Annotated in this window: 49 protein-coding genes, 1 tRNA gene and 2 pseudogenes (2 of these 52 only partly in view); 26 read left to right on the top strand and 26 right to left on the bottom strand. The window is 72.2% G+C overall.

All coding sequences use genetic code 11. The features are described from left to right. Positions 1-558: the end of a protein kinase domain-containing protein gene (locus tag ACSU6M_RS18450; RefSeq protein WP_437070851.1), read on the top strand. The gene continues 1416 nt to the left of window position 1, outside the view; the window shows 558 of its 1974 coding nt (coding positions 1417-1974); its start codon lies off the left edge, out of view; it ends in the stop codon at positions 556-558. Positions 559-592: 34 nt separating this feature from the next. On the opposite strand, the gene ACSU6M_RS18455 is transcribed toward ACSU6M_RS18450, so the two are convergent. Next, a complete protein-coding gene (locus ACSU6M_RS18455) occupies positions 593-1339 on the bottom strand; it encodes an SLATT domain-containing protein (protein WP_437070852.1) in 747 nt (248 codons plus the stop codon). 279 nt (positions 1340-1618) lie between these two features. Here ACSU6M_RS18455 and ACSU6M_RS18460 point away from each other — a divergent pair, with 279 nt between their 5' ends. From ACSU6M_RS18460 to ACSU6M_RS18495, 8 genes are all read left to right on the top strand, one after another. Then, complete coding sequence (locus ACSU6M_RS18460; protein ID WP_437070853.1) at positions 1619-1957, top strand: YbaB/EbfC family nucleoid-associated protein; 339 nt, start codon at positions 1619-1621, stop codon at positions 1955-1957. Between the two features lie 59 nt (positions 1958-2016). Beyond that, positions 2017-2616 carry a recombination mediator RecR gene (recR, locus tag ACSU6M_RS18465; protein WP_437070854.1) on the top strand — a complete coding sequence of 200 codons (600 nt, stop codon included), beginning with the start codon at positions 2017-2019 and terminating at the stop codon, positions 2614-2616. Then, on the top strand, positions 2609-3271 hold the full coding sequence (locus ACSU6M_RS18470; RefSeq protein ID WP_437070855.1) for a DUF5063 domain-containing protein: 663 nt from the start codon (positions 2609-2611) through the stop codon (positions 3269-3271). The genes recR and ACSU6M_RS18470 overlap by 8 nt, the downstream gene beginning before the upstream one ends. 51 nt (positions 3272-3322) lie before the next feature. After that, positions 3323-3883, top strand: coding sequence for a GNAT family N-acetyltransferase (locus ACSU6M_RS18475; protein ID WP_437070856.1), 561 nt, complete (start codon positions 3323-3325; stop codon positions 3881-3883). A gap of 173 nt (positions 3884-4056) precedes the next feature. Next, entirely contained in the window at positions 4057-5334 is a 1278-nt protein-coding gene (locus ACSU6M_RS18480) for an aspartate kinase (protein WP_437070857.1), read from the top strand. Further along, on the top strand, positions 5331-6386 hold the full coding sequence (locus tag ACSU6M_RS18485) for an aspartate-semialdehyde dehydrogenase (RefSeq protein WP_437070858.1): 1056 nt from the start codon (positions 5331-5333) through the stop codon (positions 6384-6386). The genes ACSU6M_RS18480 and ACSU6M_RS18485 overlap by 4 nt, the downstream gene beginning before the upstream one ends. Before the next feature lie 398 nt (positions 6387-6784). Then, positions 6785-7465 carry a SigE family RNA polymerase sigma factor gene (locus ACSU6M_RS18490; RefSeq protein WP_437070859.1) on the top strand — a complete coding sequence of 227 codons (681 nt, stop codon included), beginning with the start codon at positions 6785-6787 and terminating at the stop codon, positions 7463-7465. Positions 7466-7551: 86 nt separating this feature from the next. Further along, a complete protein-coding gene (locus ACSU6M_RS18495; RefSeq protein ID WP_437070860.1) occupies positions 7552-8712 on the top strand; it encodes a hypothetical protein in 1161 nt (386 codons plus the stop codon). On the opposite strand, the gene ACSU6M_RS18500 is transcribed toward ACSU6M_RS18495, so the two are convergent. Together ACSU6M_RS18500 and ACSU6M_RS18505 are read right to left on the bottom strand one after the other, a co-directional pair. Continuing rightward, on the bottom strand, positions 8682-9503 hold the full coding sequence (locus ACSU6M_RS18500) for an SURF1 family protein (protein WP_437070861.1): 822 nt from the start codon (positions 9501-9503) through the stop codon (positions 8682-8684). The genes ACSU6M_RS18495 and ACSU6M_RS18500 overlap by 31 nt on opposite strands. A 59-nt stretch (positions 9504-9562) precedes the next feature. After that, on the bottom strand, positions 9563-10393 hold the full coding sequence (locus tag ACSU6M_RS18505) for a class I SAM-dependent methyltransferase (RefSeq protein WP_437070862.1): 831 nt from the start codon (positions 10391-10393) through the stop codon (positions 9563-9565). Positions 10394-10524: 131 nt separating this feature from the next. Between ACSU6M_RS18505 and ACSU6M_RS18510 the strand changes: the two genes are divergently transcribed. Next, positions 10525-12315 carry a prolyl oligopeptidase family serine peptidase gene (locus ACSU6M_RS18510; RefSeq protein WP_437070863.1) on the top strand — a complete coding sequence of 597 codons (1791 nt, stop codon included), beginning with the start codon at positions 10525-10527 and terminating at the stop codon, positions 12313-12315. A gap of 275 nt (positions 12316-12590) precedes the next feature. Here the strand turns inward: ACSU6M_RS18510 and ACSU6M_RS18515 are convergent. Further along, positions 12591-14512: pseudogene (locus ACSU6M_RS18515) on the bottom strand (NAD-binding protein). Between the two features lie 152 nt (positions 14513-14664). Here ACSU6M_RS18515 and ACSU6M_RS18520 point away from each other — a divergent pair. The 4 genes from ACSU6M_RS18520 (at position 14665) to ACSU6M_RS18535 (ending at position 21737) form a co-directional block, all read left to right on the top strand. Next, on the top strand, positions 14665-15645 hold the full coding sequence (locus ACSU6M_RS18520) for a permease (protein ID WP_437070864.1): 981 nt from the start codon (positions 14665-14667) through the stop codon (positions 15643-15645). 123 nt (positions 15646-15768) lie between these two features. Next, positions 15769-16707: a TIGR03943 family putative permease subunit gene (locus ACSU6M_RS18525; protein WP_437070865.1), complete on the top strand. Its 939-nt coding sequence runs from the start codon at positions 15769-15771 to the stop codon at positions 16705-16707. Positions 16708-17754: 1047 nt separating this feature from the next. After that, complete coding sequence (locus tag ACSU6M_RS18530; protein WP_437070866.1) at positions 17755-19395, top strand: ATP-binding protein; 1641 nt, start codon at positions 17755-17757, stop codon at positions 19393-19395. A 218-nt stretch (positions 19396-19613) separates the two neighbouring features. Next, on the top strand, positions 19614-21737 hold the full coding sequence (locus ACSU6M_RS18535) for a peptidoglycan recognition protein family protein (RefSeq protein ID WP_437075206.1): 2124 nt from the start codon (positions 19614-19616) through the stop codon (positions 21735-21737). A 154-nt stretch (positions 21738-21891) separates the two neighbouring features. Here ACSU6M_RS18535 and ACSU6M_RS18540 read toward each other — a convergent pair whose 3' ends face one another. Both ACSU6M_RS18540 and ACSU6M_RS18545 read right to left on the bottom strand, forming a co-directional pair. Beyond that, positions 21892-22095: a cold-shock protein gene (locus ACSU6M_RS18540; protein ID WP_053661143.1), complete on the bottom strand. Its 204-nt coding sequence runs from the start codon at positions 22093-22095 to the stop codon at positions 21892-21894. Positions 22096-22374: 279 nt separating this feature from the next. Continuing rightward, on the bottom strand, positions 22375-22707 hold the full coding sequence (locus ACSU6M_RS18545) for a MerR family transcriptional regulator (protein WP_437070867.1): 333 nt from the start codon (positions 22705-22707) through the stop codon (positions 22375-22377). A 333-nt stretch (positions 22708-23040) separates the two neighbouring features. Here ACSU6M_RS18545 and ACSU6M_RS18550 point away from each other — a divergent pair, with 333 nt between their 5' ends. Next, positions 23041-23970, top strand: a complete 930-nt coding sequence (locus ACSU6M_RS18550) for a LuxR C-terminal-related transcriptional regulator (protein WP_437070868.1) — start codon at positions 23041-23043, stop codon at positions 23968-23970. Positions 23971-24123: 153 nt separating this feature from the next. Here ACSU6M_RS18550 and ACSU6M_RS18555 read toward each other — a convergent pair whose 3' ends face one another. The 3 genes from ACSU6M_RS18555 to ACSU6M_RS18565 form a co-directional block, all read right to left on the bottom strand. Then, positions 24124-24795 carry a type 1 glutamine amidotransferase domain-containing protein gene (locus ACSU6M_RS18555; protein ID WP_437070869.1) on the bottom strand — a complete coding sequence of 224 codons (672 nt, stop codon included), beginning with the start codon at positions 24793-24795 and terminating at the stop codon, positions 24124-24126. Between the two features lie 64 nt (positions 24796-24859). After that, on the bottom strand, positions 24860-25945 hold the full coding sequence (locus tag ACSU6M_RS18560; protein WP_437070870.1) for an aldo/keto reductase: 1086 nt from the start codon (positions 25943-25945) through the stop codon (positions 24860-24862). Positions 25946-26217: 272 nt separating this feature from the next. Further along, on the bottom strand, positions 26218-27894 hold the full coding sequence (locus ACSU6M_RS18565) for an Eco57I restriction-modification methylase domain-containing protein (RefSeq protein WP_437070871.1): 1677 nt from the start codon (positions 27892-27894) through the stop codon (positions 26218-26220). A gap of 229 nt (positions 27895-28123) precedes the next feature. Here ACSU6M_RS18565 and ACSU6M_RS18570 point away from each other — a divergent pair, with 229 nt between their 5' ends. Continuing rightward, positions 28124-28831: a PaeR7I family type II restriction endonuclease gene (locus ACSU6M_RS18570; RefSeq protein WP_437070872.1), complete on the top strand. Its 708-nt coding sequence runs from the start codon at positions 28124-28126 to the stop codon at positions 28829-28831. 248 nt (positions 28832-29079) lie between these two features. Here the strand turns inward: ACSU6M_RS18570 and ACSU6M_RS18575 are convergent, their stop codons facing one another. From ACSU6M_RS18575 to ACSU6M_RS18590, 4 genes are all read right to left on the bottom strand, one after another. Next, positions 29080-29340 (bottom strand): hypothetical protein, encoded by a 261-nt coding sequence (locus tag ACSU6M_RS18575; protein WP_437070873.1) that lies wholly within the window; start codon positions 29338-29340, stop codon positions 29080-29082. Between the two features lie 676 nt (positions 29341-30016). Next, on the bottom strand, positions 30017-30349 hold the full coding sequence (locus tag ACSU6M_RS18580) for a hypothetical protein (protein WP_437070874.1): 333 nt from the start codon (positions 30347-30349) through the stop codon (positions 30017-30019). A gap of 150 nt (positions 30350-30499) precedes the next feature. Continuing rightward, on the bottom strand, positions 30500-31084 hold the full coding sequence (locus ACSU6M_RS18585) for a DinB family protein (protein ID WP_437075208.1): 585 nt from the start codon (positions 31082-31084) through the stop codon (positions 30500-30502). A 77-nt stretch (positions 31085-31161) separates the two neighbouring features. Next, positions 31162-32451 carry an MFS transporter gene (locus tag ACSU6M_RS18590; protein WP_437070875.1) on the bottom strand — a complete coding sequence of 430 codons (1290 nt, stop codon included), beginning with the start codon at positions 32449-32451 and terminating at the stop codon, positions 31162-31164. A gap of 89 nt (positions 32452-32540) precedes the next feature. Between ACSU6M_RS18590 and ACSU6M_RS18595 the strand changes: the two genes are divergently transcribed. Then, positions 32541-33518 carry a winged helix-turn-helix domain-containing protein gene (locus ACSU6M_RS18595; protein ID WP_437070876.1) on the top strand — a complete coding sequence of 326 codons (978 nt, stop codon included), beginning with the start codon at positions 32541-32543 and terminating at the stop codon, positions 33516-33518. A gap of 251 nt (positions 33519-33769) precedes the next feature. Here the strand turns inward: ACSU6M_RS18595 and ACSU6M_RS18600 are convergent. The 3 genes from ACSU6M_RS18600 to ACSU6M_RS18610 all read right to left on the bottom strand — a co-directional run bounded on the left by ACSU6M_RS18600 (position 33770) and on the right by ACSU6M_RS18610 (position 35704). Beyond that, a tRNA-Pro gene (locus ACSU6M_RS18600) sits at positions 33770-33843 on the bottom strand. A gap of 34 nt (positions 33844-33877) precedes the next feature. Then, the gene (locus ACSU6M_RS18605; protein WP_437070877.1) at positions 33878-34663 is read right to left on the bottom strand and encodes a Pr6Pr family membrane protein; all 786 of its coding nucleotides are present in this window, start codon (positions 34661-34663) and stop codon (positions 33878-33880) included. Positions 34664-34777: 114 nt separating this feature from the next. After that, a complete protein-coding gene (locus tag ACSU6M_RS18610; RefSeq protein WP_437070878.1) occupies positions 34778-35704 on the bottom strand; it encodes a metallophosphoesterase in 927 nt (308 codons plus the stop codon). Between the two features lie 347 nt (positions 35705-36051). Here ACSU6M_RS18610 and ACSU6M_RS18615 point away from each other — a divergent pair, with 347 nt between their 5' ends. After that, the gene (locus ACSU6M_RS18615; RefSeq protein ID WP_437070879.1) at positions 36052-36516 is read left to right on the top strand and encodes a GatB/YqeY domain-containing protein; all 465 of its coding nucleotides are present in this window, start codon (positions 36052-36054) and stop codon (positions 36514-36516) included. 129 nt (positions 36517-36645) lie between these two features. On the opposite strand, the gene ACSU6M_RS18620 is transcribed toward ACSU6M_RS18615, so the two are convergent. Further along, positions 36646-38919 carry a transglycosylase domain-containing protein gene (locus ACSU6M_RS18620; protein ID WP_437070880.1) on the bottom strand — a complete coding sequence of 758 codons (2274 nt, stop codon included), beginning with the start codon at positions 38917-38919 and terminating at the stop codon, positions 36646-36648. 406 nt (positions 38920-39325) lie between these two features. Here ACSU6M_RS18620 and wblA point away from each other — a divergent pair, with 406 nt between their 5' ends. Continuing rightward, positions 39326-39664, top strand: a complete 339-nt coding sequence (wblA, locus tag ACSU6M_RS18625; protein WP_402493800.1) for a transcriptional regulator WblA — start codon at positions 39326-39328, stop codon at positions 39662-39664. A gap of 131 nt (positions 39665-39795) precedes the next feature. Here wblA and ACSU6M_RS18630 read toward each other — a convergent pair whose 3' ends face one another. Continuing rightward, complete coding sequence (locus ACSU6M_RS18630; protein WP_437070881.1) at positions 39796-41130, bottom strand: ArsA family ATPase; 1335 nt, start codon at positions 41128-41130, stop codon at positions 39796-39798. Continuing rightward, the gene (locus ACSU6M_RS18635; protein WP_437070882.1) at positions 41127-42104 is read right to left on the bottom strand and encodes an ArsA family ATPase; all 978 of its coding nucleotides are present in this window, start codon (positions 42102-42104) and stop codon (positions 41127-41129) included. The genes ACSU6M_RS18630 and ACSU6M_RS18635 overlap by 4 nt, the downstream gene beginning before the upstream one ends. A gap of 173 nt (positions 42105-42277) precedes the next feature. Between ACSU6M_RS18635 and ACSU6M_RS18640 the strand changes: the two genes are divergently transcribed. The 4 genes from ACSU6M_RS18640 (at position 42278) to ACSU6M_RS18655 (ending at position 44789) form a co-directional block, all read left to right on the top strand. After that, positions 42278-42439, top strand: a complete 162-nt coding sequence (locus ACSU6M_RS18640) for a DUF4177 domain-containing protein (protein WP_003975360.1) — start codon at positions 42278-42280, stop codon at positions 42437-42439. After that, entirely contained in the window at positions 42436-42903 is a 468-nt protein-coding gene (locus ACSU6M_RS18645) for a RidA family protein (RefSeq protein WP_437070883.1), read from the top strand. The genes ACSU6M_RS18640 and ACSU6M_RS18645 overlap by 4 nt, the downstream gene beginning before the upstream one ends. A 93-nt stretch (positions 42904-42996) precedes the next feature. Continuing rightward, the gene (locus tag ACSU6M_RS18650) at positions 42997-43962 is read left to right on the top strand and encodes an NUDIX hydrolase (RefSeq protein ID WP_437070884.1); all 966 of its coding nucleotides are present in this window, start codon (positions 42997-42999) and stop codon (positions 43960-43962) included. Then, on the top strand, positions 43959-44789 hold the full coding sequence (locus tag ACSU6M_RS18655; protein WP_437070885.1) for an MBL fold metallo-hydrolase: 831 nt from the start codon (positions 43959-43961) through the stop codon (positions 44787-44789). Before ACSU6M_RS18650 ends, ACSU6M_RS18655 begins: the two co-directional genes overlap by 4 nt. A 110-nt stretch (positions 44790-44899) precedes the next feature. On the opposite strand, the gene ACSU6M_RS18660 is transcribed toward ACSU6M_RS18655, so the two are convergent. Beyond that, on the bottom strand, positions 44900-45574 hold the full coding sequence (locus tag ACSU6M_RS18660; RefSeq protein ID WP_029382547.1) for a Crp/Fnr family transcriptional regulator: 675 nt from the start codon (positions 45572-45574) through the stop codon (positions 44900-44902). A gap of 354 nt (positions 45575-45928) precedes the next feature. On the opposite strand from ACSU6M_RS18660, the gene nth reads away from it, so the two are divergent. From nth to ACSU6M_RS18675, 3 genes are all read left to right on the top strand, one after another. Further along, entirely contained in the window at positions 45929-47014 is a 1086-nt protein-coding gene (gene nth / locus ACSU6M_RS18665; RefSeq protein WP_437070886.1) for an endonuclease III, read from the top strand. A 178-nt stretch (positions 47015-47192) separates the two neighbouring features. Further along, positions 47193-47882: an NUDIX hydrolase gene (locus ACSU6M_RS18670; protein WP_437070887.1), complete on the top strand. Its 690-nt coding sequence runs from the start codon at positions 47193-47195 to the stop codon at positions 47880-47882. 118 nt (positions 47883-48000) lie between these two features. Continuing rightward, positions 48001-49200 (top strand): MarP family serine protease, encoded by a 1200-nt coding sequence (locus ACSU6M_RS18675; protein ID WP_437070888.1) that lies wholly within the window; start codon positions 48001-48003, stop codon positions 49198-49200. Positions 49201-49250: 50 nt separating this feature from the next. Here the strand turns inward: ACSU6M_RS18675 and ACSU6M_RS18680 are convergent, their stop codons facing one another. The 6 genes and pseudogenes from ACSU6M_RS18680 to ACSU6M_RS18705 form a co-directional block, all read right to left on the bottom strand. Continuing rightward, complete coding sequence (locus tag ACSU6M_RS18680) at positions 49251-49433, bottom strand: hypothetical protein (RefSeq protein WP_437070889.1); 183 nt, start codon at positions 49431-49433, stop codon at positions 49251-49253. Between the two features lie 188 nt (positions 49434-49621). Beyond that, positions 49622-50560, bottom strand: coding sequence for an alpha/beta fold hydrolase (locus ACSU6M_RS18685; RefSeq protein WP_437070890.1), 939 nt, complete (start codon positions 50558-50560; stop codon positions 49622-49624). Next, a pseudogene (locus tag ACSU6M_RS18690) lies at positions 50557-51044 on the bottom strand (phage holin family protein). Before ACSU6M_RS18690 ends, ACSU6M_RS18685 begins: the two are co-directional and overlap by 4 nt. A 78-nt stretch (positions 51045-51122) precedes the next feature. Further along, on the bottom strand, positions 51123-52550 hold the full coding sequence (gene nhaA, locus ACSU6M_RS18695; RefSeq protein ID WP_437070891.1) for a Na+/H+ antiporter NhaA: 1428 nt from the start codon (positions 52548-52550) through the stop codon (positions 51123-51125). A 181-nt stretch (positions 52551-52731) separates the two neighbouring features. Then, the gene (gene acs / locus ACSU6M_RS18700; RefSeq protein WP_437070892.1) at positions 52732-54687 is read right to left on the bottom strand and encodes an acetate--CoA ligase; all 1956 of its coding nucleotides are present in this window, start codon (positions 54685-54687) and stop codon (positions 52732-52734) included. 604 nt (positions 54688-55291) lie between these two features. Beyond that, positions 55292-57671 carry the 3' portion of a SulP family inorganic anion transporter gene (locus ACSU6M_RS18705; protein WP_437070893.1) on the bottom strand. The gene runs 584 nt beyond the window's last position, so the window shows 2380 of its 2964 coding nt (coding positions 585-2964); the start codon falls outside the window, past its right edge; it ends in the stop codon at positions 55292-55294.

Genomic DNA, 57671 nt, shown 5'->3' on the forward strand with positions numbered 1-57671 from the left:
AACGGCCGGGCCACCGCCGCCCTCGTGGCCGTGGCGGTGGTCGTCGCGCTGGCGGCGGGCGGCTCGGTGTACGCCCTGCTGAACGGCGGCGACAGCGAGGACCGGGCGACCCCCACCCCGACCGGCGCCCCGGTCACCGCACCCCCGCCGACCCCCACCCCGACCCCCTCCGACTCCGGCCCGACCCCCTCCACCCCACCGGACGGCGAGATCCCGGAGCCGTACCTGGGCACCTGGACGGCGACGATCGACAACGGGACCGGCCGCAACACCCGCGTGCTGACCATCCGGCAGGGCGAGGTCGGCGACACGGTGCTGTCCCTGACCGCCGACGGCCCCACGGACAACGGCACCTACCACTGCGTCTTCGAGGCCGAACTGACCGCGAGACCCGCCCCGGACGGCCCCCTCGCCATCGGCCCCTCCACCGTCACCACCGGCGAACCCGCGAGCTCCTGCGCCCCCGGCGCCGCGACCGAGGTCACCCTCCTGCCCGACGGCACGCTCCGCCGCGTGAACACCTCGACGGGCGAGGAACTGACCTACCGCCGAGGCTGACGCCCGGAGCGGGCCACGGGGACCGCACGCGGCCTCACCTCGGCTCGGGCGGCCGCTGCCGCGGCATGTTCGGCCGGGCCGGGCCGTTCGGGGGGAGGGGGAAGCGGCCGTTGAGGTGGCCGGGGTCGGTGGGCCGACCCGACGCGGGCACCGTGGACTGCAGGGCGAGCGGGGCCGAACCGGTACGGAAGGCGACCATCCAGTCGGCGGTCTCGGCGCGGACCAGCTCCGTGACGTCCTCGGAGAAGCGGCGCAGGACGGCGAGGCAGCGCTCGGCGGCCTCCCCGGCCGTGCCCTCGGTGGGGCCGAGGACCTCGCGGACGCTCTCCGAGGCCCAGTCGAACTGGAGGACCTGGAGCCGGCGCTGGACGGCCTGCGCGGTGGCCACGTCCCTTATCCAGCCCGAGGTGACACCGAAGAAGCGGTCCACGCCGATGCAGGCGACCGCGAGGAGCAGGGCCAGATAGCCCCAGGGGGCGACGCCGCCGACGGCACCGGTGAGGTCCAGCAGGGGCAGGGCCGCCCCGGCCACCGCGCCCGCCGCCGCGCCCGTGCGCAGGGCCCGCGCGCCCCGGCGCTTCCAGACCCGGTCGGCGAGATACCACGCGGCCGTCTGCAGCGCCCCCTGCTCCACCCACCGGTAGAGCTCCTCCAGCCGCTCGGCGGGCTCGCCCCAGTCGCCGTGCGGGAACGCCCGCCCGGTCAGATCGCCCGGCCGCAGTGCCGCGTCGCCGCGTCCGTCCTGCGGCGGCCCCTCGGGCTGCATCTCCGGCTGACCCACCCGGCACTCCCTACTGATCACGGTGCGTGACGCGAACGACGGCGCTCACGTGACACCTGATGCTGATGCGCCGGGTCCTTCCTACCGCCGGGTGGGTGGCGAAGAGGAGGGTTTCGCAGGCTTTCCGCCCGGAAGTGGGCCTTGATCAGGTATAGGACAGACACTCGGCTCACCCGAAAGAGTGGCGGGGCGACGGCCGCGCCGACCACGTAGGCTCGACCCGAACGGGGACGAGCCCCCGTTCCGGACGGCGCACAAGGCGACAGAGGAGAACAGATCGTGATCCCCGGTGGTGGCCAGCCCAATATGCAGCAGCTGCTGCAGCAGGCGCAGAAGATGCAGCAGGACCTGGCGCGGGCGCAGGAGGAACTGGCGAACACGGAGGTCGACGGGCAGGCCGGCGGCGGCCTGGTGAAGGCCACCGTCACCGGTTCCGGCGAGCTGCGCGCCCTGAAGATCGACCCGAAGGCGGTGGACCCGGAGGACACCGAGACCCTCGCCGACCTGATCGTCGCCGCCGTGCACGCGGCGAACGAGAACGCGCAGGCCCTCCAGCAGCAGAAGCTCGGCCCGCTGGCCCAGGGCCTCGGCGGCGGTATCCCCGGCCTGCCTTTCTAAGACGGGCGGCGGGCATCTACCGTACGTAGTGAAGGAACACCAGGAAGGACGGCAGTCCGTTGTACGAAGGCGTGGTCCAGGACCTGATCGACGAGCTGGGGCGGCTGCCCGGCGTCGGTCCGAAGAGTGCCCAGCGGATCGCCTTCCACGTCCTTCAGGCGGAACCGACGGACGTACGGCGGCTGGCCCAGGCCCTGATGGAGGTCAAGGCCAAGGTCCGCTTCTGCGCGGTGTGCGGGAACGTCGCGCAGGAGGAGCAGTGCGCCATCTGCCGTGATCCCCGCCGCGACCCGTCGGTGATCTGTGTGGTCGAGGAGCCCAAGGACGTCGTCGCCATCGAGCGCACGCGCGAGTTCCGCGGCCGCTACCACGTCCTCGGCGGCGCGATCAGCCCGATCGAGGGTGTCGGTCCGGACGACCTGCGTATACGGGAACTTCTCGCGCGGTTGGCCGACGGTACGGTCACGGAGCTGATCCTGGCCACGGACCCGAATCTGGAAGGCGAGGCCACGGCCACGTACCTCGCCCGCATGATCAAGCCCATGGGCCTGAAGGTCACCCGCCTGGCCAGCGGCCTCCCGGTGGGTGGCGACCTGGAGTACGCGGACGAGGTGACCCTCGGCCGTGCCTTCGAGGGGAGACGACTGCTAGATGTCTGACGCCACGCTGCACGCGACCGGCCAGAACCCGGACGACTTCGCGGTCCAGATCGCGGATCAGATCGAGAGCTTCCTGGTGGCCGTCACGGAGGTGGCCAAGGGCGACGAGCCGGACTCGGCGGTCCCCTTCCTCCTCCTGGAGGTCTCCCAGCTCCTGCTGGCCGGCGGCCGCCTGGGCGCCCACGAGGACATCGTCCCCGACGAGCGCTACGAGCCTGACCCGGGCCCCGAACCGGAGTTCGACGAGCTGCGCGAGAACCTCGCCCGGCTCCTGGACCCGATCGACGTCTACTCCGAGGTCTTCGACCCCTACGAGCCCCGCAAGGCGCCCGTCCCGGCCCGGATCTCCGACGACCTCGCCGATGTCGTCGCCGACCTGCGCCACGGCATGGCCCACTACCGCGCGGGCCGCACCTCCGAGGCGCTGTGGTGGTGGCAGTTCTCCTACTTCTCCAACTGGGGCACCACCGCCTCCGCGACGCTCAGGGCCCTGCACTCCGTGCTGGCCCACGTCCGCCTCAACCAGCCCCTGGAGGAACTGGACGGCCTCGACACCGACCAGACCCTCGGCGACGACACCCTGGAGTTCGAGGCCGGCCAGGTCATGACCCAGGAGATCGCCGGCCCGCTGGGGATGAAGCCCGCCAAGAAGTGACATGAGATCATCCGACCGCCTGTACTGGCGACAAGGGGGAGGATGATCACCATGTACGCACTGACCCTGGGCGACGACGGGGCCGAACTGCGGCCGCTGGAGCCGTGGCGGGCCGAGGAGTTCCTCACGCACATGGACCGGGGGCGGGAGTTCGTCGGCCGGCACATCGCGCTCGCGGACGCCGTGAGCGATGCGGCGGCGGCGCGCGCGTTCCTCCAGGCGTACGCCGAGAAGGCGGCCGCCGACACCGGGCGGATCCACGGGATCTGGGTGGACGGGAAGCTGGTCGGCGGGGTGCTCGTGCGGATCATGGACGTGGGGCAGGGCACCGCCGAGGTGGGGTGCTGGCTGGAGTCGGCGGCCGTGGGGCGGGGGCTGGTCACCCGCGCGTGCCGCCTGCTCATCGACTGGCTCGTCGCGGAGCGCGGGATCCAGCGGGTGGAGTGGCGGGTGTCCTCCGCCAACGAGCCGAGCATCGCCGCCGCCCGGCGGCTCGGCTTCCGGCGGGACGGCGTGCTGCGGCAGAGCTCGGTGCACCACGGCGAGCGGCAGGACATCGAGGTGTGGTCCGTGCTCGCGGACGAGTGGCGCGCCGCACGAGAGCGGACGTGACCTGCCCCACTTTCCGAGTGGGCGGCCCTTCGCCGGGCAGAGTCCAGTCCGGTGCCCCGGAATCTCACGATGCGATATCGCAAGGGTGAATTCGGGGCGCTCGATAGACTGAGCCGACCCGCAGTACACCGGCGTATGAGCGGGAAAAGAGACGAACCGAGCGAGGAGCGCACGTGGGCCTTGTCGTGCAGAAGTACGGAGGCTCCTCCGTAGCCGATGCCGAGGGCATCAAGCGCGTCGCCAAGCGGATCGTGGAAGCCAAGAAGAACGGCCACCAGGTGGTCGCCGTGGTTTCTGCGATGGGCGACACGACGGACGAGCTGATCGATCTCGCCGAGCAGGTATCCCCGATGCCTGCCGGGCGCGAGCTCGACATGCTGCTGACCGCCGGAGAGCGTATCTCCATGGCTCTGCTGGCCATGGCGATCAAAAACCTGGGCCACAGCGCCCAGTCGTTCACCGGCAGCCAGGCAGGTGTCATCACCGACTCGGTCCACAACAAAGCGCGGATCATCGACGTCACGCCGGGCCGTATCCGGGACTCGCTGGACGAGGGCAACATCGCCATCGTGGCCGGCTTCCAGGGTGTGAGCCAGGACAGCAAGGACATCACCACCCTCGGGCGCGGTGGGTCCGACACGACGGCCGTGGCGCTCGCCGCCGCCCTCGACGCCGAGGTCTGTGAGATCTACACCGACGTCGACGGTGTGTTCACCGCCGACCCGCGCGTGGTGAAGAAGGCGAAGAAGATCGACTGGATCTCCTTCGAGGACATGCTGGAGCTGGCAAGCTCCGGGTCCAAGGTGCTGCTCCACCGCTGTGTGGAGTACGCCCGTCGGTACAACATCCCGATCCATGTGCGGTCCAGCTTCAGCGGCCTTCAGGGCACGTGGGTGAGCAGCGAGCCGATCAAGCAAGGGGACAAGAAGGTGGAGCAGGCCATCATCTCCGGTGTCGCGCACGACACCTCCGAGGCCAAGATCACGGTCGTCGGTGTGCCGGACAAGCCGGGCGAGGCCGCCGCGATCTTCCGCACGATCTCCGACGCCGAGATCAACATCGACATGATCGTGCAGAACGTGTCCGCCGCCTCCACCGGTCTGACGGACATCTCGTTCACGCTGCCCAAGACCGAGGGCCGCAAGGCCATCGACGCCCTGGAGAAGTCCAAGGCGGGCATCGGCTTCGAGTCGCTGCGCTACGACGACCAGATCGGGAAGATCTCGCTGGTCGGCGCGGGGATGAAGACCAACCCGGGTGTCACCGCGGACTTCTTCACCGCCCTGTCCGACGCCGGCGTGAACATCGAGCTGATCTCGACCTCCGAGATCCGTATCTCGGTCGTCACCCGCGCCGACGACGTCAACGAGGCCGTGCGCGCGGTGCACACCGCGTTCGGGCTCGACTCCGACAGCGACGAGGCCGTCGTCTACGGGGGCACCGGGCGATGACCCGCCGACCGACGCTCGCGGTCGTGGGGGCGACCGGGGCCGTCGGCCAGGTCATGCTCCAGATCCTGTCCCACCGGGCGGACATCTGGGGCGAGATCCGACTCGTCGCCTCCCCGCGCTCGGCCGGCCGCAAGCTGGCCGTGCGCGGGGAGGAGGTCGAGGTGGTGGCCCTGTCGGAGGAGGTCTTCGACGGGGTCGACATCGCGATGTTCGACGTGCCCGACGACGTCGCGGCCCGGTGGGCGCCCCTCGCGGCCGCCCGCGGGTGCGTGGTCGTGGACAACTCCGCCGCCTTCCGGATGGACCCGGAGGTGCCGCTGGTGGTGCCCGAGGTCAATCCGCACACGGCACGGATGCGGCCGCGCGGGATCGTGGCCAACCCCAACTGCACGACGCTGTCCATGATCGTCGCTCTGGGTGCGCTGCACGCCGAGTTCGGGCTGCAGGAGCTGGTGGTCTCGTCGTACCAGGCGGTGAGCGGGGCCGGGCGGGCCGGCATCGACACCCTGCGCCGCCAGCTGGAGCTCGTGGCCGGTACGGAGCTGGGCAGCACTCCGGGTGACGTGCGGCGGGCCGTCGGGGACGACACCGGGCCGTTCCCGGAGCCGGTGGCGCTGAACGTCGTACCGTGGGCCGGTTCGCCGGTCGGGGACGGGTGGTCCTCGGAGGAGATGAAGGTGCGGGACGAGTCCCGCAAGATCCTCGCCCTGCCCGAGCTGCCGGTCGCCGTGACCTGTGTGCGGGTGCCGGTGGTCACCACGCACTCGCTGACCGTCCATGCCCGCTTCCAGCGGGAGGTCACCGTCGCCGGGGCGCGCGAGATCCTGGCGACCGCGCCGGGCGTGGTGCTGTTCGACAACCCCGCCGCCGGGGAGTTCCCGACCCCCGCCGACGTGGTGGGCACCGATCCGACGTGGGTCGGGCGGGTGCGGCGGGCCCTGGACGACCCCACCGCGCTGGAGCTGTTCGTGTGCGGGGACAATCTGCGCAAGGGCGCGGCCCTGAACACCGCGCAGATCGCGGAGCTGGTCGCGGCGGAGTTTTCGTCCTAGAAGGCGTGGGCCCGGAAACCCTGTGGACCGGCTTGGCTCGATTTGTAAGATCTGCGTAAGACATGTGATCCGAACAATGGTCCGGGCCACGTGAACCGGATCCCGGCGGCGTCCGAAGATTTTCCTCCCCGCCCTCCGCAACCGCGCGGAGGGCGGGGAGCGTCTATGCGAGCGCCCTTCCGGGGTGCAAGCGCATTCATCCACGGCGTGGGGACGCCACGGGCGGACGTGGGGACGGCCGCTCGCAGGGGACATAGGGGAAGAGCGGGACGCATGAGGGCATCTGAGGCTCCGTCGGCTGTGCTGCCTGGCGTGAGATCCGTGTCGGGCAGACCGTCCGGCGCAAAAGTGACGCCCGGCACGTACAACCCCCACGGGGGGAAACGTGTCCAACTGGCGTGGCAGAGGTACTCGACTTCAGCGTGGCCCCGCGCGGCGCGGCCCTTCGGCCGTCCGTCCGCCGGGCCCAGCGCCCCCGCATGCCCGGTGCTGCCGGCGGCATGCCGGTGATCGCCCCCATGCCCGCAGCGCGGCCCGCCCGCATCCCCAGTCAGCGCGACGGCGCGGAAGAGGCCGTGGCGGCCGGCACCACCGTCGACCACCTCACCGAGACCTACCGCGCGCACTACCGCTCGCTCCTCGGTCTCGCCGCGCTCCTCCTCGACGACACCGCCTCCTGCGAGGACGTCGTCCAGGAGGCGTTCATCCGCGTCCACTCCGCGCGCAAGCGCGTCCGGGACCCGGAGAAGACGCTCGCCTACCTCCGGCAGACCGTCGTCAACCTCTCCCGCTCCACCCTGCGCCGCCGCATCCTCGGTCTGAAGCTGCTGTCCAAGCCGATGCCGGACATGGCCAGCGCGGAGGAGGGCGCCTACGACTCGCTCGAACGCCGCGATCTGATCCAGGCGATGAAGAGCCTGCAGCGCCGCCAGCGCGAGGTGCTGGTGCTGCGCTACTTCGCGGACATGACGGAGGCCCAGGTCGCCGAGACCCTCGGCATCTCGCTGGGCTCGGTCAAGGCATACGGCTCCCGCGGCATCGCGGCCCTGCGGCTGGCGATGGGGGCGTCGGCGAAATGAGCGAGCACGACGACGAGGCCGTGGTGCCGCGCCGGGGGGCGGACGAAGCGGATCAGCAAGTGTCCAAGCAACCTGGGAACGGAACCGTGAACGACAGCCCCGACGAACTCGGCCCCCAGGGGCTCGGCTCGGACGAGCTGGCACTGCGCCGCCTGCTGCACGAGGCGGTGCAGGACGTCGAGCCCCGCGACGGCACCCTGGACCATCTGCGCCGGGCGGTACCCGCCCGCCGCGCCCGCAAGCGTCAGGCCGCCGTCGGCATGGCGGCCGCCGCGCTGTTCCTCGGCACCGCCGTCCCCGCGCTCGTGCACGTCTCCAACAGCACCGGCTCCGCCGACCCGTCCCCCGTCGGCCACGGCGCGGCCGCCCAGGGCGGCGCCGGCGAGGGCAAGGGCGAGGACGGCGGCCAGGGCGAGGGCGGCGGCACCGACGGCGGCGCCGGCAAGGGCGGCACCGACGGCGGCAGGCCCGCCGACCCGGACAAGGGCGGCTCCGGCGGCTCCGGCTCCGGCGGCGGGGGCGGATCCTCCGACACCGGCGGCTCGGGCGCCCCCGAGTGCACCGCCGACCAGCTCTCCGCCACCGGCTCCCTCGGCGCCCCCGACTCCATGGGCGCGGTCTACGGCACCTTCCGCGTCACCAACAACGGCGACGGCAGCTGTACCGTCAGCGGCCCCGGCACCGTGACCCCGCTCGCCCAGGGCGCCGCCGACCCCGGCCGGATCGGTGTGGCGAGCCATGTCGCCGGGGACGCGGCCGGCGGGCTGCCCGACCCGTCCTTGGAGGCGGGCCGGCTCGTCCTGCTGCCGGGCGCCGCCTACGAGGTGAGGTTCGGCTGGGTGCCCTCCGAGGCGTGCCCCACGGGCAACGGCAGCGGCGGCGGCGACGGCGGCTCCGGTGACGGCGGCACGGACGGCGGCTCCGGCGACGGCGGCACCGATGGCGGCTCCGGCGACGGCGGCACGGACGGCGGCTCCACCGACGGCGGGACCACGCCGACGCCGACGCCGACCCCCACCGACGCGACCACCACCTCCAGCGGCAGCGGCGGCACCACCACCGACGGCGCCGCGGCCACCAGCGGGGACACCGGGATGTCCACCCAGCTGGTCACCCAGGACTGGACGTCCTCCGGCAGCGTCATCGTGGCCTACGCGGCCGAGCCGGGCGCGCCGGGCGCCAGCGTCACCATCGGCGACGCGTGCGCCGGGACGGTCTACCGGACCGGGCTGCTCTCCGGGTCGTAGGACGGCGAGGTGCCGGGGGAGGCGTCGTCCTCGTCCGGCACCAGGCCCATCTCCGCGTCGCGGATCAGCTCCACCTCGCGGCGCAGCAGCCGGAACCACATGAAGACGACGAAGCCGCCGAAGACGAACCACTCACCGGTGTAGCCGAGGTTCTGGAACGCCTTCAGATCCAGGCCGGTCTGGGCCGCCGCCTTCGCGGGCACGGCCTTCATCCCCGAGTCGCCCTCGTTGAGCGTCACCCAGGCGTCCTCGACGCCGTAGGGCACCAGGTTGACCAGCGAGGCCGAGCTGATCGCCGCCGTCTGCCCGGCGGGCAGTCCGCCGCGGGCGCTGACGCCGTTGTCGCCGGGCACCTCGGACGCCTGGAGCGCGCCCGTCACGGTCACCTCGCCGGCCGGGGGCGCCGGGGCCTTCGCCGGGTCGGGGGTGCCGGGCAGCCAGCCGCGGACCACCGGGAGGGCCTTGCCGCCGTCCTGGCGCAGCAGGGTGAGGACGTAGTAGCCGCTCCTGCCGTCCAGCTCGCGGTCGGGGACGAGCAGCTGGTCGGCGTAGCGGCCGGTGGCGGTGGCCTGCTCGCCGGAGGTCGCCTTGTCCACCGGCAGCAGCTCGGCCAGCGGCCGCGCGGCCTCCCGCCGGTCCGCCGTGGCCTTCTCGTCCGCGGTGCGGTGGTTGTCCATCCGCTCCTCGAACCGGCCCAGCTGCCAGGAGCCCATGAACACGCAGAAGGGGATGGCGAGCAGCACGAAGACGTTGATGCCCCACCAGCGGGGTGTCAGCAGGAACCGGTACACGCCTTCCACGGTACGGGTCGGGGGTACGGATCCCCGCCGCGGGGTCGGCGGGGCGGGGCTCAGGGCCGGTCCGGCTTCCTCGCCCGCAGCGAGTACATCAGCGGGATGCGCGGGCGGTCCTCGGGGAAGCGGTGGTAGCCGTCGCGGACCTCGAAGTTCTCGAAGCGCGGGAAGAGCGAGACGTCGTGCTCGTGCAGGAACTCCAGGCGCAGCCCGGCGTCCGCGAGGGCCGTCACCACCGAGCCCAGCGGGTGCCGCCACTCCACACTGCGGTTGTGCACGGTGTCGGCGTCCCGCCCGGCGTAGGTGCCGGGCGCGTCGTACACCTGGGCGTCGCGGGTGAAGTAGTCCTCGACCACCCGCGAGCCGGTCTCGTCGTCCAGCACGTCGGTGAGCGGATGGAACTCGGCGAGGTAGAGGAATCCGCCGGGCGCGACGAGCGAGGCGGCGGTACGGGCCCAGCGCTCGATGTCCGGCAGCCAGCACAGGGCGCCGCCGCCGGTGTAGACGATGTCGTACGAGGGCTCCGGGACGGCGAGCGGCGCGTCGTACACGTCCGAGGCGACGAAGCGGGCCCGGTCCTCCTCGTACCCGAGGTCGGCGGCCAGCTCGCGGGCGACCTTGACGGCCGGCTCGGAGAAGTCGACGCCGACCACCCGCGCGGCCCCGTGCCGGGCCCAGGCGAGGGTGTCCAGGCCCATGTGGCACTGCAGGTGCAGGAGCGTCCGCCCGGTGACGTCCCCGACCTCGGCCAGTTCGAAGTCGCGCAGCGGGTCGGCGCCGGCGCGGAAGCCGTCGAGGTCGTAGAAGGCGCTCTGCGCGTGCAGCGGGACCCGCTCGTCCCAGTGCGAGCGGTTGGCCTCGTGCCAGTCGGCGGGGTGCAGGTTCATCGGTGGGCGGTCCTTCGGGGCCGGTCGGTTGCCGGTCGAAGTTATCCACACCGTGGGGGCGGCGCCACCGGTTTGCGGACCCTGCCCGGCGTGGCACTCACCAGGGCCCCGGTTCCGGTTTGATAGGGGCCATGAGCAGCGACGCAGAAGCCATGCCCGAGTGGGAGAAGCGGTTCCGCGCACCGCGTGTCTCCCTGCCCGACTGGGCCGAGGACGCCCCCGACCGCTCCCTGTTCGTGTCGAACGCGACGGGGACGTACGAGCTGTACGCCTGGGACCGCGCCACCGGCGCCCAGCGTCAGGTGACCGACCGGCCCAACGGCACCACGGACGGGGCGCTCTCCCCGGACGGCGCCTGGATCTGGTGGTTCGACGACAAGGACGGCGACGAGTTCGGCGTCTGGCGCCGCCAGCCGTTCGAGGGCGGCGAGGACGAGATCGCCGTGCCGGGCCTGGAGCCGTCCTACCCGGCCGGGCTCGCGCTCGGCCGGGACGGCTCGACGGCCGTGATCGGGCGGTCCACGGACGACGACGGTACGACGATCCACGTGGCGCGGGCCGGGCAGGCGCCGGTGGAGATCTACCGGCACCGCGAGTCCGCGGGCGTCGGCGACCTCTCCCACGACGGCACGCTGCTCGCCATCGAGCACACCGAGCACGGTGACGCCATGCACTCCGCGCTGCGCGTGCTGCGCCTGGACGGCACGGCCGTCGCCGAGCTGGACGACACCAAGGGCGGCACCGCCGAGCTGGGCCTGGAGGTGCTGGGCTTCGCGCCGGTCGCCGGTGACACCCGGCTGCTCGTCGGCCATCAGCGGCGCGGCCGCTGGGAGCCGCTGGTGTGGGACGTGGCCTCCGGCGAGGAGACCGACCTGGCGCTGGAGCTGCCCGGCGATGTGAGCGCCGAGTGGTACCCGGACGGTACGGGGCTGCTGATCGCGCACAGCTTCGAGGCGCGCAGCGAGCTGTTCCGGTACGACCTGGCGAGCCGTGCGCTGGAGCGGGTGGACACCCCGCCGGGCACGGTGTCGGGGGCGACGGCCCGTCCCGACGGCAGTGTGGAGTACCTGTGGTCGTCGGCGGCCTCGCCGTCCGCGGTGCGGTCCACCTCCGGCGGGGTGGTGCTCGATCCGCCGGGGATGAAGTCGCCGGGGTCGGTGCCGGTGGAGGACGTGTGGGTGGAGGGGCCGGGCGGCCGTATCCACGCGCTGGTGCAGAAGCCGGCGGGCGCGACGGGCCCCCTGCCGACGGTCTTCGACATCCACGGCGGGCCGACCTGGCACGACAGCGACTCCTTCGCGGCCGGTCCGGCCGCCTGGGTGGACCACGGGTACGCGGTCGTCCGCGTCAACTACCGAGGCTCCACCGGGTACGGGCGGGCCTGGACCGACGCCCTGAAGCACCGGGTCGGCCTCATCGAGCTGGAGGACATCGCGGCGGTACGGGAATGGGCGGTGACCTCCGGGCTGGCCGACCCGGCCCGCCTCGTCCTCACCGGCGGTTCCTGGGGCGGCTACCTCACCCTCCTCGGCCTCGGCACCCAGCCGGACGCGTGGGCGCTGGGCATCGCGGCGGTGCCCGTCGCGGACTACGTCACCGCGTACCACGACGAGATGGAGGCGCTCAAGGCGATGGACCGCACCCTGCTCGGCGGTACGCCGGAGGAGGTGCCCGAGCGCTACGAGGCGTCCTCGCCGCTGACCTACGTCGACCAGGTGAAGGCTCCGGTCTACATCTCGGCCGGCGTCAACGACCCCCGCTGCCCCATCCGCCAGATCGACAACTACGTCAAGCGTCTGGAGGCCCGCGGGGCGGTGCACGAGGTGTACCGCTACGACGCAGGTCACGGGTCGCTGGTCGTCGACGAGCGCATCAAGCAGGTCCGCCTGGAGCTGGACTTCGCGGAACGGCACCTGCCGTAGGGGGCGGCTGAGGGCTGTCGGGGACGGCTGCGGCTTGTGGGTGGCTGGTCGCGCAGTTCCCCGCGCCCCTTGGGGACGTGCAGTGACCGCCGGTCCTACCCGCGCAGCGGCGGGCGCTTTTGCGCGGCTGCGGGTGGTGGGCGGCTGGTCGCGCAGTTCCCCGCGCCCCTTGGGGACGTGCAGTGACCGCCGGTCCTACCCGCGCAGCGGCGGGCAGTCGTGCCGCTGGGGCGGCACGGGTGGGCGACGCGGCACCCTGCCGGCGCCGGGAAGCGTCACCCGCCCGGCCTCGGCCCAGGGGCCGGGGCCCGGCGCCCCAGCAGTTCCGCGAACCCCCTGCGGGTGGCGGCGAGGATGACACGGTCGCCCGCGCCGAGGACGTACTCGTCGGGCAGCTCCCACACGAGCCCCGACGACCCCGCGTCCTCGGCGCCGGACCGCGTGTCCAGGGCCAGCACCCGCCAGGACCCGGCCCGGAACGCCTCGCCCACCGTCCGCCCCTCCAACTGCGGATGCCCGGCGACCTCCAGCGCCGCGAACAGCAGCACCCGCCGCTCGACCGGGATCGCGCCCAGGATCTGCCGCCCGAACATCGCCCCGGCGAAGGCGGGCGCGGCGAGATGCGTCACGCTGCGGCTCCGCGTCAGCGCATGCGGATGCGCGGCCCGCAGGGTCCGGTACACGGCGGTCGCGAAGTCGTCGTCGTACAGCCGCAGCACCACCCGTAGATCCGACCGCACGGAACGGGCGTACAGCGCGGCCTCCAGATTCGTGGAGTCGACGCTGGTCAGCGCGAGCAGCGCATGGGCCCGCCGCACCTTCGCCGCCTCCAGCACCCCCTCCTGCGTGACGTCCCCCAGCACCACCGGCACCCGCAGCCGCCGTGCCACGGCGAGCCCGCGCGCTTCCGGGTCGGCCTCGACGCACACCACGGGGATGTCCAGCTCCCGCAGCCGGATCAGCACCCGCGCACCGATCTTGCCGAGCCCGAGCAGCACCACATGCCCGCCGAGCCCGCGCGGCGGCTTGCGCAGCCCCGACGCGCTGCGGAAGGCGCCGAGGGCTTCGAGGACGGCGGCCAGCAGCACCGGCAGGAGCAGCAACCCCAGCAGCCCGGCGAGGAGTTGCAGGACCTGACGGCCCGTCGACTCGTGATGCGCGGGCTCGTTGATGGCGAACAGGTCCAGCAGCGTCACATACGTGGCGTGCAGCGGATGGTCCCCGGTCACCACCGTCAGGGCCACCGCCAGCGCGACCACACAGCCGACCAGCCCGGCCAGCGACCAGCGCAGCCGCCGCGAGAACAGCGACCCGAAGGCCGGCACCCCGGAGGCGGGCGTGCCGGAGGCCCCGGCGTACGACACAGCGGCATGGTCTTCTCGGCGGTCTTCACCAGCGAGGAGATGATCAGCCCGAACATCATCGAGGTGAAGCCGAGCGCCATGTGCTCCAGCACGATCGTGCCGCGCCCGGTCGCCTCCCGCACCGCCGCGGCGTCCGGCAGCAGCCGCGGCCCCAGCTCACCGCTGCTCTCCGAACCGTCCGTACCCGCGGGGTCGTTGCTCGTCGCGGACAGCAGCGCGAGAGTCGCCAGACCCGGCGCGGCGACCTGTCCCGGACCCGGCGGCCGCCGCTCCACCGCCCGCAGCATCAGCCCCTCCGTCTGGAGGACCTTGCTGGTGCCGGTGAGCGCGGTCGCGGCGAGCGCGGGCGCGGCCGTGTCCGCGTCGGAGAGCACCACGGTGGAGGCGTCCGAGGGGGATCCGGTCGCCAACGCCGCCGCCTGGTCGAGGAGTTCCTCGATGTGCTGGCCCAGCCGCCGGTTGTACAGCCGCAGGACGAGCCGCAGACGCGGATTGAGGCGGCGGGCGGTCAGCGCGGCACGGATGTTGGTCTCGTCGTCGTCGTACACCAGCGCCAGCGCCGCCGCGCGGTCCACCCCCGCCTCCGCCAGCACCGCCTCGGTGGGTTCACCGGCCTCCATCACCCGCTCGGCGGGGGTGCCGTCGCCGTTGCCGCGGGCCGCGTTCACCATCCGGTCCAGCAGCGCTGCGGAGGCCGCGCGGGCCCGTCCGACGACCGGCCGGCGCACCCGGCGCTGCGCCGGGGGCACCACGAGCGTGACCTGTTCGCCGTAGACACCGCGCAGTTCGGCGGCGAGCCGGTGCGCCAGCCCGTCGTCGCCGCACACCACCATGTGCGCGTGCGCGCCGCCCGGCGCGCCCTGGTTCGGAACGCTCCCCACGACAGGACAGACTGCCGCATGCGCAAGGGTGGTTCCCGCGCGGCTGAACGCCCGGTGGCCGTCGTCCGTATCCGCGGGGAGAGATCAGGAGGGGGCCCGTGGGCGTGAGCCATCAGCCGCCGGCCGGGACGCGACGCCGGCCGGACCTGACGTTGCTGCCGGTCCTCGTCCTGATGCTGGGGGTGGTCCTCCAGGGCCCGGTACGGCGGGCGCTGGCCGCACCGGTGCTGCAGGACTGGACGGCCGTCTTCCTCGGGGTGATGCTCCAGGGGCTGCCCTTCCTGGTGTTCGGGGTGCTGCTGTCGGCGGCGATCGCGGTGTTCGTCCCGGCGGCCTTCCTCGCCCGCGCGCTGCCCGCCCGGCCCGCGCTCGCCGTACCGGCCGCGGGGTTCGCGGGCGCGGTGCTGCCCGGCTGCGAGTGCGCCTCGGTGCCGGTGGCGGGGGCGCTGATCCGGCGCGGGGTCGCCCCGGCCGCCGCGTTCGCGTTCCTCGTCTCGGCACCGGCCGTCAACCCGGTGGTGCTCACGGCGACCGCCGTCGCCTTCCCGGGCGCGCCGGAGATGGTGGTGGCCCGCCTGGTGGCGGGGCTGCTGGTGGCGTGCGCGGTGGGCTGGCTGTGGCAGCGGCTGGGGCGCGAGGGCTGGCTGCGCCCGCCCCGCCGTCCGGTCCACGACGGGCAGGGCGGCCGGTGGGCCGCGTTCTGGGGTTCCGTGCGCCACGACGTGCTGCACGCGGGCGGCTTCCTGGTGGTCGGCGCGGGGGCGGCGGCGACGCTGAAGGCGGTGGTGCCGGAGCGCTGGCTCGGCTCGGTCGCCGGGATTCCGGTGGTGTCCGTGCTGGCGCTCGCCGTGCTGGCGGTGCTGCTGTCGATCTGCTCGGAGGCGGACGCGTTCGTCGCCGCGTCCCTCACCCAGTTCTCGCCGACCGCGCGGCTGGCGTTCCTCGTGGTCGGTCCGGTGATGGACCTGAAACTGGCCGCCATGCACGCGGCGACCTTCGGCCGCGGCTTCGCCCTGCGCTTCGCCCCCGCCGCCTTCGCCGTCGCCCTGGCGGTGTCGGCGCTGACCGGGGCGGTCCTGCTGTGAGCCGGGCGGCGGTGCGGGGGACGGGGGCGGGGGCGCGAGTGCCGCGCCGGCGCGCGGAGGTCGCGCTGTGAGCCGGGCGGCGGGTGCGGCGCCCGGGCGGGCGGCGGGCGCGGAGGGTGCGCGGTGAACCGGGCCGCGCAGGCCGCGGTGCTGTTCCTGCTGGGCGCGTCCGTGCTGCACGCCGGCGCCACCGACCTGGCCCTGCGGTATGTCAAGGCGGGGCTGCGGCCGGCGCTGGCCGTGTGCGGCGCGGTGCTGATCGCGGCCGCGGCGGCGACGGCCTGGTACGGGGGACGGGGGCCGGGGCGGGGTCGGGGCCGGGGGCGGGGAGCGGTCGAGGGCGGGCACGCGGGAGTGGAGCTGCGGGGGGAGGCGCCCGAGCAGGGGGACGGGGGCGGGGAGGCGGACGGGCGCGGGGAGGCGGACGACCCAGGGGATGGGGACGCGCACGGGCATGGGGACGGGGACGCGCACGGGCATGGGGAGGCGGACGGGCACGGGGACGGGGACGCGCACGGGGACGGGGACGCGCACGGGCACGTCGGCCCGCGTGTCTCCTGGTTGCTCGTGCTGCCGCTGCTGGTGCTGGTCCTTCTCGCCCCGCCCGCGCCGGGCGCGCACAGCGCGATGCGTTCCGGTACGGCGCTGACGGAGCCGCTCGCCTATCCGCCGCTGCCCGCCGAGGAGCCGGGGGACCCGCGGGCGCCGTTGCGCCTCGGCCTCGCCGACTACGCCGCCCGCGCCGCCTTCGACGCCGGCCGCACCCTGGACGGCCGCCGGGTCCGGATCACCGGGTTCGTCGCCCTGGACGGCAGCGGGACGCCGTACCTGGTGCGCATGACTCTGAACTGCTGCGCCGCCGACGCCCGTCCGGTGAAGGTCGGCCTCACCGGCCGCGTCCCGCCGGTGCTCCAGCCGGACATGTGGCTGGAGGTGACGGGGACGTACACGCCGACGCGGACCGCCGACCCGGTCAACCGGGGCCCGATCCCGTACGTCGAGGTCGCCTCGGCGCGACCCGTGCCCGCCCCGAGCGACCCGTACGACGCCTCCGTGCTGTGACGCCCCGACCCGCACCGCGCGGCGCGCCCCGTGCGGAGGGATCCCGTGCACTGGAGTTCGGCTCTTCGTCGAGGGGTGTGATCCCGCGGGTGCGTGCGCCACCCGGCGTGCGCGTGGCGCGTTGGGGTTGCCGTGGCGCGGATGCAGGGACGGTTCTGCATCTCCGGGTGCGCGGTTGTGCAGGAACGGTTCTGCACAGCCTTCCGGGGTCGCGCCGGGCACGGCAACGGGGAGTGAACGACAGTGTGGACAAGCGCCGGCGGAGCCGACGGCCCGCCCGCCTCCGACGACAGTGGTGCGACGGGACTGATCGGGCGGGCGGGGGAGACCGCACGGCTGCGCGAACTGCTCGCCGCCCACCGGCTGGTGACGGTCACCGGACCGGCCGGGGTCGGCAAGAGCCGGCTCGGGGCGGCGGTGTGCGCGGCCATGACCGACGGACCCTGGCAGCGGGTCGTCCGGGTGCGGTGGCCGGGCGGCGGCCCGAAGCCCTCCGGGGCGCTGGCGGCGGGGGTGCTGCGGGTCCTGGGCGAGGCCGAGACGATCGCCGGCCCTCCCGCGCCCGCCTCCGGACGGGAAGCCGCCGAGGGCGAGAGGAGGGACAACGCCCCTTCCCTCACCCGAGGCCCGACCGCCCTGCCTACCGGACCTGGTCCGACCGAGCTGCCGGGCGCCGCCGGTCCGACCGCCCCACCTGGCGCGGCCGGTACGACCGCTCTTCCGGCTGCAGCTGGCCCGACCGCCCTGCCTACTACCGGACCTGGTCCGACCGCGCTGCCGGATGCCGCCGGTCCGACCGCCCCACCTGGCGCCGCCGGCCCGACCGCCCTGCCTACTACCGGACCTGGTCCGACCGCGCTGCCGGGCGCCTCCGGCCCGACCGCCCCACCTGGCCCGCCCGGTACGACCGCCCTGCCGGGCGACGCCGGTGCCGCCGTCTCTCCGGGCGCCCCCAGACCCGCCACCTGGTCCGGGACCCCCGGCCCCACCGCCCCCTCCGGGCCCCCGGCCACCACCCGTCCCTCCACCGCCTCCGGCCCCGTCGCCGTGGCCGAAGCCGTGTGCCGGGCCGCGCGGGGTGGCCCCCTGCTGCTGTTCCTCGACGACGTCGACCCCGTGCACACCGAGTGCGCCGGGCTGGTGCAGCGGCTGCTGATGGCCGTACCGGAGGTCCGGGTGCTGGTGACCTCGCGCGCGGCCCTCGGACTCGGGGACGAGCGGGTGCTGCGGCTCGCCCCGCTGCGGACCGAGCCGCGGGACGGCGAGGGCGGACGGTCCCCGGCGGTGCGGCTGTTCCTGGAGCGGGCGCGCGGCGAGGGCCCGCTCGACCTGCCGGCCGTGCACGAGGTGTGCCGTCTGCTGGAGGGGATGCCGCTGGCGATCGAGCTGGCCGCCGGACAGACCGGCCGGCACACGGCGGACGAACTCGCCCGGTTGCTGCGGCGCCACCAGTGCTGGTTGTCCGGCCCGCTGCCGGGCGCCCCGCGCCGCCACCGCTCGCTGCGCGCGGCGATCGGCTCGGTGTACGCGCTGAACGAGCGTGCCCTGCGGGTGGTGTGGGCGCGCGCCAGCGTCTTCGCGGGCTCCTTCGCCGAGTCGACGGCGGTGTTCCTGTGCGCGGGCGGCGGTGTCGAACCGCACGAGGTGCCCGGCTGTCTGGCCCGCCTCGGCGCGATCGGCGTACTGCGCCCCGAGGGCGACCCCGGCGGGGTGCATCCGCCCCGCTACCGGATGACCGCCGCCGCCCGCGACTTCGGCGCCGAACGGCTGCGCGCGGCGGGCGAGTTCCCGGTCGCCGTGGAGCGGCTGGTCACCCACGGCCGCCGGGTGGCCGAGGTCGCCGAGGACCTGTGGAGCGCGGGCTCCCAGCGGCAGGCGGTACGGCTGCTGGCGGAGGAGCAGGAGGACCTCATGGCGGTGGCGCGGCACGCGCTGGAGCGGCCCGAGCACACCGAGGCCGCGCTGGAGACGGTCGTCGGCCTGTGGTTCTGGTGGGTGGTGTACGACCACGCCGAGGCCGGCCGCGAGCTGCTGCTCACCCTGCTGCGGCGGTGCGAGCCGGACAGTGCGCTGGCGGTGCGCGCGGGGTGGCTGGCGGCCTGGCTGACCGCCCCCGGCGATCCGGCCGCCGCCCGCGCGCTGCTGGGCCGCGCCTGGCCGGCCGCGGTCCTCGCGGGCGACGACGCCGCGCTCGGCCGTATCGCCCATGTGCAGGGCATGCTGGCGCTGCGCGAGCGGGACCCGGTGGCCGCCGCCGCGCACTTCGGGGAGGCGGCCGACACCATCCCGCCGCACTCCCCGGGCGGCCCGTCGGCCGCGGTGAGCCTCGCCGCGCTGGCCGTCGCGCAGGCCGCGTTCGATCCGGCCGCCGCCCGCCGCAGCGCGCGCCGGGCGCTGTCCCACCCGGATGTGCGCGAGGACACCTGGGCGTGTCTGCTCGCCCGCTACGCCCGTGCCTTCGTCGACCACCGCCACGGCCGCCGCGGCCGCGCCTGGCACCGCGCCCGGCGTGCCCTGGCCGCGCTCGACCTGGAGCTCCCGGCCCCGCTGCCCGCCCCGCACGGCCGCGCGGCCCTGCACGGGCTGATCGCCGACATCGAGTCCGGCACCGCGGGCCGCGACCGCGGGCGGGTCCCGTTCATCCCGACACCGCGGCCGGCGACGGGGCTGCCGGTGCCGACCCGGTGAGACGCCGGATACGTCACGAACGTCGCGAACTCCCGGTGATCTCCGTCACTTGGGGCCGGTTCGGCGTGACGTTCGTACGCCAGTGCGGGCTCAATACGGTGGGCCACGCATGTTTCTGCTGTGGCCGACGTGACTTTCTGCGGCCCGTGACCGTGGCCTTCATCTGAGGTGGATTCTTCGTGAGCCGACGTACGTCGCACGCGTACAGACCGTTGAGCCTGAAGCGACGGGCGTGGCTGACGCTCGGCGCCGTGGTCCTGGCCGGAGGGGGCGTGGCGGGCTACGCCGTGGCCGACCCCGCCGCCGGCCCGGCCGCCGAGGGGCAGCCCAAGCGGCCCGTGCAGGTGTACCACCTGGCGCTGAAGGGCACCGCCAGCGGTGAGCGCGAGCTGCCGCGGACGGACACCGAGCAGTTCTCGCTCGTCGGCGTCACCTGGACCGGGGCGCTGAAGAAGCTGGAGGGCACCGCGCAGGTGCGCACCCGCAGCCTGGAGACGGGCGAGTGGAGCCCGTGGCGCAATCTGGAGCTGGACCTCTCCCCGCCGGACGAGCCGGACGCGGACATGCGCGGCACCTCCGCCCCGATGTGGGTCGGGCCCTCCGACGGCATCGAGGTGCAGGTCCTGCACGAGGACGGCACAACGGGGGTGCTGCCCAAGGGACTTGACGTCACCATGGTCGACCCCGGTGTGGTGACCGAGGCCGAGACGAGGATGAGCGCGCCGCAGCCGGCCGCGTTCGCCGTGCAGCCGGACATGGCGCCCGTGTCCTCCACCGCGGCGACCGCCGAGGGGACCACCGTGCCCCAGCCGCCGGTCGTCAGCCGCGCCGAGTGGGGCGCGGACGAGACGCGCAGCCCGGACCCGTCGGAGTACAACCCGGACGTGAAGGCCGTGTTCGTGCACCACACGGCCGGCGCCGAGTACGACTGCGCCGAGTCGCCGGCGATCGTGCGGGGCATCTACGCGTACCACACCGAGCCCGACAACCCGAACACCCAGGCCAAGGAAGGCAACGGCTGGAACGACATCGGCTACCACTTCCTGGTCGACAAGTGCGGCCAGATCTTCGAGGGCCGCAAGGGCGGCATCGACAAGCCGGTGCTCGGCGCGCACACCTACGGCTTCAACCGTGAGTCGACCAGCGTCTCCGTCCTCGGCAACTACGTCTCCGGCGCCGCCTCCGACGCGGCCCTGGCCTCCGTCGCCCGGGTGGCGGCCTGGAAGCTGAGCCTGGCCGGCGCCGACCCGGCGGGCACGGTGGAGCTGACGGCGGGCGCGACCCAGAAGAACTACGCCGGCACCCAGTTCTACGCCGGCAGCAAGTACCCCTTCGACCGGATCTCCGGCCACCGCGACGGCATGCAGACGGAGTGCCCGGGCAACTCCCTCTACGCCCAGCTCCCCAAGATCCGCACCTGGGCTGCAGGCCCGGTGCAGGACCTGAAGGTGACCTCGCTGACCGGCGCGACCGCGTCCGGCTCGACGTACTACACCAAGAGCTCGGTGACCGTGCGCTGGTCGTCGACCACGCCCGCCTCACTGATCTCCCGGTACGAGATCCTGGTCGACGGCGCTGTCGTCGCCACCACCTCCGGCGCGGGCTCCGCGAAGGCGGTCACCCTGACGCCGGGCAGCCACACCGTCGCCGTGCGGGCCGTGCACGTGTCCGGCAAGCCCGTGGAGACCACGCCGCAGACCGTCGTCGCCGACACCACCGCGCCGACGTTCACCACCACGCCGAAGCTCTCCCTGCGCACCGGCACGGTGAACACCGCCGCCGTCCCGGTCACGTTGAACTGGAAGGCGACCGACGACAAGGCGCTGCGGCAGGTGCAGCTGACGTCCCCGCAGACCGCCGTCTTCAGCGCCGCCGCCACCCTCTCCAGCCGCACGGTGGCGTCCGGTACGGCGTCCACCTGGACCATGCGGGCGACCGACTACGCCGGCAACTACCGTGACGCCTCCGCCGCCTACACCCCGGTGATCCTCCAGGAGAGCTCGGCGGTCAGGTCGGGCAGCTGGACCACCCGTTCGTCCACCAGCTACCTGGGCGGCAAGTCGTACTCCAGCGGTGCGAAGGGCGCCAGCCTCACCTGGACCTTCACCGGCCGCTCCGCCTCCTGGGTGGTCTCCCGCGCCTCCGGCTCGGGCCAGGTCTACGTCTACGTGGACGGCGTCAAGGTCTCCACGGTCGACCTGAAGTCGACGAGCACGCTGTACCGCCAGGCCATCTGGACCAAGACCTGGTCGACCAGCGCCAAGCACACCGTCAAGATCGTCGTCGTCGGCACCGCGGGCCGGCCCACGATCACCACGGACGGACTGGTCTACCTCAAGTGATACGCGCGTGAGCGGGCAGGGGACGGCGTCGCGGAACTTCCGCGGCGCCGTCCCCTGGTGCATTCCACGAGTGGTGCATTCCACGAGAAATGAAAAACAGGCCGGGGCCCGCGCTGCGAGAGCGCGGGCCCCGGACCCGTGGTGTGCGTCAGCCTCAGGCGGGAACGATGTTCTCCGCCTGCGGGCCCTTCTGGCCCTGCGTGACGTCGAAGGAAACCTTCTGGCCTTCCTGAAGCTCGCGGAAGCCGGAGGTGGCGATGTTCGAGTAGTGGGCGAACACGTCGGCGCCGCCGCCGTCCTGCTCGATGAAGCCGAAGCCCTTTTCCGCGTTGAACCACTTCACGGTGCCAGTTGCCATACTGAGTCTCCCTTGGAGGCAAGTGTCGGAAACCGCACTGTGCGGATCCCGAGTCGCCGCGATGATCGCCCTCCGGTGATACCGGAAAGATCCGGAAGACTTCGCAAAGAAACTCCGGCAATCAAAACTGCAACAGTTATCACGCTAACACAGGCCGTCGCGGACCGCCTGCCATATTTCCATTTCTCAGCCCAAGGGATTACGGAAATTAAAGGCGTCCCGAGGGTAATTCTGCAACGGCGAAGGCAGTTATCCGAGCGTCCGGCCGGGCGGCGCGGATCAGGCGTCGTCGGAGCCGTCGAGCCGGCGGCGCAGCTCCTCGTTGCGCCGCAGCGCGTCCGTCAGCTGGTCCTCCAGGGCGATGATGCGGCAGGCGGCCTCGACCGGCGTGCCCTGGTCGACCAGCTCACGGGCGCGGGCCGCGATACGCAGCTGATGGCGGGAGTAGCGGCGGTGACCGCCCTCCGACCGCCGCGGAGTGATCAGTTTCGCCTCGCCGAGGGCCCGCAGGAAGGCGGGCGTGGCGCCGAGGATGTCGGCGGCCCGGCCCATGGTGTACGCGGGATAGTCGTCGTCGTCCAGATGGTGGTGGGGAGAGTTCTCGGCGGGCATGTGCAGCCTGCGGTCCCGTCTGTGTGATTCTCTGATGCCCCAACCCTAGCGTCGCCGCACCCGAAGAGGTGGAGCGGCGCCGACAGGTTTCCGCCCCGCCTCGGGCCTCCCCCCACGCCGATCCGCAGAGCCGGCCGATGTGACCAGCGGCACATTCCGGCGCTGTCAGCTTCGGTGGCCCTCCGTTGTCTTGTGGATGACTCAGTCCCGTCGGCAGGAGGTCGACATGAAGACCGTAAGGATCACGGTGACCAGCCCGCGCCCGCGCCCGCGCCCGCGCCTCGCACCGCCGCCGGCCCGCCGCGCCGGTGAACGGTCCGCGAGGCGATGACCATGGGGCTCACCCACCTGGGGATGACCGCCGACCAGGAACGGCTGTACCGCTTCCTGCTGCGCAGCCCGTGCGCGGAGCTCGACCGGGCGCGGGTCGAGCTGGGCATCCCGGACGTGGCGCAGGTCGCCGCGGAACTGCGGGCGTTGGGGCTGATCCACGGGGAGTGCACGGTGGCCACCCCCGCGGCCGCCGTCGACCTGCTGGTGCGCCGGCGGGTGGAGGAGGCCCAGCGGCGGCTGGCCGAGCTCAGCGTCGCCTGGGACGTGCTCGCCGAACTGGCCGAGGAGCACCGCAGCGGACGCAGTGTGCAGATGGTGGAGCATCTGACGGACGCCGAGTCCGTCACCTCCCGCATCCAGGCGCTGCTGGACCGGCGGCCCGGTGAGCTCGCCCATCTGAAGACACGGCCCCGCGAGCCCGAGGCCACCTACGACGGCAGTGCGTTCACCCGGCTGCTGTCCCTCGGGCTGCGCAGCCGCACCCTGGTCTCCGCGCACGTCCTGCACGAACCCGGTCAGGAGGACTACGCGCGGTCCCTGCACGCCCTGGGTGACCTGCACCGCGTCACAGATGAAACGTTCCGGCACATGGCCGTGGTCAACCGGTCCGTGGCGTTCGTCCAGGCCGACCCCTCCGACCCGTGGGCGGGCGCGCTCCAGATCCGCCAGCCCGGCCTCGTGACCGTCCTCGTCGAGGTGTTCGAGGGCATGTGGTCCCGGGCCAGGGACCTGGACGACATGCCGCTGTCGGCCGTCGAACGACGCGTACTGCACGCCCTGACCCGCCACGCCACCGACGAGGCGGCGGCCCGCTCGATCAACGTCTCGGTACGCAAGTTCCGCGCGCACGTCGCCGATCTGATGCGCAGGCTCGGCGCCAACAGCCGATTTCAGGCGGCGCTGCGGGCGAAGGAGCGGGGGTGGTTGTGAGGGGGAGTGCGGGCGGGGGGCAGGAGGGGGGCTGGTCACGAGGGCCGGGCAGGGGGCGCGGGCGGGTCTGGGGGATGGTCTGCGCTGAGGGCGAGGGGGGAGAGGACGGCCGGCCGTGCGGGCGGTCAGGGGCACGGCCGGCCGTGAAGGCGGTCAGGAACGACCGAGGGCGACGAGGACCTCCTGGGCCGTGCGGCGGGCGGAGGCCGGGTTCTGTCCGGTGACGAGCCGGCCGTCACGGACCGCGTTCTCCGCCCAGTCGTCGGCGGCCACATGCTGTGCGCCCTGTGCGATCAGCCGGTCGGAGAGCACGAACGGGACGAGGTCGATCATCCCGGCGGCGATCTCCTCCGCCTTGGTGAACGCGGCGACCCGCTTCCCGTCCACCAGATACGACCCGTCCGACAGCGTGAGCCCCACCAGCGCGGCCGGCCCATGACACACGGCCGCGACCACGCCGCCGCGCTCGTAGACGACCCGGCCCAGCCGTGCCAGCTCGGGATTGTCGGGGAAGTCCCACATCGTGCTGTGTCCGCCGACGAAGAAGACGGCGTCGTAGCGCTCCGGGTCGACGTCCTGGGGCCGCGCGGTGTCGGCCAGCCGGGAGGCGAGCCGGCTGAAGAAGGCGGTCTGATCGGGGTCGTCCGGATCGACCTCGTCCCGTGGCGGCTCACCGCCCTGCGGACTGACCAGGTCGACCTCGCAACCGGCCGCGTCGAACACGGCCCACGGATGGGCGGCCTCGGCGGCGTTGAATCCACCGGGTCTGCGGCTGTCGCCGAGGGTGCCCTCGCTGGTCAGCACCATGAGAAGGCGATGGGTCACTGCGATGTCCTCGGGTCGCGTGGCGGGCGGGGGAGCCGAACCGGCAGCTGATGCGCGGGCGCGTTCACGGCCGGGCCGGTCCGACGGGCCGGACGGGTCCGGTGCCCGCGCCGGACTGTGTGATCGCGGTGGTGATGTCGGTGAGGTCGGCCGGGGTCAGCCGGAGGGTCGCGGCGCCTTTCCAGCCGTCGACCTGTTCGGGGCGGCGGGCGCCGACGATGGCGCCGGTGATGCCGGGCCAGGCCAGGGTCCAGGCGATGGCGACCTCGGCGACGCTGGCGGCGTGCCGTGCGGCGATGGGCCGCAGCGCCTCGGCGAGCTGGAGGTTGGCGGGCAGGTGGGTGGTGAAGTCGGCGTGGGCGGAGCGCCAGTCGTCGGCGGGCAGCGCGGCGGCGCGTTCGGCGGTGAAGGTGCCGGTGAGCAGCCCGGACTGCAGCGGCGAGTACACGATCACGCCGGTGCCGTTGGCGTGGGCCCAGGCGATCTCCTGGGCGGCGGAGCGGTTGATCGCGGAGAACGGCGGCTGGACGGCGTCGACGTGGGCGATCTTCTCGGCGCGTTCGAGCAGTTCGACGGAGTGGTTGGACAGTCCGATCGCGCGGACCTTGCCCTCGGCCTTGAGATCGGCCATGGTCTGCCAGTACTCCTCCAGCGGTGTGGCGTTGGGGGAGAGGGCGCCATGTCCATTGCCGGCGTACTCGAGGGACTCGCCGGTGTCGGGGTAGTGGACCTGGTAGAGGTCGATGGTGTCGATGCCGAGGCGGCGCAGGGAGTCCTCGACCTCGCGCCGCACGCTCTCGGGCTTCATGATCCGCCGGGGTGAGGCCAGCGGATCGGCCGGGTCCCAGACCAGTCCGGCCTTGGTGAAGACGTACGGCCGTTCCTCCTCGGGCAGCGAGGCCAGGGCCCTGCCGACGAGTTCCTCGGAGTGCCCGAGCCCGTACACGGCGGCGGTGTCGATCCAGTTCACCCCCGCCTCCACGGCCCGCCGGATCGCGGCGACCGACTCGGCGTCATCGGTGGCACCCCACCCGAAACGCCACCCGCCCCCGGCCACCGCCCACGAACCGAAGCCGATCCGGGAGATCTGCATCCCCGTCCCACCCAGTTCCCGCATCGTCATTCCCCGGTACACGACGTCCTCGGACACGTCCCTCTCCTCACGAACTCGGCACAGGAGCGGCGCCCCACCGACCTCGACCGCCGCTCCCGACCAGCGTCGCCCCGCCCCTCCCACCCCAACAACCCGCGAAAGCTGCACAGCACGCTGCAGGAAACTGCACGTCGGCAGCGCCCCTCGCCGGTCAACCGGCCGGGGAGACGGCGTCGTAGAGCCGCCCGGACACAAGAGCGCGACAGGTCCCCCTGCTTCTGCGACCGTCAGCAGCCCGGCAGTTCGCGCCCCTGCGACTTCCGTGCCGCTCAGTCGGGCAGCCCGGCGATCCCGTAGACACGCAGAGCGGCCTCGGTGGCAGCCGCCACGTCCCGCTTGTCGAAGGCTTCGGCGAGAGCGGTTCGGTCGCTCTCGTCGAGGGTCGTCGGATCGGGGACACGGATCTTCCGCAGATACTGCGCCTGGAAACGGAGGGTGCCGCCACGCATCCTGACCGCGTACGCCCCCACGAACGCCTCCGCGACCCTGGACAGCAGGAGGCCACCGAGTACGCGCATGTCCCAGACGTCCGAGACGATGAAGTACAGGTTGTGGTGAGGGTACAGACCACCCTCGTCGAGGACCGGATGGATCCTCAACTTCATGTCCGGGAACAGGAGTTTCTGGCGACGGGTGAGCCGGTGGTCGACCTTGTCGATGGTCTTGTACCAGCGGTGCGGCTGCTTGGCCGCGACATAGCGCTTGCGCAGCGCCTCACCGTGCCTGCCCAGGTAGGCGGCGAGACGCGGGTACGCGTCGAGGTCGACCAGGTCGCCGTCGGCCGTCCAGGGATTGACCAGATAGGTGCCGTCCCAGTCGATCGTGCCGCTGGTGGTGTCGCGCACCATGGCCATGGGGAGCAGACGGTCCTCCTCGACGAGACCGGCGTCCTTGGTCAGGAAGATCTTGTCCGCGCCGGTCGCGATGCCGATCCCGACCCTCGTCCCGGTCGCCGCGTCCTCCAAGGGCCGGAACCGCTCGGTGAGGTCCTCAAGCACCGCGAGCCGCGCCGGCGACGCGGCCGGCCACGAGTCCTCCCCCGGGAACCACTGCGGCATACGGGCAGCCTGGTACGCGTCCGTGGCGACCGTCGCCGGCTCGCCCTTCAGATACCAGTCGGCGAAGTCCCGCGCCTGCTGCGCCCCGAAGGACCGGTTCGTGTCCGCGGCGACCGCCGCCCCCTGAGGCCCGTTCGAGATCAGCGTGATCGCGGGATAGGCGGAGACCTGCTCCTCGAACGCGTCGACGTCGTGCATCACCAGGGCGAGGTCCATGCTGAAGTGCCGGGTCACCATCTGCCGCAGCCGTCGTCCGTACTGGTTCCGCATCCAGCGGTCGGCACAGATGAACCCCAGCCGCCCGCCCCGGTTCAGGCTGCGCAACGCCACCTCGTAGAACCCGATGTAGATGTCGGCCCGGCCGCCCATCGTCGAGCAGGCCCCCCGGTACGCGGCCATCCGGTCGTCGGGAACGTCTTCCAGCCGGATGTACGGAGGGTTGCCGACGACGTAGTCGGCACGATGATCGTCGTCCGCCTGCAGCAGATAGTCCCCCCGCCTGACCCACGCCGCGGCGACCCTCCTCGCGTCCTCGGGCCCCCAGCCCTCCCCGCGCAGCGTCTCCGCGACCAGCGCGCGGCTCTGCTCGACATTGCGGTCCAGCAGATCGAAGGCGCGCACGGCGCCGACCGCATCGGTGAGGGGCCGCCGGTGCGCCCGGCAAGAGGCACTGATCCTGGACGCGACGACCCGCAGGAACGCGCCACCCCCGCAGGCCGGCTCCACCAGCCTCACCTCGCAGAGGTCCTTCTCCGCCGTGTAGCCGAGAAGGTCCAGGATGAGCTCGACCACCCAGGCACGCGTGAACACCTCGCCGTGCTCCACGGCCTCCTGCAGAGACTCGGGAAGGGAGAGGTCGTCGGTGCCGAACAGCGCGATGGTTGCCACGCAAGGACACTACCGCCCACCCCCACGGAACCCTGGCTCCCCTCCACACCCTGTAGTCACGCCATGACAGGGAGCGAACGAGTGAGTAAGTAACTAAATAAAGGAGGTGTCCGCCCCCCGGACCGCGTGCCGGACCGATGCCCTAGCGTGGGCGAGCGCGTTTGATCACCCGGACCCGAGGACTCGAACGCGTCACGGACGGAAACCGACAAGGGGGGCGTGTACGGAGATGGAACCGACCTGGGACGACGAGGCGCTGGCGCAGGCCGTGCAGGAGATGTGGGCGGCCCGCGCGATAGCCAGCGACCTACGAGCCGGGAAGCACCTGATCCCCCTCGAGAACCTGGTCATCGACTACGCCAGGAGAATCTGCAAGGGCACGCCCATCACGTTCCTGCAAGGCAGGGAAGCCCGCGTTCCGGGGTTCTACCGAGCACGCAAGGACTGGGACGTCATCGCCCTCGACGGTGACCGTCTGGTGTTCGCCATCGAGATGAAATCCCAGGACGCGAAGAAGGTCGGCAACAACTCCAACAACCGCAGCGAGGAAGCGGTCGGCAGCGCGACCGACCTCAGGCTCAGCTACGACAAGGGCCTCCTCGGAAAGAAGGTCGACGGCTTCCACCCCTGGCTCGGCTACGTCCTCATCCTCGAGGAAGCAGAGTCCACCACCCGCGAAGCCCCCCACCAACTGACCGCCGCCTTCCCCGTCGACCCCACCTACGGCACCAACCCCTCCTACGCCCACCGCTACCGCGTGCTGTGCCAGCGGCTCCTGGAGACCGGCATATACGACGGAGCCTGCTTCCTCCTGTCCGGCACCACCCCCGCAAGCCCCCTCAGACAACCGCCCCCGAGCACCGGAATCGACTTCCCCACCTTCATGCAATCCCTCACCGACCACCTCACCAAGTACTGCGCCAACCGCCCCTCCTGATTCCCCCGAGCCAGACCCCTGCCGCCAGGACGCCGAGCCGGGGCACGACACCACCCCCGAGCCCCGCCCAGCGGAGCCCGTCCCGCGCCCCGCAAGCACGACAGAGGCCACACACCAGATGGGGTATGCGGCCTCTGAACAGCGAGGGGGTGGCGGGTGTGGCGCTCACCTGCACTGACGGACCCCGCAGGCGCTTGATGCTCTACCCCTGCTCAGCACCGGGCCCGCCACCTGCTCTTGCTGCCTGACTATCGATCAGCTGCGCGTCGGTCGTCGTGACTCGCAGGCTCATCCTCACCTTGACGACGCTCGGCATGTCCACGCATCGCCTGGACAGCCCGACGCCATGAGTTCAGGACATCAGGTAGCTGATCCAGCGTGCCCTTGATGGCAAAGAGCGCCACGGTGATCACGCTGGAGATCGTCAGTGTGGCGAGGATCAAGCTGTCGCCCAAGGTTCCGGCCTCTCTGAGAGTGGTCGGACCTCCCAGCGGGAGCAGTCCGACCATGGCTGCGATGGTCGAACTGGCTTCCCGCCGGCACAAGAATGCAGTTCGGGGCTACGGCCCCACGTTGATGCTGCGGTACTGCAAAGGGGGGCGGCTCCGAGGAGCCAACAGGGCCCGACAGGGAGTGGTGCCGGCCACTGCTCCTGCAGGCGTCTGCTCTTCCTGGCACCCCAGCGTGAAGCCGGGCCGCCCAGGGCGCGGACAGGTGACGCCGAGGGCGCACCTGAGATTGCTTCGAAACCTAGCGCAGACTGCTGATGCCTCACCAGTTTGGGCCGTTTGAGCGCGTAAGCAACTGACATATGGCATCATGCGCCCCCGTCGCTGCGGTGCCGATGGGGGCAGCCCTCTCGCAGTCAGACCACGGGGGAAGGGTCTCACTCATTGCTGAGCCTCCTGAGGTTCACTGCCCACCTGGTCGCCCTCGCCGGGAAGCCTGTGCCGACCGGGCCGGCACTTCGTGGGCCCCAAGCAGGAGCGACACGGATTCCTCGGGATCACCCTCATGCGGTCGCGCCCGACCCGGCCCTGCCTCCCGGTGATCCGACTCCGTCCCCGGCAGTGCCCGTCCCGGCCGCCCTGGTCGACCAAGTCTGCAAGATCGCCAGCGACCACCTCGCTCGCCCTGGATCGCTGGCGGACACCGACCCCTTGCGCACGCGGCTTGGCTTCCGCCTCAGCGACCCGAACGCTCGCCCTGCCGGCGCGCTGCGTCGTGGTCCTCCAGCAGCACTTCGAAGATCAGGGGCGGGAACCGGTTCGGTGCTGGCGACATCCGGAGGAACGCGGTGCGTTTTCTCCGTCGTGCCTTGTTCTGTACCGAACGGAGTCGGACGGTCGTCAGAGCGATCCGGTGTGCGAGTGAGCTTCTTCCACCGGGACTGGGGCACGGCGAGCGCCTCGAGACGTCGCAGTTAGGCAGGGCATGGGTTTCTACGAGGACACCCTTGAGGTCCTCCAGCTCGTCGCGGACTTTGTCGAGCAACTCGTCGGCCTCGAAGGTACGCATGCCTTTTGTGCTTGCTCCCCCAGAGGATTTGTCCTCGGGGAGCAACTTGGTGCCAGCGGGTCAGGCGACGCGGGGATATCGGGTGGCCGGGTGCTCGGAATTCGCAAGTGCCGGTAGGGGAGTTGATGTCAGGCTGCCTGATATGTCCGACTAAGCCTTGATTGATGTGGCCGCCCTGGCGGCCTGCTCGATCTTCGCGCGGTAGGCGGCACGGGCTTCCTCGTCGATCGGCTGCTCGTATTCGGCGCGCACCCCGGTCCGGCCGTCGAGGCCCTCGCGCAGGATGTCGGCGTGCCCGGCATGCCGGATGGTCTCGGTGAGGACGTGGAGCATGACGGCGAACAGGTTCGTGTTGGGATAGGGCTCCGCCCACCACGGCACGTGGCCGGGGGCGTCGAGGGGAAGCTCGTTGATCGTCGCGTCCGAGTGTTCCCACGTGCGCCGGTAGAACTCGATGATCTGATCGCGGGTCTCGTCCTCGGTCGCCCACTGATCGCTGCCGTCGGAGTCCTGCCACCGGCACAGCGGTTCCGGGGAAGGGCGGTCGAAGACCTCGCCGAAGTACCTGGCCTCGACGGTGGCCACGTGTTTGACCAGGCCGAGGAGGTTGGTCCCGGTCGCTGTCAAAGGTCGGCGGGCGTCGTATTCCGACAAGCCGTCGAGTTTCCAGAGCAGCGTATTGCGGTCCCGCCGCAGTCTCCCGTGCAGGTTGTCCTTCGCGAATTCATCGATCATGCGGAATGAGCCTTCCATGGGCTGTTCGTGGTCTCAAGATCCCGTACGTGGTCCGCAACGGCTGGCAGAGCCGAGGCTCAGGACTTGCCGTTCTCGGATCCCGTTGAGTAGTTCGGGACGAGGGCCGGGGAGGTGGGCGGGTGCCAGGTGAGAATCCAGCCGGCGGTAAGCACCGCCGCGCCGCCTGCCAGGGCGATTGCGTCGCCTGTTCCGATGCCTGCGGCCACCGAGCCGAAGCAGGCCGGCCCGACGCCCTGCAGCGTCATGCTGCCGGAGCCGAGCAGACCGAAAGCCTGGCCCTGGCCATCCTGCGGCAGGGCGTCCAGGAACGGCCGTTGCAGGCCGAGACCGTAGGCCAATCCGAAGCCGCAGAGCAGCAGCAGACAGGACGAGACGCCCACTCCGGGCTCGGTGGCGAAGCCGACCAACGGCAGTCCCGTCAGCGCGATCAACGGGACTACCAGTTGCTCCCGGATGGGTGGCCGTAGCAGTCGACCCACCAGCAGGTCACCGACCAGCATGCCGATCGGCAGACAGCCCATCAGCACCGCGTACCAGCCGGGCGCGAAGTGGCGTCCTCCCGCGTAGGCGACGATCAGACCTTCCGCGCCGGCTACGAACGCGGGCGGTAGCCACTGGGCCAGCATCAGTCGTCGTACCGTGTGTCCGCGCAGCAGCAGGCCGGCACCGTGCAGGCTTGCCCGGACGGCCCCGCCATCGCCCCGGGCGCTGCCGGGTGTGCCGCCGAACTCTCCCGGCTCCAGCCGGGGTAGCCGGATGCGGATGGCGAGGGCGCAGCCGAGGTAGAGGGCGGCGCTCACCGCGAGCGCCCGGTGCGGGCCGAGTACCGCGACGACCGCACCTCCCAGCGCCAGACCGAACAATTGCGCGCCGGAGGAGGCGATGTTGTTCAGTGAACGGCCCAGTACATAGGCGTCGCCCTTTAGCCACTGCGCGACCAGCCGACTCGACGCGCCGCCGAACACCGGTGTGGCGAGGGCGACCAGCGCCACGACACCGAGGCTTGCCGCGATCGGCATCTGCACCAGGGCGAGCAGCAGGGTGGCGGCGCACTCCAAGGCGTAGCCGCCGGCGATGAGCGCGCGGGGCGGCAGTCGGTCGGCCAGTGAGCCCAGCAGCAGCGAGCCGAACAGCTGCGGGAGAAAGCCGATGCCGAAGGCCAGTGCGCTCAACAGCGCGGAGCCGGTGGCCGCGAAGACCAGCACCGAGAACGTGGTGATCCGCAGCGAGCCCGCAGTGATCGCGACGGCGCGGGTCGTGAAGAGCAGCCGGAATCGCTGCTCGGCCAGCACCTCCCGATAGGTGGCACGGTGGTTGCCCTGCGCGGGTTGGGCGGTTGGGGTCATGACGCGCAGCCTCGCCGTGCGCCCACACCACTCACCAATGATTCGTCGCTGGACGAATCGGAACAGACGTCCGGCGGTAGCATCGCAAGGTGCTCCGCTTCGAAGTCTCCGTCGAGGACCTGCTGCGCAGCCGCTTCGCACTATCGCCCGCGCTGGACCTCTGCTTGCTGCTGCGCTCGCTCGCCGGGCAGGACCGGCCGCTGCCGGGAGCCTGGGCCGCCCGGCTTCTGCCGGCCTTTGAACGGCTTCGCCGCGAGACCGAACTGGACGCCGTCCTCGCTCTGCACAACCCGCAATCCGGACCGAGCTTCGTCGCCCCGCCCCCCCGCGGCCTCAACCAGACCTGGGCAGACGACCTGGCCATGATCCGGGCCACACCGCTGGAAGCGGCCCGCCACGAAATCGCCACCACCGCGACCGGCCCGTCCGCCCGTGATCCCCGCGTACGCGCAGTGCTGGACTCCACGGACGCCGTCTCCAGGATCGCCGAGGTGATGGACCAGGCGTGGCACGAACTGCTCGCCACGGACTGGCCGCAACTGCGCGCGATCTGTGAGCGCGATGTCGTGCACCGGGTGGGTGTGATCGGCGAACACGGATGGGCCACGACCATCGAGAGCCTGCACCCGGGCATCGCCTGGCACGCCGGCGGTCTCGAGATCGGCTTCTTCCGAGGCGGAACAGTCCGCCTCGCCGGCGACGGGCTGCTGCTGATCCCTTCGGTCTTCGTCGGGCATGTCGCCGCCCACCTGGACGCCCCCTGGCCCAGGACCTTGGTCTATCGTGCTCGCGGCACCGCCGCCCTGTGGGGCGAACAGGCGACCGTCCCCCCACCGGACGCGCTGACCGCTCTGGTCGGCCGGGCCCGAGCCCGGCTGCTGTTGGCGCTGGACGTCCCGGCCAGTACCAGCCACCTCGCCCGAAGCCTCGCCATGGCACCCGGCGCGGTTGGAGACCACCTCGGAATCCTGCGAGGCGCGGGGCTGCTCGTCCGCGCCCGGTCCGGACGGTCGGTGCTCTACCGGCGCACCCCGCTCGGCGAGGCGCTGGTCGCCGGTTCGGGCTGAGCCCGTACGCATAGGGCCGACGGTTGTCGGCTCGTCCTCAGTCCTGGCCGGGGAGGGGGGCGGTTTGTCGAGCAGGCCATCCGTGCAGTCCGTGGCGACGCCTGGGCCGACGGCCCACGATCACGTCCATGGGAGCCGCCGGGGAGCCGGATTTCGAACTTGGCTCCCAAATGGCTCCCAAAATGGCCCCCGGAACCACTCAGGGGCCCGACCCGCTAAGCGGATCAGGCCCCTGACCTGGTACTTCACTGTCGGGGTGGCGGGATTTGAACCCACGACCTCTTCGTCCCGAACGAAGCGCGCTGCCAAGCTGCGCTACACCCCGATCGTCGCTGCTTGTCGCGGCGACGACGTTTACTTTAGCCCACTGGTGGCTGGAGACGAAATCCGGTTTTGGCGCGGTGGCGGATCGGGTTGGGGCGGAGGTGGTCGAGGGCGACGAGGAGGACGGCCAGGGCGTAGAAGGAGAGGCCGAGGAGGAGGGCGTTGCCGAGGATGCTCTTGTAGCCGTGGGCGTCGACGTCGAGGAAGGAGTAGAGGTAGCGGCCGGGGGTGCCGGGGAGGAGGAGTTCGCCGCGGATCAGGGAGAAGGCCAGGTAGGCGGCCGGGTAGAGGAGCCAGGCCGGTGCCTGGCGGACGTGCAGGCGGCCGGGGGCCGTCAGGAGCAGCCAGTCCAGGACGGCGGCCGCAGGGGCCACCGTGTGGAGGATGTGGTGGGCGACCGCGTGCCAGCCCGTCGGTGCCGCCGCGGTGTCCGTCATCGAGAACGGGGTCGCCGTGTTCGCCAGCACCAGGTGGTACACCAGCGCGGCGATCACGACGTAGAGCAGCGCCGCTCCGGTGACCGCGCCCGGCAGCGGGCGGCGGGCGGTCCAGGCGCGGCGGGCCGAGACGACGAGGGCCAGGGCCAGCAGGATGTTCGCCTGGACGGTGAAGAAGCTCAGGACGCGCAGCGGGCTGCTCAGGAGCAGCTCGATGGTCACGCCGCCGGCCGCCAGAAGCGCGATCAGCAGGCGGAAGACGGCCGTGAGGGGCCGGCGTACCGGCGCCACCACGGCCGAGGCCGGGACGGGTGAGGGCAGCAGCGCGGGGATGCCCGGGACCGCGGGGAGGTCCGGGATGTCCCTGGGTATCGGGGCGGTCATACCCTCACGCTAGGCAAAACGGGCAGATCGGGCGCGGTGGGTGGGCCGTGTGGGGTACGTCCCCTTCCCTGGCGAGGGGTGGCCCGCGGGCGGCCCCGCGGGTGCCCTCCCGCCCTACTTCCGGCCGACCAACGTCAGCAACGTCGCCTCCGGCGGGCACGCGAAACGTACCGGCGTGTAGCGGTTCGTGCCGCAGCCCGCGGAGACGTGCAGATGGGCCGTACGGCCCCCCGCGGTGTGCGTCGACAGGCCCTTGACCCGGTCCGTGTCCAGGTCGCAGTTGGTGACGAAGGCGCCGTAGAAGGGCAGGCAGAGCTGTCCGCCGTGGGTGTGGCCGGCGAGGATCAGGGGGTAGCCGTCGGCGGTGAAGGCGTCCAGGCTGCGCAGGTACGGCGCGTGGACCACGCCCATCGCGAAGTCCGCGTCGCCCGAGGGGCCGCCGGCCACCCGCTCGTACCGGTCCCGCTTGATGTGCGGGTCGTCCACGCCCGTGAGCTCGATCGACACGCCGTCGGCCTTCAGCACGCCCCGCGTGTTCGTGAGGTTCAGCCAGCCCGCGGCGTCGAAGCCGTCGCGCAGGTCCTCCCAGGGGTTGTGGATCGCGCCGACGACCGGGGCGTTGCCGTTCAGGCCGTGTCGCCCCTGGACCTTCTCGATCAGATAGCGAGCGGGGTTGCGCAGCCTCGGTCCGTAGTAGTCGTTCGAGCCGAAGACATACGCCCCAGGGAACTCCATCAGCGGCCCGAGCGCGTCCAGCACCTCCGGCACGCCCTCCGTGTCGGACAGGTTGTCACCCGTGTTGATCACGAAGTCGGGGCGCAGGCCCGCCAGCGAGCGCAGCCAGCGCTGCTTCTTGCGCTGGCCGCTGACCATGTGGATGTCGGAGACATGCAGGACGCGCAGCGGTCGCATCCCCGCGGGGAGCACCGGGACGGTGACCCGTCGGAGGCGGAAGGAGCGGGCCTCGAAACCCGCCGAGTAGACCAGACCGGCGGCCGCGACCGCCGTGATGCCGAGGGGTACTCCGTATCGCGCGCGCATGTGTCCATCGTGTCAGACCCTGCGGGTACGTCCGGACAGCCTCCCTCCCAACGCCCGTCCCGGCACGGCCGTTGACCGACCCGACGGCCTCCGGAGCCCACGGCCTGCCGGAGCCCCCGCCTCCCGGAGCTCCCCGGTCTCCCGGCCGCCCCGAGCCCGCCCCTCCCGGAATCCCCGCCGCCTCGGCACAGCTCCGCCCCTCAAGGAGCCCCGGCCGAGCCCCGGCCGAGCCCCGGCCGAGCACAGCCCCAGCACAGCCCGGCCCCCGCCCCGCCCCCACCCCGCAAAACCCCCGCCCGCCGGAAATGCGCGGGCGGTCCTCCCTCCGTACCTGCGACAATCAAGTCATGACCACGCTCAAGTCGAAGCTGCAGGAAGACCTCAACGCCGCGATCAAGGAGCGCGACGAGCTCCGCTCCTCGACGCTCCGGCTGACGCTCGCCGCGATCACCAAGGAGGAGGTCGCGGGCAAGGAGAAGCGCGAGCTCTCCGACGACGAGGTCCAGAAGGTCCTCACCCGCGAGGCGAAGAAGCGCCGCGAGGCGGCCGAGGCATTCGCGCAGGGCGGCCGCGCCGAGCAGGCCGAGCGGGAGAAGGCGGAGGGCGAGGTCCTCGCCGCGTACCTGCCCAAGCAGCTGTCCGACGAGGAGCTGGAGCAGATCGTCGCCCAGGCCGTCCAGGAGGCCAAGGCTGCCGGTGCCGAGGGCCCGAAGGCCATGGGCGCGGTCATGAAGATCGTGAACCCGAAGGTGGCCGGCCAGGCCGAGGGCGGCCGCGTCGCCGCCACGGTCAAGAAGCTGCTCGCGGGCTGACCGGCCAGGTCCCCCGCCCGCCCAGCGGCAACTACAGGTCCCACGCCGTACGACAGTGGGGGCGCCCCTCCCGAGAAGGGCGCCCCCACTGTCGTATGCCTGTCGACCCGTCACGGGCCTAGCGACCCGTCACGGCCAGTTCCCACCGTTGCCATGGCCGTTCCCGTTGCCGGGACCGCCGTCGTTGCCCTGGATGAAGCCCTCCGGGATGGAGAAGGAGGGCTCGGGGAAGGTACCGCCGTCCGTGCCGCCGCCGGTCACGCCGCCGGCGCCACCGTTGTCGTCGCCGTTGTTGCCGTCCTCGTCACCGCGGCCCCTGTCCCGGTCCCGCTTCTGCGGGGCGTCGGGGATGTGGACGTAGTTGAACGGGGGAGCCTCCCTGCCCTCCAGCGCGCCGGACATCATCGACTTCCAGATCGGGCCCGGCACCCGGCCACCGAAGACCTTGTCGTGCCAGACGCCGCCGATGCTGATGCCCTCCATCTTGCGCTGGTGGGCCGGGTCGCCGACCCAGACCGCGCCGGACATGTTCGGGGTGTAGCCCACGAACCAGGCGGCGTAGCGCTCGTCGGTGGTACCGGTCTTGCCGGCGCTCTCACGGCTGTCCAGGCCCGCCTGGGTACCCGTACCGTCCTCGACCACGCCCCTCAGCAGGGTGTTGATGGTGTCGGCGGTGTTCTCGGACATCGCGCGCGAGCAGGTCGACTTCGGCACTTCGAGGGACTTGCTCTCCCCGCCGATCCGCTGGGTGATCGACTCGATGGCCACCGGGGTGCAGTACATCCCGCGCGCGGCGAAGGTGGCGTAGCCGTTCGCCATGGTCAGCGGGGACATCTCCTCGGTGCCCAGGGCGATGGACGGCCCCTGCTGCAGCTCGCCGCCGTCGGCGCGCTCGACGCCCATCTTCCTGGCCATTTCGATGACCGGGCAGACGCCGATCTCGGCGATCATCTCGACGAAGTAGGTGTTGACGGACTTCGCCGTCGCCTCCTTCATGTCGTACGGGCCGACCTCGGACTCGTTCTCGTTGGTGAGCTTGACGCCCTTCTCGTTCCAGCTCTTGCCGTCACACTGGGCGATCGGGCTCGGGTACTCCATCTCGTACGGCGACCCGTACACCTTCGTCGCCGGCATGCCCCCCTCTATGGCCGCCGCCGCCACGATCGGCTTGAACGTCGAACCGGGCTGGTAGCCGACGCCGCCGCCCATCGCCTGGTCCACCGACAGGTTGATCTGCGTCTCGTTCTTGCCGAAGCCGTACGGGCGGGACTGGCCCATGGCGAGGATCTTGCCGGTGCCGGGCTCGACGATGGTGGCGGCGGTCGCCACCTCGTCGTCCTGGTAGACGTGGTCCTTGACGGACTGCTGCACCGCGTCCTGCGCCTGCGGGTCCATGGTGGTACGGATGACCAGGCCGCCCTGGTTCCAGATCTTGGCCCGGTCCTCCTTGGTCTTGCCGAAGACCGGGTCGCTCAGGAACACCGCGCGGACGTAGTCGCAGAAGAAGCCGGCGCCCTTCACGGCGGTGATGCAGCCGTTCTTGGGGCGGCTGACGTTCAGCCCGAGCGGCTTTTCCTTGGCCGCGTCCGCCTCCGCCTGGGAGATGTCGCCGACCTCGGCCATGCGCTGGAGGACGGTGTTGCGGCGCTTGGTGGCCTCCTGCTCGTCGTTGACCGGGTCGTAGCGGCTGGGCGACTGGACGATGCCCGCGAGGAGGGCGGCCTCCTCCAGGTCGAGGTCCTTGGCGTTCTTGGAGAAGTAGCGCCGGGAGGCGGCCTCGACGCCGTATGCCTGCTGGCCGAAGAACGTGATGTTCAGGTAGTTCTCGAGGATCTTCTTCTTGCCGAGCTCCTCCTCCACCTGGATCGCGTACTTCAGCTCCTTGATCTTGCGGCCGAGGGTCTGCTGGGTGGCCTGGGCGACCTTGGTGGGGTCGTCGCCGGCCTCCTCGACGAAGACGTTCTTGACGTACTGCTGGGTGAGGGTGGAGGCGCCCTCGGCGACCTCGCCGCTCTGCGCGTTCTTGTTCAGGGCGCGCAGGATGCCCTTCAGGTCCACCGCGCCGTGCTGGTAGAAGCGGGCGTCCTCGATCGCGACGATCGCCTTCTGCATGTACGGCGAGATGTCCTTGAGCTCGACCACCGTGCGGTCGCGCGAGTACACCGTGGCGATGGTGCCGCCCTGGGCGTCGAGGATCGTGGTGCGCTGGCTCAGCGGCGGCGTCTTCATATTGGCCGGGAGCTCGTCGAAGCTCTCCACCGACCCCTTGGCCGCCAGCCCCAGCGCGCCGACGGCCGGCAGCGCGATACCGGCCATGACGGCGCCGGCCAGCACGCTGACACCGAGGAACTTGGCGGCCTGCTGCGTCGGAGACAGACCACCGCCTGAGGGCTTCTTTGGCATAGGGGCAGCCTACGTTCTCATTCGCCGGACAGGCGTATATGCCTTGGCCTAAGCTGCTCTCAACTGTCACAGCAGTGCGGCCATGTATCAATACGTCCGGCGACCCCGAATCGTTCCGGACGTGCTCCGACTTTTTGCCGGGGGCGTGTCCGAATCCGCCTTGTGTGTCACCTGGCGTCCGTTGTGACTCAACTGAACTGCCCTGAACGCCGGGAATGTCCTGCATGTCGCGGGCTCACTCCCGCGGGTGATCTGCCGCTTACGCATAGTCCGTTCGGGCCATTCAAGATTGGGCCCGAAGGGGGTGTTGCGCTGTGCCCACCTTCCGTAACGTCCTCAACTGGCGGCGGTGAATATGCCGCTGCCGCCGTGGGGGAGCCTCGATTCGGGAGAGGACGGCGCCGGTATGGGCTGGGTAACCGACTGGAGTGCGCAGGCGGCCTGCCGCACTACCGATCCGGATGAACTGTTCGTTCAGGGAGCAGCGCAGAACAGGGCCAAGGCGGTGTGCACCGGATGCCCGGTGCGGACCGAGTGCCTGGCCGACGCGCTCGACAACCGCGTCGAGTTCGGCGTGTGGGGAGGCATGACGGAACGGGAGCGCCGCGCGCTGCTGCGCAGGCGGCCCACCGTCACCTCCTGGCGCCGGCTGCTGGAGACGGCTCGTACGGAGTACGAGCGTGGGGCCGGCCTGGTGCCCCTCGACGACGACCAGGTGTACGAGAACTACGCGGCGGTGGGCTGAGGGCGCCCGTCGGCACCCTCACGGTCGCGGCCGCTCACCGGCGTCCACACGCCGCGGCCGCACTCACCGGCATCCCACGGCATCCCTGTGCCGCGCGGCACCTCACCGGTGTCGTCGCACCGCGGCTCGCCTCACCCGGCGTCCGGGCGGTCGCTGTCGGGCAGCTCCGGCCGACCGGCCGCGAGCCGGTTTCCGATGTCCCGCAGCCCCGCGAGGTCGTGCACGTCGCCGGGCAGCGCGGCCACTTCGGTCACCGCCACCTCGGGGTGGAGCGCGGTGAAGCGGTCCCGTGTGCGCTGCTCTCGGGAGAGCAGGTGCATACGGTCCGCGTGCAGTCTCAGCAGGCCCGCGGCCAGTGCGTCCGCGGACCGGTCGGGAGCGGGGTCGGTCTGGGTGCCGGACGGGTCGGACCCGGTCGCGGGGGATGACGCCGGGAGAGCCGAACTGCCGTCTGGATCGGGGGAGTTACGAACTCCAGCTTTCCCGTCCGGCTGATCCACAATGCGGGGCTCCTCAAGATTTTCCGCGGCGGCGAGCGCCCGCTCGGCCGACAGCCGGGCGGCGCCACTGCCGTGCACCCGGTTGAGCACCAGACCCGCCAGCGGCATGTTCTCGGCGGCCAGCCGTTCCACGAAGTACGCGGCCTCCCGCAGCGCGTCCCGCTCGGGCGCGGCGACCACCAGGAACGCCGTGCCGGGCGCCTGGAGCAGCTTGTACGTGGCGTCCGCGCGGGTGCGGAACCCGCCGAACGTCGTGTCCATCGCGGCCACGAACGTCTGGACGTCCTTCAGCAGCTGACCCCCCAGCAGCTTGCCGAGCGTGCCGGTCATCATCGACATGCCGACGTTGAGGAACTTCATCCCCGCCCGGCCGCCCAGCTTCGCCGGAGCCGTCAGCAGCCGGATCAGCCGGCCGTCCAGGAAGGAGCCGAGCCGCTTGGGCGCGTCCAGGAAGTCCAGCGCCGAACGCGACGGCGGTGTGTCGACGACGATCAGGTCCCACTCGTCGCGTGAGCGCAGCTGGCCCAGCTTCTCCATCGCCATGTACTCCTGGGTGCCGGCGAAGCCCGCGGAGAGCGACTGGTAGAAGGGGTTGTTCAGGATCGCGGCCGCCCGCTCGGCGTCCGCGTGCGCCTCGACGATCTCGTCGAAGGTGCGCTTCATGTCCAGCATCATCGCGTGCAGCTCGCCGTCGCCCTCGACGCCCTTCACCCGGCGCGGGGTGTTGTCGAGCGAGTCGATGCCCATGGACTGCGCGAGCCGGCGGGCCGGGTCGATGGTGAGGACCACGACCTTGCGGCCCCGCTCGGCGGCGCGCAGGCCCAGCGCGGCCGCGGTGGTGGTCTTGCCGACGCCGCCCGAACCGCAGCACACCACGATGCGGGTCTTCGGGTCGTCGAGCAGCGGATCGAGGTCCAGCGCGCGCGGGGCGGACAGATGACGCTCCGGGACGGTCTCCGCGCTCATGCGATCCCCTGCTTCCGCAGTTCGGTGGCCAGTTCGTACAGGCCCGCCAGCTCCATGCCCTCGGCCAGCAGCGGCAGTTCGTGCAGCGGTAGGCCCAGCTCGCCGAGGACGGCCCGCTGCTCCTGCTCCAGCGCGTACCGCTCGGCGTACTCCTCGGCCTGGTCGAGCAGCGGGTCCACCAGCCGCTCGGCGTTCCCGCCCCGCCGCGCCCCGCCGAGCCCCGCGGCCGACAGCGACCGCGCGAGCGCGGTGCGCGGCAGGGTCCGTACGAGTTCCAGATCGGCCGCGTCCAACACCTCGGGGCGGACCATGTTCACGATGACCCGGCCCACCGGGAGCCGTGCGGCGCGCAGTTCGGCGATGCCGTCGGCGGTCTCCTGGACCGGCATCTCCTCCAGCAGCGTCACCAGGTGCACGGCCGTCTCCGGGGACTTCAGCACCCGCATCACGGCCTGCGCCTGATTGTGTATCGGGCCGATCTTGGCCAGGCCCGCGACCTCGTCGTTGACGTTGAGGAAACGGGTGACCCGCCCCGTCGGGGGCGCGTCCATGACGACGTAGTCGTAGACGAACCGCCCGCTCTTGTCCTTGCGCCGGACCGCCTCGCATGCCTTGCCGGTCAGCAGGACGTCCCTGAGGCCGGGCGCGATGGTGGTGGCGAAGTCGATCGCGCCCAGTTTCCTCAGGGCGCGGCCGGCGCTGCCCAGCTTGTAGAACATCTGGAGGTAGTCCAGCAGGGCCAGTTCGGGGTCGATGGCGAGTGCGTACACCTCCCCGCCCCCGGGCGCGACGGCGATCTTGCGCTCCTCATAGGGCAGCGCCTCCGTCTCGAAGAGCTGTGCGATGCCCTGCCTGCCCTCGACCTCGACGAGGAGCGTCCGCTTCCCCTCCGTGGCCAGGGCCAGTGCTAGGGCCGCGGCGACCGTCGTCTTACCGGTCCCGCCCTTGCCGCTGACGACCTGGAGCCTGCTCACGCCTTCGAGCGTAACCATTCGGACGGCGTGACAATCAAAGGCTGTGGACAACGGGGGGCCCGAACCTGTGGAGAAACGGTTCCGTGACCCTGCGGGGCCGTGGCGGAGGGGTGCTGGAGGCCCCCGCGCCCACCCGGCGCGGCACCGCCCGTCGCAGCGGCTACAGTCGGCCCATGACCAAGTGGGAATACGCAACCGTGCCGCTGCTCGTCCATGCCACGAAGCAGATTCTGGACACCTGGGGCGAGGACGGCTGGGAGCTCGTCCAGGTCGTGCCCGGGCCGAACAACCCGGAGCAGCTCGTGGCCTACCTGAAGCGGGAGAAGCAGGCGTGAGCGCGGTCGAGGCGAAGCTCGCCGAGCTGGGGCTGACGCTGCCGGAGGTCGTGCCGCCGCTGGCCGCGTACCAGCCGGCCGTGCAGAGCGGCGTGTACGTGTACACCGCCGGCCAGCTGCCCATGGTCGAGGGCAAGCTCCCGGTCACCGGCAAGGTGGGCGCGGAGGTCACCCCGGAGGAGGCCAAGGACCTGGCCCGCACCTGCGCCCTGAACGCGCTGGCGGCCGTGAAGTCCGTCGCCGGTGACCTGGACCGCGTCAAGCGCGTCGTGAAGGTCGTCGGCTTCGTCGCCTCCGCCGCCGACTTCACCGGCCAGCCCGCCGTCCTCAACGGCGCCAGCGAGCTGCTCGGCGAGGTCCTCGGCGACAAGGGCGTGCACGCGCGCAGCGCGGTGGGCGTCGCGGTGCTGCCGCTGGACGCGCCGGTCGAGGTCGAGATCCAGGTGGAGCTGACCGAGGCGTGACGGCCGTGCCCGGCCGAGGCGCGAGGGGGCCGTTCCCGCGCGGGTGATCGTTCCCTCTCGAACATCCGCCCGCCACCGGATAGCCTCCGGACCATGGCGAACGGTCAGTGGTACCCCCCGGAGTGGCCGGAGAGGATCCGCGCGCTCGCGGACGGCACGCTCACCCCTGTGCCTCCCAAGCGCGCGGCCACCGTCATGCTCCTGAAGGACGGGCCGGACGGCCCGGCCGTGCACATGCTGCGCAGACGCGCCTCCATGGCCTTCGCCGGAGGCGCGTACGCGTACCCGGGCGGCGGTGTGGACCCGCGCGACGACGACCACCAGATCCGCTGGGCGGGCCCCACGCGCGCGTGGTGGGCCGAGCGGCTCGGCGTGGACGAGCGCGGCGCCCAGGCCGTCGTCTGCGCTGCCGTGCGCGAGATGTTCGAGGAGGCCGGCGTGCTGCTCGCCGGGAGCACCGCGGACACCGTCGTCGGCGACACCACCGGCGACGACTGGGAGGCCGACCGCGCGGCCCTGGTCGCCCGCGAGCTGTCCTTCGCCGAGTTCCTCGACCGGCGCGGCCTGGTGCTGCGTTCCGATCTGCTGGGCGCCTGGACCCGCTGGATCACCCCGGAGTTCGAGGCGCGCCGCTACGACACCTGGTTCTTCGTGGCCGCCCTGCCGGCCGGGCAGCGCACCCGTGACGTCTCCACGGAGGCGGACCGCACGGTGTGGATCCGCCCGGCGGAGGCGGCCGCCGGGTACGACAAGGGCGAGCTGCTGATGATGCCGCCCACCATCGCGACCCTGCGCCAGCTCATGGCGTACGGCAGCGCCGCGGAGGCGCTCGCGGCCGCGCCCGGCCGGGACATGAGCCCGGTGCTGGCCCAGGCCCGTCTGGAGGGCGGGGAGATCGTCCTGAGCTGGCCGGGGCACGACGAGTTCACCAAGCACGTCCCCACGGATTCGGCGCCCGCTCCGACGGATCCGGCGCCCGCTCCGACGGATTCGGCGCCCCCTACGACGGGCACCCGGCAGCCCCCGACGCACATCCCGACCGGTGGAGCCCCCTCATGACCGACGCCGCCGCCCTTCCCGGCCAGCCCCGTGGCGGGGTCCTGTCCGGCCCGGCCACCGCGCGCGCGGTGAACGTGCTGGCTCCCAATCCGTCCGCGATGACCTTGGACGGCACCAACACCTGGATCCTCGCCGAACCGGACTCCGACCTGGCCGTGGTGGTCGACCCGGGTCCGCTGGACGAGGGCCATCTGCGCCGGGTCGTCGACACCGCCGAGCAGGCGGGCAGGCGGATCGCCCTGACCCTGCTCACCCACGGCCACCCGGACCACGCCGAGGGTGCCGCCCGGTTCGCCGAACTGACCGGCACGCGCGTGCGTGCCCTCGACCCGGCGCTGCGGCTCGGCGACGAGGGCCTCGGGGCCGGGGACGTCATCGCCGTCGGCGGACTGGAGCTGCGGGTCGTCCCCACGCCCGGGCACACCGCCGACTCCCTGTGCTTCCACCTCCCCGCCGACCGGGCCGTCGTCACCGGCGACACGATCCTCGGCCGCGGTACGACGGTCGTGGCGCACCCCGACGGGCGCCTCGGCGACTATTTGGACTCCCTGCGCCGTCTGAGGTCCCTCACGGTCGACGACGGCGTGCACACCGTCCTGCCGGGCCACGGGCCGGTCCTGGAGGACGCCCAGGGCGCCGTGGAGTACTACCTCGCCCACCGCGCCCACCGGCTCGCCCAGGTCGAGACGGCCGTCGAGGACGGCTACCGCACGCCCCAGCAGGTCGTCGCCCACGTCTACGCCGATGTGGACCGCTCCCTGTGGCCGGCGGCCGAACTGTCGGTCCGGGCGCAGATGGAGTACCTGGAGGAGCACGGCCTGATCTAGCCGCGCGGCCCCCGGCTGACACCCGAGGCCGTGCGGCGAACCGATGCGCTCATGGGACCACCGTGTCGGTCGGCGAGCGCAGTGGCACCGCGGTCCTCAGCGGGCGGGGCTCACCGGGAGCGCTTGGCGAGCCGCTCCACGTCCAGCAGGATCACCGCGCGGGCCTCCAGGCGGAGCCACCCGCGCTGGGCGAAGTCGGCGAGCGCCTTGTTGACCGTCTCGCGCGAGGCGCCGACCAGCTGGGCCAGCTCCTCCTGCGTGAGGTCGTGGACGACGTGGATGCCCTCCTCGGACTGCACGCCGAAGCGGCGCGAGAGGTCCAGCAGGGCGCGTGCCACACGGCCGGGGACGTCGGAGAAGACCAGGTCCGACATGGCGTCGTTGGTCTTGCGCAGCCGACGGGCGACGGCGCGCAGCAGTGCGGCGGCCACCTCGGGGCGGGCGTTCAGCCAGGGCTGGAGGTCGCCGTGGCCGAGGCCCAGCAGCTTGACCTCGGTCAGCGCGGTGGCGGTCGCGGTGCGCGGGCCCGGGTCGAACAGCGACAGCTCGCCGATCAGCTCGCCGGGGCCCACGACGGCGAGCATGTTCTCGCGGCCGTCGGGCGAGGTGCGGTGCAGCTTGACCTTGCCCTCGGTCACCACGTAGAGCCGGTCGCCCGGGTCGCCCTCGTGGAACAGGGAGTCGCCCCGCGCCAGGGTCACCTCACTCATGGAGGCGCGAAGCTCGGCGGCCTGCTCGTCGTCGAGAGCAGCGAAGAGCGGGTTGCGCCGCAGAACGTCGTCCACGAGTTCTCTCCTTGTCGACCTGCTCAGGGGATCTTGTTCCCCCGGTGTACCAGGGGACCGTGGTGCCCATTTTGCCGGACGGTCCAAACAGTGTGATCTGTCACAAGGATGCCGCACTGGTGTCCGCTGTTAAGCGCCAGGGGTCCAATTGGGGGCCGATCTTCGCGGTCCGGGGCGGATGTCGGTGCCGGGTCGTAGGCTGGCCGGGTGTCCAAAACGCCGGTGAGAGCGCAGGCCGAGGGGGCTGGGCGGATGGTTGTACGGCGGGATTCCGCTGTGGGCGAACAGACCACTGACGGCGGTAGCAAGCCGACAGAAGCGACGAAACGGACGACAGGGAAGAAGGCGGCGGCTGTGAAGAAAACGGCGGCCGCGAAGAAGGCGCCCGGTGCTGCCGAGAAGGCGGCTGCGAAGAAGACGGTCGGCGCTGCGAAGAAAGCGACCGGCACCGCGAAGAAGGCGCCCGGCACTGCCAAGAAGGCGGCCGCGAAGAAGACCGCCGGCACCGAGAAGAAGGCGACCAGCACCGCGAAGAAGGCGGTGGCCCCCCTGAAGAAGACCACCGGCGCCGCCAAGAAGACCCCCGCCGTCGTGGCCAAGAAGGCCGACGCCACCGCCGCCGTGAAGGCCCCGCCCGCGAAGACGATCGCCGCCCGCTCGCCTCGCAGCGAGTCCCGCACGGCTCTCGTCCGCCGCGCCCGCCGGATCAACCGCGAGCTCGCCGAGGTCTACCCGTACGCCCACCCGGAGCTGGACTTCGAGAACCCCTTCCAACTGCTGGTCGCCACCGTGCTGTCGGCGCAGACCACCGACCTGAGGGTCAATCAGACCACTCCGGCCCTGTTCGCGAAGTACCCCACCCCCGAGGACCTGGCCGCCGCCAACCCGGAGGAGGTCGAGGAGATCCTGCGGCCCTGCGGCTTCTTCCGGGCCAAGACCAGGTCGGTCATAGGGCTGTCCAAGGGCCTGGTGGAGGAGTTCGGCGGCGAGGTGCCCGGGCGGCTCGAAGACCTGGTCAAGCTGCCCGGCGTCGGCCGCAAGACGGCGTTCGTGGTGCTCGGCAACGCCTTCGGGCGGCCCGGCATCACCGTCGACACGCACTTCCAGCGGCTGGTGCGGCGCTGGCAGTGGACCGAGGAGACCGACCCCGACAAGATCGAGGCCGCCGTCGGCGCGCTGTTCCCCAAGAGCGACTGGACCGACCTCTCGCACCACGTCATCTGGCACGGCCGCCGTATCTGTCACGCCCGCAAGCCCGCCTGCGGCGCCTGTCCCATCGCCCCGCTCTGCCCGGCGTACGGCGAGGGCGAGACCGATCCGGAGAAGGCGAAGAAGCTGCTGAAGTACGAGAAGGGCGGGCTGCCCGGCCAGCGCCTGAACCCGCCGCAGGCGTATCTGGACGCGGGCGGCAGGCCCGCGCCGCCGCTGGGGGCCGGATGAGGAGGCCGCCGCATCCCCGGACGGGGAGGCCGCCGCATCCCCGGACGGAAAGGCCGTTGTGTTCCCGGACGCGGACGCCCTCGGGTCCCCGGATGCGGAGGCCGCCGTATCCACCGGGCCGCGCGGGGGAACGATCACGGCGGGTCCGGGCGTTGGAACGGGTGGAACGGGGGTGGCGATGACACGCGCGAGCCATACGCAGGGTGTGACGCTCAGCAAGGAGGGCCTGCCCGCCTGGCTGGATCCGGTGGTGCACGCCGTGGAGACGGTGGAGCCGCTCCAGCTGAGCAGCTTCCTGCCGCCGAAGGACGGGGCGGGGCGGCAGTCCGCCGTGCTGATCCTTTTCGGCGAGGGCGCGCGGGGCCCGGAGCTGCTGCTGATGGAACGTGCCGGCACCCTGCGCTCGCACGCCGGGCAGCCGTCCTTCCCCGGCGGCGCCCTGGACCCCGAGGACGGCGACCCGGCGACCGACGGGCCGCTGCGGGCGGCGCTGCGCGAGGCCGAGGAGGAGACCGGGCTCGACCCGGCCGGCGTCCAGCTCTTCGGCGTCCTGCCCAAGCTGTACATCCCGGTCAGCAGCTTCGTGGTCACCCCGGTGCTCGGCTGGTGGCGCGAGCCGAGCCCGGTCGGCGTGGTCGACCCGAACGAGACCGCGCGCGTGTTCACCGTGCCCGTGGCGGATCTCACGGACCCCGCCAACCGCGCCACCACCGTCCACCCCAGCGGCCACCACGGCCCGGCATTCCTGGTGGAATCGGCCCTGGTCTGGGGTTTCACGGCCGGTGTCATCGACCGTCTGCTGCACTACTCGGGCTGGGAGCGCCCCTGGGACCGCGCCCGGCAGGTCCCGCTCGACTGGCGCGCATGACAGGGTGACGTCTGTGCGGTGCCGGTCCGGGGGAGACTGGGCCGTGTGACGCTGCGCGGCGGACCGGACACCGGGCCGTCCGAAAGGTACGGAAGATGACGAGGCGAGGCCCGAAGCAGTGAACGTGCTGGACATCCTGTTGCTGGTCGCCGCCGTGTGGTTCGCGATCGTCGGCTACCGCCAGGGCTTCGTCGTCGGCATCCTGTCGGTGATCGGCTTCCTCGGCGGGGGCCTGGTCGCCGTCTACACCCTGCCCGTCATCTGGGACGCCCTGACCGACAACACCGAGGTCAGTACGGGCGCCGCCGTCGTCGCGGTGATCATCGTCATCGTCTGCGCCTCGGTCGGCCAGGCCCTGACCACCCACCTCGGCAACAAACTGCGCCGGCAGATCACCTGGTCCCCGGCCCGCGCCGTGGACGCCACCGGCGGCGCCCTGGTCAATGTGGTCGCCATGCTGCTGGTCGCCTGGCTGATCGGCTCCGCCCTCGCGCAGACCACCATGCCGACGGTGGGCAAGGAGGTCCGCAACTCCAAGGTGCTGCTCGGCGTGTCGGAGGTGCTGCCCGACGCCGCCGACACCTGGTTCCAGGACTTCACCTCGGTCCTCGCGCAGAACGGCTTCCCGCAGGTCTTCAGCCCCTTCGCCAACGAGCCCATCACCGATGTGCGCCCGCCGGACCCGGCCCTCGCCAACAGCGCCGTGGCCGTGCGCGCCAAGCGGTCCATCGTGAAGGTGATGGGCACCGCCGACAGCTGCGGCAAGGTCCTGGAGGGCACCGGCTTCGTCTTCGACGACCGCCGGGTGATGACCAACGCCCATGTCGTCGGCGGCGTCGACGAGCCCACCGTGCAGATCGGCGGCGAGGGCCGCCGCTACGACGCCACTGTCGTCCTGTACGACTGGAAGCGCGACATCGCCGTCCTGGACGTGCCCGACCTGGACGCGCCCGCGCTGAAGTTCACCTCCACCGACGCCGAGAGCGGCGACGACGCGATCGTCGCCGGCTTCCCGGAGAACGGCGCGTACGACGTGCGCGCGGCACGGGTGCGCGGGCGGATCCCGGCCGACGGCCCGGACATCTACCACCGCGGCACCGTGCGCCGCGATGTGTACTCGCTGTACGCGATCGTCCGCCAGGGCAACTCCGGCGGCCCCCTGCTCACCCCCGAGGGCGAGGTCTACGGCGTGGTCTTCGCGAAGTCCCTGGACGACGCCGAGACCGGCTACGCCCTGACCGTGGACGAGATCGCCGAGGACATCGCCGAGGGCCGCACCGCGACCCAGGAGGTCGACAGCGACAGCTGCGCGATGTAGCGCCGGCCGCGCGGACCGTCGTAGGGGAGATGCCGGAAGCGGCGGCTCGGTCAGCCGCGGGGATGGCGCAGGCGCACCGAGACCCAGCGGGCCCGGCGGCGCAGGATGCGCGGAATGCCCACCCGGGGGTCGGAGCTCTCCTGCAACGGCGGGGCGCCGCGCTGGTGGGAGCTCAGGGAGTTGCCCGAGCGGCGGTTGCGTGCTGCGTCACTGTAGTCGTGCGTCCAGCCCATACCCCGACGTCTGCCCCCGCCCGAAGGTCGATAACCGCGTCCGTGCCCCCCAATTGGCCTATGCGCCGGGCAAGTGGCCGTTCGTAGGACAGGTGTTCCGTGTTCGGGTACCGGGCGCACCGGTGCCGTCACTCCGGCAGACCGCAACGCCGGGGTGCCGGGTGCCCGTTCGGGCGAGCCGTATGCCGTCAGCGGTCCGGTTCGGGGTCCTTGAGCCAGTTGATGAGCTCGGTGGAGAAGGCCACCGGGTCCTCCTCGTGCGGGAAGTGCCCGAGCCCGTCGAACAGCCGCCAGCGGTAGGGCGCCTCGACGTACTCGCCGGAGCCGGCCGCGCTGCGGGTGCGCACCACCGGGTCGAGCGAGCCGTGCAGATGCAGCGTCGGCACCCGCACGGGCAGCTTCATCCGCCGGTTGAACTGGATGCCGTCCGGCCGCGCCAGCGAGCGCACCATCCAGCGGTACGGCTCGATGGAGCAGTGCGCCGTCGAGGGGATGCACATCGCCCGCCGGTACGTCGTCACCGCCTCGTCCTCCGGCAGCCGGGGGCCGGACCAGTCCCGGATCAGCCGCCCGACCAGCGCCGCGTCGTCGGCGACGAGCTGCCGCTCGGGGATCCAGGGCCGCTGGAAGCCCCAGATGTAGGAGCTCGCGGCGGTCTGTCTGACGTCGGCGAGCATCGCCGAGCGCCAGCGCCGCGGATGCGGCATCGAGGCCACCGCGAGCCGGCGGATCAGCTTGGGCCGCATCACGGCCGCCGTCCAGGCGAGGTAGCCGCCCAGGTCGTGCCCGACCAGGGCGGCGTCGGGCTCGCCGAGGGAGCGGATGACACCGGTGACGTCGAGCGCGAGGTTGGCGGGGTCGTAGCCGCGGGGGGTGCGGTCGCTGCCGCCGACGCCGCGCAGATCCATGGCCACGGCCCGGAAACCGGCGTCGGCGAGCGCGGTCAGCTGGTGCCGCCAGGTCCACCAGAACTGGGGGAAGCCGTGCAGCAGCATCACGAGCGGGCCGTCGCCGAGCTCCGCGATGTGGAAACGCGCGCCGTTGGCGGCGACCTCGCGGTGCGTCCAGGGCCCGTCCGGTCGTACGACCGAGGCGGGCTGGGCGGGGGGAGTGGCGGGGTCCGTCATGACGACGAGCGTGCCACAACCTCGATGGCCTCGGGCGCCCGGTCCTGCTCCAGCGCGGGCCGCGGGTGCGGCTTGGCCTTCTGCAGGACGCCGCCGTCTCCTTCATCGACGCGGCGACCTTCTGCGGGCCCTTGCCCCGCGCCGCCTTCTTGGCGAACAGCACGCCGATCAGCGCGAGCACGGCGGCGACCAGCACGTTCGCCGCGAAGGACAGCAGGAAGCAGAGGGCGAGGTTCCAGCCGCTCCAGGTGCGGATGCCGTAGGCGAGGGCGAAGTTCAGCATCGGCAGGGAGAACACCAGCACCGCGCCGGCGATCGTGAACGCGCCGCCGCTCACCGCGCCGCGCTTGACGTCCTGCTTCAGCTGCGCCTTCGCCAGCGCGATCTCGTCGTGCACCAGAGCCGACAACTCGGCCGTCGCGGAGGCGAACAGCTGGCCGATGCTGCGTTCGGAGCCGACCGGGTTGCCGTCGGGTGCGCTCATCGCGGACTCCCTCTTCTGACTGGGCCGTGCCGTCTTGTGACGGGGGCGGTGCCGTGTCTTTTGTACCGTCCCGTCAGATCATGCCGGACGGTCCCCCTCCTCGCCTGCCCCGCCCGCCCCTTCGGCACGCCGCGCGGTGGCCATCTCCTCCGCGATCCTGCGGTGCTCGGCCGCCTTCCGCTCGTGGATCGCGGCCATACGGAGGTGGTAGTCCGGCTCGTCCAGCTCGTAGATGTCGGGCACGCCGTCGAGGTCGTCGTCGCGCTCCTCGGCCTCGTAGAGGCGCCGGTACTTGCCGTTCCGTATCTTCAGCAGGACCGTGGCCAGCGTCGCCGCGATCAGGGAGCCCACCAGGACGGCGGCCTTGACCTCGCCCGCCATGGCCGTGTCGTCCTCGAACGCCAGCTCGCCGATCAGCAGCGACACGGTGAACCCGATCCCGGCGAGCGTGGCGACGGCGAAGACGTCGGCCCACTCCAGCTCGTCGCTGAGCGAGGCCCGGGTGAAGCGGGCGGTCAGCCAGGTGCCGCCGAAGATGCCGAGCGTCTTGCCGACGACCAGGCCGAGGACCACGCCGAGCGTCTCGGGCTGGGTGAAGACATCGCCGAGCGCGCCGCCGGACACCGTCACACCCGCGCTGAACAGCGCGAACAGCGGCACGGCGAGCCCGGCCGACAGCGGGCGCACCCGGTGCTCGATGTCCTCGCCGGGGGAGTGCTCCTCGCCCTCGTGGCGGGTGCAGCGCAGCATCAGGCCCATGGCGACGCCCGCGATGGTGGCGTGGACGCCGCTGTTGTACATCAGCGCCCAGATCACCAGCGCCAGCGGGACGTACACGTACCAGCCGCGTACGCCCTTGCGCAGCAGCAGCCAGAAGACGACGAGGCCGGCGACCGCGCCGCCGAGCGCGGCGAAGTCCAGCTGGTCGGTGAAGAAGACCGCGATGATCAGGATGGCGAACAGGTCGTCGACGACGGCCAGCGTGAGCAGGAAGGCCCGCAGGGCGCTGGGCAGGGAGGTGCCGATGACCGCGAGCACCGCGAGCGCGAAGGCGATGTCGGTGGCGGTGGGCACGGCCCAGCCCTTGAGGGAGCCGTCACCGGCGGTGTTGGTCAGGACGTAGACCAGCGCGGGCACCGCCATGCCGCACAGCGCGGCGACGACGGGCAGCGCGGCGGCCTTGGGGTCGCGCAGGTCTCCGGCGACCAGTTCGCGCTTGAGCTCGATGCCGGCCACGAAGAAGAAGATCGCCAGGAGGCCGTCGGCGGCCCAGTGGGCGACGGAGAGGTCCAGGCCGAGGGCCTCGGGGCCGAAGTGGTGGTGGGCGACGCTCTCGTAGCTGTCGTGCAGGGCGGGGATGTTCGCCCAGAGCAGCGCGGCCACCGCGGCTATCAGCAGCAGGACGCCGCCGACCGTCTCGGTGCGCAGCGCGTCCGCCACATAGCGCCGCTCGGGCAGGGACAGGCGTCCGAGGACCTTGCGGGGGGTGGTGCGGGGCGCGGTCACGGCGGGACCTCCGGGTCGGTGGGCAGCACGGAGCAGTCGCCGACCAGTCTTCCCGGCACACCTTTTTGTTTAGTTTACCTAAGATGTGGCGGGAGTGGCCCGTCGAGTCCACGGTAGGCGCAGAACGGGCACCCGGCGCGGGGTACGAGCGCCGGGTGCCCGTTCTGCGGTGCGGTGCGGCTCAGTCCTCGCTGGGCGCCGCCGGGAGCTTCGCCTGGATGAGGTCCATGACCGTGGAGTCGGTCAGCGTGGTGACGTCACCGAGCTGACGGTTCTCCGCGACGTCCCGCAGCAGGCGGCGCATGATCTTGCCGGAGCGGGTCTTGGGCAGCTCGGCCACCGGCAGGATCCGCTTGGGCTTGGCGATCGGGCCGAGTGTGGCACCCACGTGGTTGCGCAGCTCCGCGACCAGGTCCTCGGTCTCCGCCGCCGTACCGCGCAGGATCACGAACGCCACGATCGCCTGGCCCGTCGTCTCGTCCGCCGCGCCGACCACGGCCGCCTCGGCGACGGACGGGTGCGAGACGAGCGCGGACTCGACCTCGGTGGTGGAGATGTTGTGCCCGGACACCAGCATCACGTCGTCCACCCGGCCCAGCAGCCAGATGTCGCCGTCGTCGTCCTTCTTCGCCCCGTCACCGGCGAAGTACTTGCCCTCGAAGCGCGACCAGTACGTGTCCAGGAACCGCTGGTCGTCGCCCCAGATGGTGCGCAGCATCGACGGCCACGGCTCGGTCAGCACCAGGTAGCCGCCGCCCCCGTTGGGCACCTCGTTGGCCTCGTCGTCGACGACGGTCGCGCAGATGCCGGGCAGCGGGCGCTGCGCGGAGCCCGGCTTGGTCTCGGTGACGCCCGGCAGCGGCGAGATCATCATCGCGCCGGTCTCCGTCTGCCACCAGGTGTCCACGATGGGGGTCCGGTCCGCGCCGATGTGCTTGCGGTACCAGATCCACGCCTCGGGGTTGATGGGCTCGCCGACCGAACCGAGGACGCGGAGGCTGGACAGGTCGAACTTCGCGGGGATGTCGTCGCCCCACTTCATGAACGTACGGATCGCGGTGGGCGCCGTGTACAGGATCGTCACCCCGTACTTCTGCACGATCTCCCAGAACCGCCCCTGGTGCGGGGTGTCCGGCGTGCCCTCGTACATGACCTGTGTGGCGCCGTTGGCGAGCGGCCCGTAGACGATGTACGAGTGCCCGGTCACCCAGCCGACGTCCGCCGTGCACCAGTACACGTCGGTCTCCGGCTTGAGGTCGAAGACGGCGTGGTGGGTGTACGCGGCCTGGGTGAGGTAGCCACCGGAGGTGTGCAGGATGCCCTTCGGCTTACCCGTCGTACCGGACGTGTAGAGGATGAACAGCGGGTGCTCGGCCTCGAACGCCTCCGGGGTGTGCTCGGCGGACTGCCGCCCCACGACGTCGTGCCACCACACGTCCCGGCCCTCGGTGAACGCCACCTCCTGGCCGGTGCGGCGGACCACGAGCACATGCTCGACGTTGTCCACCTTGCCCAGCGCCTCGTCCACGGCCGGCTTCAGCGCGGACGGCTTGCCGCGCCGGTAGCCGCCGTCGGCGGTGATGACGACCTTGGCGTCGGCGTCCTGGATACGGGTGGCCAGCGCGTCCGCGGAGAAGCCGCCGAAGACCACGGAGTGCGCGGCACCGATGCGGGCGCAGGCCAGCATCGCGACGGCCGTCTCCGGGATCATCGGCATGTAGACGGCGACCCGGTCGCCCTTGCGGACACCCAGCTCCAGCAGCGCGTTGGCCGCCTTGGACACCTCGTCCTTGAGCTCGGCGTAGGTGATGGCGCGGCTGTCGCCCGGCTCGCCCTCGAAGTGGATGGCGACCCGGTCGCCGTGCCCCGCCTCCACATGCCGGTCCACGCAGTTGTAGGCGACGTTCAGCTCGCCGTCCTTGAACCACTTGGCGAACGGCGGGTTGGACCAGTCGAGGGTCTCGGTCGGTTCCTTGGCCCAGGTCAGGCGCCGGGCCTGAGCGGCCCAGAAACCGAGCCTGTCAGCCTTGGCCTGTTCGTACGCCTCGGCCGTGACGTTGGCGTTCGCGGCCAGGTCAGCGGGCGGCGCGAAGCGTCGCTCCTCCTTCAAGAGGTTGGCCAGGCTCTCGTTGCTCACGACATCTCCCTTTCTCAGGGTGTCCGTTGTGTCCCAGGCCACAGCTCATCAGACCCGAGGGGCCGCTGACAAGGGTCGACGGAGAATTGGTTTAGACCTGTGTGGAGGCGAGTCCGGCTCCGCACGGGCTCGCATCCAGGTCTTACAGGGGCGGCCATGTCCGGGTCCACGTCCGGGCTTTTGTACGGACCCCGTGTCCCGGCTCGGACGCGGGTCGGACTCCCGCGTTCCGCTCGCCGTGACCGGGGCTTCGACGGTTCCCACGGACGGGGGTGGGGGGTGGTTCAGTGGGGGGTGGGCGTGTGGTGGCTGTCACATGAGGTGGGGGGTGGGGTGGGCTCGGGTCGGGTCGGGGGGTTGGCGGGTGCGGGTGCGGGTGCGGGTGCGGGTGCGGGTTTCGGTGTCGGTGCCGGCAGCCGGTGCTTGTGCCGGGGCTGGTGCTGGAGGTTCGCGGCGCCGGGGGTGGGGCTGCGGGGCGTCGGAGGGGCACGGTGTCGGCGCGTCGGCACGACAGGGCGCCGGGGGTTCGGCGGGCCGTCGCGCCCTCGCGGTGGAGGGCGCCGCGGTCGGATGCCGGGCCCCGGCGCCGGTCGGAGGACCTGTCCTACACCGGGCTGCGCAGCTCCTCGCTGCCCGCCACGTGCTCGAACACCTCGCCCTCCTCCGTCCCCGTGAGCAGGTACATCTGCGCCTCGCCCACGTGGAAGTACATCCCGTGCAGCTCCAGCGCCCCTTGGCGCAGCGCGCGCGCCACCGACTCATGGGCCCGCAGATGCTCCACCTGCTGGACCACGTTGACCAGTCCGAGCTGCTCGACCGCGTCGGCCGGCGTCCGTCCGGCGAGCCTGGCGGCGGGCCTGCCGCCGTCGGCCATCCGCTCCAGGCTCGGCAGACCGTGCCGCAGCCACCGCTTGAGCGGCGTCTGGGCGCCTCCCGGCTCGGAGTTGAGCAGCGCCTGCATGGCCCCGCACCCCGAGTGACCGCACACCGTGATCGACCGCACCTTCAGCACCTCCACGGCGTACTCGATCGCGGCGGCCACCGAGTCGTCCCCGCTCTCCGCGCCGGGCCGGGGGTTCGCGGCGTCCGTCGGCGGAGGCACGAGGTTGCCCACGTTGCGGACCACGAACAGGTCACCCGGCCCACTGGAGGTGATCATCGAGGTGACGAGCCGCGAGTCGGCGCAGGTGAGGAAGAGCTGTGCCGGTTGCTGCCCCTCGCGGGCCAGCCGGGCCAGCTCACCCCGCACCAGGGGCGCGGTGTGGCGCTGGAACGCGCTGATGCCTCGGGCCAGTTCGCTCGCGCGGAAGGTGGTGAGGCGACGGGCCGGTTCACCTCCGCTCGGCCGGGCGGCGCCGGCGGCAGGGGTGGCGGGGTTGGCGGGGTTGGCGGAGGTGGCGGAGGCGGGGGGCGAGGCGGAAACGGCGGGTGCCGTCGGCGCTCCGGGTGCGCCGGAGGTGGTGGGGGCGGCGGACGTGGTGGCGTTGCCCGACGTTCCGGGGGCGTTGGGTGCGTTGGGTGCGTCGGGGCCTTCGGAGTCGCCGACGCCGTCGGAGCTGTCTGACCTGTCGGTGGACGTGCCGGTGCCGGTGCCGTCGCCCGCGCCCGTACCGCTCGACGCGCCGAACATCCCCGACTCGCCGTCCGCCCCGGCACCACCAGGCGTGCCCGTGCCCTCCAGCGAGCGCACACCTTCCGGCGAGCCGATGCCCGCGGGCGAGCCGGCGTCCTCGACCGGCGCGCTGCCAGGCAGCTCGCACTGGTGGTTGCGCCAGGGCGTCCAGGGTCGGCACCGGCACCCTGCCTGGGCGGCCGCCTCGTCGGCCCCGTCGGTGTGCGCGTCGACGGGAGCTCCGGGCTCGGCGATCCTGACCCCGGCGCGACGGCCGGTCAGCTCGACGGACCCGCCCTGCGCGGTGTGCGTGTTCTGCCAGTCCTGCAGGGTCTCGTAGGCCGCGTGGTCCATGAACGAGCCGTCCAGCTCCACGACGACCTGGGCGCCTTGGGGTACGAGATGCAGGGCGCGGCTGAGGCGTGGCACACCGAGGAACGTCAACTGGCCTCGGACGTGTACGTGATGGACTCCTTCCTGCTCGTCGTGGGTGATACGGGTGCGGGCGAGGCGGTTCAGGGCGACGGCGACGGCCACGGCGATGCCGAGTGCCACGCCCTCCAGGACGCCGAGGAGCACCACGCCGGCGGTGGTGACGGCGTACACCAGTGCCTCTCGGTGGCGGGTCACCGTGCGGATGTGGTGGAGGGACACCATCTGGATGCCGACGGCCATCACCAGGGCGGCGAGCGAGGCGAGCGGGATGAGCTCCAGGAGCGGGACCATCAGCAGCGCGGCGACTACTACGAGAACGCCGTGCAGCACCGTGGAGTTCCGGCTCACGGCACCTGCGTGCACATTCGCCGAACTGCGCACCGCCACCCCCGCGACGGGCAGTCCGCCGAGGGCGCCGGAGACGATGTTGGCGGCGCCCTGCCCGAGGAGTTCGCGGTCGAGGTCGGAGCGGGGGACGTGGGCCGTGCGGGCGTCCCCGTGTCGGGCGTCGGGGTCGGAGGCGGCGCGATGGGCGGCGGCACTGCGGGCGGCGGCCAGCTTGTCGACGGCGACCGCGCCGAGCAGCGACTGCACGCTGCACACCAGCGTGATGGTGAGCACGGCGGCGATGAGGCCGGTCACCGTCCCTTCGGGCAGGCCGACCAGGGCGTGGCTGCTCCAGGACGGCAGCTCGACCTTGGGGAGGGTGAGGGCGGTGAGCGAGGCGGTCACGGTGGCGCCGGCGACGGCGACCAGCGGCGCCGGGATCGTGCGCAGCAGCCGCCCCGCCCGGCCGGGGAGCTTGGGCCAGAGGAACAGCAGCGCGAGGGTCAGGGCGCTCATCGAGACGGCGGCGGGATGCAGGTCGGCCAACTGGGCGGGCAGCGCGCCCAGATTGTCGAGCACCGCGCTCTGCGGGGTGCCGCCGAGGACGATG

Origin of the sequence: Streptomyces sp. enrichment culture (genome assembly GCF_964272895.1) — a bacterium.
In the GTDB taxonomy this organism is placed as follows: Bacteria; Actinomycetota; Actinomycetes; order Streptomycetales; family Streptomycetaceae; genus Streptomyces.

What these genes read in the sequence shown, in the direction of transcription:
- ACSU6M_RS18670 (WP_437070887.1), top strand. Translation starts at nt 47,193, where the DNA reads ATGACACGCGCGAGCCATACGCAGGGTGTGACGCTCAGCAAGGAGGGC.
- wblA (WP_402493800.1), top strand. Translation starts at nt 39,326, where the DNA reads ATGGGCTGGGTAACCGACTGGAGTGCGCAGGCGGCCTGCCGCACTACC.
- ACSU6M_RS18475 (WP_437070856.1), top strand. Translation starts at nt 3,323, where the DNA reads ATGTACGCACTGACCCTGGGCGACGACGGGGCCGAACTGCGGCCGCTG.
- ACSU6M_RS18545 (WP_437070867.1), bottom strand. Translation starts at nt 22,707, where the DNA reads ATGCCCGCCGAGAACTCTCCCCACCACCATCTGGACGACGACGACTAT.
- ACSU6M_RS18620 (WP_437070880.1), bottom strand. Translation starts at nt 38,919, where the DNA reads ATGCCAAAGAAGCCCTCAGGCGGTGGTCTGTCTCCGACGCAGCAGGCC.
- ACSU6M_RS18655 (WP_437070885.1), top strand. Translation starts at nt 43,959, where the DNA reads ATGACCGACGCCGCCGCCCTTCCCGGCCAGCCCCGTGGCGGGGTCCTG.
- ACSU6M_RS18470 (WP_437070855.1), top strand. Translation starts at nt 2,609, where the DNA reads ATGTCTGACGCCACGCTGCACGCGACCGGCCAGAACCCGGACGACTTC.
- ACSU6M_RS18685 (WP_437070890.1), bottom strand. Translation starts at nt 50,560, where the DNA reads ATGACGGACCCCGCCACTCCCCCCGCCCAGCCCGCCTCGGTCGTACGA.
- ACSU6M_RS18610 (WP_437070878.1), bottom strand. Translation starts at nt 35,704, where the DNA reads ATGCGCGCGCGATACGGAGTACCCCTCGGCATCACGGCGGTCGCGGCC.
- ACSU6M_RS18485 (WP_437070858.1), top strand. Translation starts at nt 5,331, where the DNA reads ATGACCCGCCGACCGACGCTCGCGGTCGTGGGGGCGACCGGGGCCGTC.
- ACSU6M_RS18540 (WP_053661143.1), bottom strand. Translation starts at nt 22,095, where the DNA reads ATGGCAACTGGCACCGTGAAGTGGTTCAACGCGGAAAAGGGCTTCGGC.
- ACSU6M_RS18570 (WP_437070872.1), top strand. Translation starts at nt 28,124, where the DNA reads ATGGAACCGACCTGGGACGACGAGGCGCTGGCGCAGGCCGTGCAGGAG.
- ACSU6M_RS18590 (WP_437070875.1), bottom strand. Translation starts at nt 32,451, where the DNA reads ATGACCCCAACCGCCCAACCCGCGCAGGGCAACCACCGTGCCACCTAT.
- ACSU6M_RS18585 (WP_437075208.1), bottom strand. Translation starts at nt 31,084, where the DNA reads ATGATCGATGAATTCGCGAAGGACAACCTGCACGGGAGACTGCGGCGG.
- ACSU6M_RS18640 (WP_003975360.1), top strand. Translation starts at nt 42,278, where the DNA reads ATGACCAAGTGGGAATACGCAACCGTGCCGCTGCTCGTCCATGCCACG.
- ACSU6M_RS18630 (WP_437070881.1), bottom strand. Translation starts at nt 41,130, where the DNA reads ATGAGCGCGGAGACCGTCCCGGAGCGTCATCTGTCCGCCCCGCGCGCG.
- ACSU6M_RS18550 (WP_437070868.1), top strand. Translation starts at nt 23,041, where the DNA reads ATGGGGCTCACCCACCTGGGGATGACCGCCGACCAGGAACGGCTGTAC.
- ACSU6M_RS18605 (WP_437070877.1), bottom strand. Translation starts at nt 34,663, where the DNA reads ATGACCGCCCCGATACCCAGGGACATCCCGGACCTCCCCGCGGTCCCG.
- ACSU6M_RS18650 (WP_437070884.1), top strand. Translation starts at nt 42,997, where the DNA reads ATGGCGAACGGTCAGTGGTACCCCCCGGAGTGGCCGGAGAGGATCCGC.
- ACSU6M_RS18575 (WP_437070873.1), bottom strand. Translation starts at nt 29,340, where the DNA reads ATGGTCGGACTGCTCCCGCTGGGAGGTCCGACCACTCTCAGAGAGGCC.
- ACSU6M_RS18505 (WP_437070862.1), bottom strand. Translation starts at nt 10,393, where the DNA reads ATGAACCTGCACCCCGCCGACTGGCACGAGGCCAACCGCTCGCACTGG.
- ACSU6M_RS18680 (WP_437070889.1), bottom strand. Translation starts at nt 49,433, where the DNA reads ATGGGCTGGACGCACGACTACAGTGACGCAGCACGCAACCGCCGCTCG.
- ACSU6M_RS18615 (WP_437070879.1), top strand. Translation starts at nt 36,052, where the DNA reads ATGACCACGCTCAAGTCGAAGCTGCAGGAAGACCTCAACGCCGCGATC.
- ACSU6M_RS18510 (WP_437070863.1), top strand. Translation starts at nt 10,525, where the DNA reads ATGAGCAGCGACGCAGAAGCCATGCCCGAGTGGGAGAAGCGGTTCCGC.
- ACSU6M_RS18580 (WP_437070874.1), bottom strand. Translation starts at nt 30,349, where the DNA reads ATGCGTACCTTCGAGGCCGACGAGTTGCTCGACAAAGTCCGCGACGAG.